This window comes from Xanthomonas sp. WHRI 8932A (assembly GCF_035012785.1).
Lineage (GTDB): Bacteria > Pseudomonadota > Gammaproteobacteria > Xanthomonadales > Xanthomonadaceae > Xanthomonas.
Map to the genome: position 1 here is coordinate 1 of NZ_JAYGQQ010000016.1, position 57,671 is coordinate 57,671.

Below are 57,671 nucleotides of genomic sequence, written 5' to 3' on the forward strand. Positions count from 1 at the left end.
AGCAGAAGCAGAAGCAGAAGCAGAAGCAGAAGCAGAAGCAGAAGCAGAAGCAGAAGCAGAAGCAGAAGCAGAAGCAGGAGCAGGAGCAGGAGCAGGGGCGGGAGCGGTAGCGGTAGCAGTTGCAGTTGCAGCAGCAGTTGCAGCAGAAGCAGACTGCTTTAGCTTCGTGCCTTGGATTTCCCTCTCCCGCTTGCGGGAGAGGGGTAGGGGTGAGGGCAGCTTTCCCCTACATCCCAAATCGATCGCAACCGATAGCTGGCACCGGCAGTTCCATAACACGCTGTGATCTGACAAAAACCCGATGCATCCAATGCGCGCTGGCGAAAAAATCCGATTCGCGAAAATCTTGCGACGCGAGACGACCAACGCCGAGCGCGCGCTTTGGTACCGCCTGCGTGATCGGCGCTTGCTGGGCTTCAAGTTTCGCAGGCAATGTCCGGTCGGGCCGTACATCGCCGATTTCGCCTGTCTGGACTGCGCATTGATCATCGAACTTGATGGCAGCCAGCATCTGAACGCCTGCTCCGATGCAGTACGCGACGCCTTCCTGCAGCGCGAGGGCTTCCAGCTGCTGCGCTTCTGGAATAATGCGGTGCTGGCGCGCACTGACGATGTGTGCAACGCGATTGCGCAAGGTTTGTGCGTTGCCCGTTCTTCTTCCCCTCCTTCCGGCGTTCGGTAGGAACCGCAAAAGGCTGCCGATATGTCCCAGATCCTCCGCATCGCCATGGCCCAGTTCGACTTCCCGGTTGGGGCGGTGGCAAAAAATACCGATCGCATCATCGAGTTCATTGCCACGGCACGCGATGAGTTCGAGGCGGACATCGTGCTGTTTCCCGAACTGGCGATCAGCGGCTATCCGCCGGAAGATCTGCTGTTGCGTCCGGGGTTCTTGGCGCACTGCGAACAAGCACTGACGCGCATTGCGGCGAGTACGCGCGGCATCGTCGCCGTGGTCGGCTGGCCGCAGAGTGCCGGCAGCGTGGTCTACAACGCCGCCAGCGTGTTACGCGACGGCCGCATCGAAGCGACATACCGCAAGCGCGAGCTGCCCAACTACGCGGTGTTCGACGAGCGTCGTTACTTCGATGTGGACCCGGATGGCGACAATTGCGTGGTCACGGTCAAGGGCGTGCAGGTGGGCGTGGTGATCTGCGAAGACCTGTGGTTCGCCGAGCCGCTGGCCAAAACCGTGCACGCCGGCGCCGAGCTTGTGCTGGTCCCCAATGCCTCGCCATACGAGCGCGGCAAGCACGCGCAGCGCGATGCGCTATTGGCCGAGCGCACGCGCGAGAGCGGGGCGGCGATTGCGTATCTCAACGTGGTCGGCGGCCAGGATGCGCTGGTGTTCGACGGCGCCTCAGTGGTGGCCGATGGCGACGGCACCGTGCATCCGGCCGCCGCCGCCTTTGTCGATCAATGGCTGGTGGTGGACTACGCCGCCGGCGAACGCCGCTTCACCCCGGTGGTCTGGGTGGACGATGGCGACGAGAGCATGGACGCACTCGCCTGGCGCGCGGTGGTGCGTGGCCTGCAGGATTATTGCCGCAAGAACGGCTTCAGCAAGGTGTGGCTGGGCCTGTCCGGCGGCATCGATTCGGCGTTGGTGCTGGCGATGGCGGTCGATGCGCTGGGTGGCGATAACGTCACCGCGGTGCGGCTGCCGTCGCGCTACACCGCCGGTCTGTCCAACGATCTGGCCGAGGAGCAATGCCGCGCGATGGGCGTGAAGCTGGAAACCATCGCGATCGAGCCGGCCTTCGAAGGCTTGCTCGCCGCGTTGGGTCCAATGTTCGAAGGCACCCAGCCGGATGTCACCGAAGAGAATCTGCAGTCGCGCAGCCGTGGCGTGATCCTGATGGCGCTATCCAACAAATTCGGCGGGTTGCTGCTGACCACTGGCAACAAGAGCGAATACGCAGTGGGCTACGCCACCATTTACGGCGACATGTGCGGTGGCTACGCGCCGCTGAAGGATCTCTACAAGACCGAAGTGTTCGGCCTGGCGAAATGGCGCAATACCGTCGGCGGTGCGCCGGTCATTCCACCGGCGGTGATCTCGCGCCCGCCATCGGCCGAGCTGCGCGACAACCAGACCGACCAGGATTCGCTGCCGCCCTACGATGTGCTGGACGGCATCCTGTACCGCTATGTCGACCACGAGCAGTCACGCGACGAGATCGTTGCCGCCGGTTATGCGGCCGATACTGTCGAACACGTGCTGCGCCTGGTGCGAATCAACGAATGGAAGCGCCATCAGGCCGCGCCCGGGCCGAAGATCTCGCGACGCGCGTTCGGTCGCGAGCGGCGTTACCCGATCACCAACGGGTATTCCGGTCAGTAACCTGGCGCGTCGGCCATCGCTGCGGTGGCCGGCGGTTGCGCAAAGCGGGTGAGCAAATCAAGAGTCGGCTTGGGTCGCGTCAGGTCGTACATCAGGCCGAAGTGGCCTTCTGCGCCCTGGATGGTGGTCTGGTCCAGCAACTCGTAGACATTGATCTCGGCGACCACGTCGGCATAGTTGGCGCGCACGTTGCGCAGCAGCTGCGCCAGGCTGTCGAAGCAGCCGCGATCGCCTTCCGCGCCTCCGGTGGTGTTGCCGGTGTAGACCTCGGCGCAGTTCAGCTCGTTGAAGAACACCGGCGTGTTGTAGGTTTGCGCAGCCGTGCGTAGCTGGCCCAGGTACAAGTCCGTCCAGTAGCCGGCATCGTGGTGGAAGGCGTAGTAGTGGAAGCTGATGTGGTCGAAGTCGAAACCGGCGGCCTTGGCCTTGGCAAGAAACCATAGCGAGCCATTGCGGTCGCCCGGGCAACGCGCGTTGGCGCTGCGGTCGTCGCTGTTGCAGGCGGTGATGTTGATGGTGAAACGCAGGCCCGCGCCCAGTTCGTTTGAGGCCTGGCGCATGCCCAGATACATGGTGGTCATCGCTGCGATGCGGGCATCGGCTTCGGCGCGCACCAGGTCCTGTTCGTTGCCGATCTCCCAGACCTTGATGTCGGCCGCATAGCGACGTGCCAGTTGGTAACCGATCTCGCGCGACATCGGGTAGACCATCGGGCGTAGCGTGATGCCGTACTGACGCGCCAGTGGCACCAGGGCATCCAGCGTTGCGTAATCGCGCGGATCCACATCGAAGCGGTAGCTGCGCAGATTGCGCGCGGCCAGCAGTTTGAAGCGTGCCTCGGCCTGGTTCATGGGGTAGCCGGGGCGATTGTCGTGGGCGTTGACGCCGTAGACGATCGGGGCTGCGACTGAGACCGTGCTCAGTGTTGCCAGCGACACCGCGAGCAAAAATAGGGCGATGAGACGAGACATGCGGCCTCCTTGGCTGGCGCCGGCGGGGAGTCGGATCTTCCTAAGAGCGGCTAACAAACCGTCGCGAGCCATCGTCAGGTGGGTGTGGACGGCGCGGAGGAACCCGAGTGTATGCGTGATACATGCCGACTCCGAGAACCGGCCGCGCCCGCCTGGCGATGAGCACAGTCGTTTTGTTAGCTGCTCTAAGGCTTGAGTATAGGCAGGCCAGCCCGCCGGTTCGGTGATCTGGCGCCGGTTACGGGACGCGGGCGGGCTTGCGATACGCCGGCACAGGGAGCGAGCACACGCGGACAGACGCTACCGCAGCGGGGAGCGCTCACTGCTGCTGCGGCTTGCCGCACCGACCTCTCAGACATGAAAAAGGGGCCTTTCGGCCCCTTATGTATTCCGCAGCGACTACAAGTCTCAGTCGCGGCTCATCTGCGCATTGCGCTGACCGGTAGCGGCGGACTTCTCGCCGGCAAACGGGTTGAGCTTGCGGATCGCCCAGGGGTACTTCGGCCAATTGCCAGTCAGCCACGGGTGCTGCGGGCTGTTGAGTTCGAGCACGCGGCGTGCGTCTGCGGCCAGGGTCTTGTTGCCCAGGTGTGTGTAAGCCTCCGCCAGCACGGCAACGGCGTCGTACTGATAGGCGCTCTGCGGGTAGGTTTCCAGCAGGTAGTTGGCGCGGCCGGCTGCGGACACCCAGGCGTTGCGGCGCAGGTAGTACAGCGCGTTATCCAGCTCGTGCTGGGCGAACACGTCGCGCAGCTCGATCATCCGCTTGCGCGCATCGGGCGCGTAGCGGCTGTTGGGATAGCGGTCGGTGACCGTATTGAAGTCGTTGTAGGCCTGCTGCGGCGACGACAGATCGCGGCGGCTTGGGTCCAGCGACCACACCCGGCGCAGGAACACCGTGTCGCGGTTGCTGTTGGCCAGCCCGCGCAGGTAGTACAGGTACGAGATGTTGCGGTGCGTGGGATAGGTCCGGATGAAGCGGTCGACGCTGGACACCGTGTCGTCGTGCTTGCCGGCCTTGTACTGGGCGTAGGCGCTTTCGATCATCGCCTGCTCGGTGTACGGACCATACGGGTACTGGGCAATCAGGCGCTTGTAGCTGGCTTCGGCGCCAGCCCAGTTGCCTTTCTCCATCAGGCCGTGGCCTTTGCCATAGAGCTGCTCGACCGGCATGCCCTCATCGGGATTCTTGTCCTTGGCGCCGCGGTGGCAGCCGGTGACGACGAACGCCATGACCAGCATGAGGGCAATCAGGCGCGCAGGCGCGGAAAACGTGGACCGTCGGATCATGGGTCTGGGAAGGACGCGTCAGGAAAACGAAAGCGCGATGATAGCCTAGTGGCCTGTCCGGCGACTGACTCCTGCCTCCCGGACCCCTAAATTCCCGTTTTTGCCTGAGTGCCAGTGTCCATGTCCGACCCATCTGCCGACCCCATCGACCCGTCCATCCGTCAGGCCATCGTGCCCGATAACGCCGCAGGGCGCCGTTTCGACGCGGTGCTGGCCGAGCTGTTCCCCGAATTCTCGCGCTCGCGGCTGTCGGAATGGATCAAGTCCGGCGATGCGCTGCTGGATGGCGAAATGGCGCGTCCGCGCGACACCTTGCGCGGCGGTGAGAGCGTGCAGCTGCAGGTGGTGCTTGAAACCCAGACCCACGCGGCCCCGCAGGACATCCCGCTGAACGTGTTGTACGAAGACGACCAGGTGCTGGTGATCGACAAGCCGGCCGGCCTGGTCGTACACCCAGGCGCGGGCAATCCGGACGGCACCCTGGTCAATGCGCTGCTGTTCCGCGACCCCGCGTTGTCGGCGGTGCCGCGTGCCGGCGTGGTGCATCGTCTGGACAAAGAAACCAGCGGCGTCATGGTGGTCGCGCGGACCGTGCAGGCGCAGACGGCGCTGGTGGAACAGCTGTCCGCGCGCGATGTGCATCGCCAGTATCTGGCGGTGGTGGTCGGTGCGCTGGTGTCCGGCGGCACCGCGAATGCGCCGATCGACCGCCATCCACGCGATCGCCTCAAGATGGCGGTGCGCGACGACGGCCGCGACGCGGTCACCCATTACCGGCTGCGCGAACGCTTCCGCGCGCATACCGCGCTGGAATGCCGCCTGGAAACCGGGCGCACCCATCAGATCCGCGTGCATATGGCGCATCTGAAGTCGCCGATCGTTGGCGACCCGCTGTACGGCGGCGCGCTCAAGCTGCCCAAGGGCGCCACCGACGAGCTGGTGCACGAGCTGCGCACCTTCAAGCGCCAGGCGCTGCATGCCGAAACGCTGGAATTCCTGCATCCGGTCAGCGGCGAGCCGGTGCGCGCCACCGCACCGGTGCCGGCCGACCTGCAGCGGCTGATGACCGCGCTGCGCGAAGACAGCGCACGTGCCGCCGAGCTGGCGCGCCGCTGAAGTGACAGTGGCCGCGCCTTGCATCCTGCCGGCCGACTGGCCTGCGCCGCCACGCATCCATGCGCTGACTACATTGCGCTACGGGCTGGGCGGCTCGCTGCCGCCGTTCGACACGCTCAATCTGGGCAACCGCAACAGCCCCGAGGGCGATACGCCCGAGCAGGTGGAGCGCAACCGGGTACTGCTGGTCGAAGCGCTAGCGTTGCCGAGCGCGCCGCACTGGTTGCGGCAGGTGCACGGTGTGGAGGTGGTGCGCGTCGAGGCGCCGCTGCTTGCATCCGATGCGCGGTCGGATGGCGCGGGCGATCTCGCGCCAGCTGCGTCTGAACCCATTGCCGATGCGGCTGTCACCGCTGTGCCTGGCGTGGTGCTGGCGATCCTCACTGCCGATTGCCTGCCCGTGGTGCTGGCGGCGGCCGATGGCAGCGAAGTGGCGGCCGCACATGCCGGTTGGCGCGGGCTGGCCGACGGCATGCTCGAGCGCAGCGTGGCCGCCATGCGTACGCCTGCGTCGCGCTTGATCGCATGGCTGGGGCCGGCCGCGGGGCCGCAGGCATATGAAATCGGGCAGGACGTCTTCGATGCCTTCGTCGCCGACGATGCGCAGGCGCAGGACGCCTTCAGCGCCACGCGGCCGGGGCATTGGCAGGTGGATCTGTATGCACTGGCGCGCCAGCGCTTGCAGCGTGCCGGCGTGCCGGCCAGCGCGATCCATGGCGGCGGGCTGTGCACCATTTCTGATCCGCAACGCTTCTTCTCGCACCGCCGCGACCGTCGCAGCGGACGCATGGCCACGCTGGCCTGGATCGCGCCCTGAACACGCCATTGTTCGCGCAGGTACTCGGCCAGGATGCGTTCGCGCATCTGCCTGCGCCGGTGCGTGCGCTGCACTCGGTGCAGCAGCGGCAGACCTTTGGCGGAAGGGCGCAGATTCAGCGCGGTCGTCATGCCTTGGTGCCGTTGCTGGCGTTGCTGAGCCGGTTGCCGCGCACTGGCGAGGTGGATGTCGAAGTGGAGTTTCTGGTCGATGCGCACGGCGAGCGTTGGCATCGGCGTTTTGCCGGGTTGCCGATGTATTCGCGGTTGTGGCGGCAGGGCGGCGCACTGCGCGAGCACCTGGGCGCGGTGCGCTTCGAATTCGCGCTGCGTGCCGATGCCGACGCGTTGTACTGGCAGGCCACGCGCGTGTGGGCATTCGGCTGGATCCCGCTGCCTGCGCGCTGGTTCGAGCAGGTGCGTTGCCGCGAGCATGCCGACGCTGGCCGCTATGGATTTTTCGTCGACGTGCACCTGCCGCTGGTCGGGCCGTTCATTCGCTACGAGGGTTGGCTTGCGCCAGGTTGAATCGCCGCAGGTTGATGCGCGCAGTGCGCCGGCAACCATCGTGTTCGATGGCGTGTGTCTGCTGTGCAATGGCTGGGTCACGTTGCTGCTGCGCCACGATCGACGTGGGCGTTATCGCTTTGCCGCGATGCAGGGGCACGCCGGGCGCGCGCTGTTGCAGCAGCACGGGCTGGATCCCGATGATCCGCTGTCGTTTTTGCTGGTGGACGACACCGGTGCATGGACCGACAGCGATGCGATCGTGCGCGTGCTGGCCGGTTTGGGTGGCGTTTGGCGCTTGTTTGCAGTGTTGCGCGTGGTCCCACGTGGCTTGCGCGACATCGGCTATCGCCTGATCGCGCGCAATCGCTATCGCTGGTTCGGGCGTACCGAGCACTGCATGCTGCCAACACCCGAGCAGCGTGCGCGGTTCCTGGATTAGCCCTCGCTGCCGCCAAGCCTGCTTGGCGTAGGAGCGCACCTGGGCGCGATGGGGCGTTACCAGTAATGCTTCGTCGCGCCCAGGTGCGCTCCTACGAAGATTGGCTCTTCTGTGCGATGGCTCTTCGATTCGGCGTGTTGTTTGCGGCTGCGCGTGCCGGACCAACGATGGCAGACACGCACGCTTACTTTGCGTAGGAGCGCACCCGGGTGCGCTCCTACGAAGATTGGCTCATCTGTGCGATGGCTCTTCGATTCGGCATGTTGTTTGCGGCTGCGCGTGCCGGATCGAGGATCGCAGACACGCACTGTTGCTTGGCGTAGGAGCGCGCCTGGGCGCGATGGGGCGTTACCGATAAAGCTCCGTCGCGCCCAGGTGCGCTCCTACGATTTATGCCGCCGCGTTTCCGAAACTTGCGCGCACTACATTCGAGTTGCCGCTGTGCGCAGGCTGCAGGCGGAAGATCGAGACGGCATCGGCCAGTTCCACCGCCTGTTCTTCCAGGCTACGTGCGGCGGCGGTGGCTTCTTCCACCAACGCGGCGTTGCGTTGGGTGACCTCATCCAGTTGTGCGACGGTGCGATTGACCTGTTCGATGCCGCTGGACTGCTCGGCGCTGGCCGAGGTGATCTCGCTCATGATGTCGGTGACGTGTTTGACCGAGCCGACGATCTCGCGCATGGTCGCGCCGGCACGATGCACCAGCCCCGAGCCCAGCTCCACCTTGTCGGTGGAATCAGCGATCAGCGTCTTGATTTCTTTTGCCGCATCGGCAGAGCGCCGCGCCAATGCGCGCACTTCGGAGGCGACGACCGCAAAACCGCGGCCCTGTTCGCCGGCACGTGCTGCTTCCACTGCGGCATTGAGCGCCAGGATATTGGTCTGAAACGCGATGCCGTCGATGACGCCGATGATCTCCCCGATCTTGCGCGAGGCGGTGCTGATCTGGCTCATGGTGGCGACCACATCGTCCATCACCTGGCCGCCGCTTTGCGCCACTTCACCGGTGCCCACCACCAGGCGGTTGGCCTGCAGCGCGCTTTCGGCATTCTGCTTCACGGTCGAGGTGAGTTCTTCCATCGAGCTTGCGGTTTCTTCCAGATTCGCCGCCTGCTGCTCGGTGCGTTCGGACAGATCGGTATTGCCGGCAGCGATTTCCACCGCAGCCTGTCGGATGGTGTCCGATGCAGTCTGGATGCCGCCGATGATTTCGGTCAGACGGGCGACGGTCTGGTTGGTGTCGTCGCGCAGACGCGCAAAGATGCCGTGCGCATCGCCGTCCACGCGCTGGGTGAGGTCGCCTTCGGCCATCGCGCTGATGACGCGTGCCAACGCGGCCAGGTGGGTTTCCACCGAGTCGTAAATGCGGTTGATGCCTTGCGCCAGCGACAGCAGTACGCCATCCATGCCGTCGACCTGCATGCGGCGACTGAAATCGCCGGCCGATGCCGCATCGATGATCTGGATCAGTGCCTGCTCGGCGTTGACCTGCGCGGTGACGTCCATCCACTGCGCGATGGTGCCCAGCTTGGTGCCGTCGGCGGCGATGATCGGGCTGTATACGAAGTCGATCTGGCGCCCGAAGAACGGCGCGCGCACGGCCTTGGACGCGTTCAACGCGCGCATGCGGTCGATGGCGGCCTGGCTGTCCGGGTAGATGTCGCCGATGCTGCCGCCGACGAATCCTTCGGCATGGAAGCTGGGGCGGAAGCTCTGCACATCCGGCTCGATCAGCTTGAGCATCGCGAGCAGCTTGCGGTTGGCGAACAGCACCTGGCCGTCGTCGTCGGCGATGCGGATCATGGTGTCCAGATCGTCGAGTGCCTTGATCACGAACTGCCCGTGGCGCAGGCCTTGTTCCATCACGTCGATGCGGATGGCCAGCTTGTCCTGGGTCGCCTGCAACGTGCGCAGCAGCGGTGCCAGTTCACCGGAGGCGGTACGCGCGTCCAGGCGCTGAAAGCGGCCTTCGCCCAGCGCAGCGACGGCACTCACTGCCTGCTGCAGCTGCGCACTGTTGCGACGACGCGTCCACCACCACAGGCCGACGCTGGCCGCGCCGAGCACCAGCAGGGCCGGGAACAGCTTCGCGAACGCGCTACCGACGCCGCCGGGCACCAGCGTGGCTGCATAGAACGTCAGCAAGGCCAGCAGCGCGAGGTGTGCGGCAGCGGGCATCCATGCAGTCCAGGTGGTACGCGCAACGTTTGCATCCGCCGGTGGGCGGGAAACGGGTGCGGCATCGTGTGAAGGCAACATAGGCTGAGTCCGACTAGTGTTCTGGGAAAGGGGGAACGGTGTGCGGCAGGAGTGGGCTGCAATGGGGTATCGGCGGCTGAGCCCGAATCATGATGGTGTGAAAGGACCGTTTATCGGAATGCGTGCTGCGGACCACGTAAAAAGCTGATGTGGTTGATTTGGAAGCGTTTTCAGTTGCGGTGCGTATGTTTTGAGCAGCTCGCGGCTGCCCGGAATCAGTGTTCCTGGTTGTAAATTCCACGTGAAATTAGGCTGTCGTGAGGCCGCGCAATTCCGCGCTCCGATGGAATGCAGGTGGGCGGTTTGCTTCTCTCTGATCTGGCAGCGGCGACTAGCGCGCTTTGCACTGTTGCCGGTGTCGGGTTTGCGCTGAAATCAGAGCGGGCACAAACCACCGCTATGGCAGTGCACCGGGTGTCGGGAAATCGCAGCAGGAGAACTTGAAAGGCAGCGACCCGAAGAACTTCGGAAAGACCTCACTCCGACACGGCTCGGTGCGACGCCGATGGCCCGTCGGTCAAACCGCAGTTTTGGCACACCTGTCATCGGCGGATGCAACACCGTGCAATTCAGGCGTGCTGCCGGAACCACATGTTCCGACCGCACACCACATGCTCCGCCGCATCCGGACAACGACGATCCGCCCAATCGACAGGCCGCCCATAAAAAAACCGGCCGTCTCGCGACGGCCGGTCTGTTGTGTCACTGCCCAAAAGGGCCGGCGATTACTTCGCCGGCGCCGCTGGTGCAGCGTCCGGCAAGGCCCAGGCGATGACGCTGTCGCCGGACTTGGTTTCCATGCGGTCGTGTCCACCCACGGCGGCCACGATGTACTGCTTGCCATCGATGGTGTAGCTCAGCGGGGCAGCCTGCGGGCCGGCCGGCACGCGCGTCTCCCAGACCTGCTTGCCGGTGCGGGTGTCGAAGCCGCGCATGAAGTCGTCCAGGGTTGCGCCGATGAAGGTCACGCCGCCGGCGGTGGCCAGCGAGCCGCTGTTGTTAGGCGTGCCGATCTCGAACTTGGTCTTGGACGGGATGCCCATCGGGCCCTGGTCGTAGCCGGTGCCGAGCGGACGGCGCCATAGCACCTGCTGCGTGCGCAGATCCACACCGGAGATGTAACCCCACGGCGGGGCGACGCACGGGGTGTTGAGCGGCGACATCCACGGCTCCTTGCGCGCGCCATAGGCCAGGCCCTTCTGCGCCATGTAGCCGGGGGTCTTGCTCTTGCCGTCGAACACCGACACGACGCCGAGTTCGTTCATTTTCTCGCGGGTATAGACCTGCAAGGTGTAGGGCAGGCGATTGCTGTTCATCACCATGATGCCGCGCTGCAGATCGACCGAGACGCCGCCCCAGTTGATGCCGCCGTGGTTGCCGGTGAACGCCAGCGAGCCTTGCAGCGTCGGCGGGGTGAACATGCCTTCGTAGCGCAGCTGCTTGAACTGGATACGGCAGGCGAGCTGATCGAACGGGGTCATGCCCCAGGCATCGGATTCGATGATGGTTTCGACCTCGCGGCTCGGCGCGCCCACGGTGTTGGGCATGCCCGGCGAGATCGGCTGGGTGGCAGCGGTCCAGTCGCCGTGGTCGGTGCCCTGCGGCACGGCCATCTGTTTGACCGGCATCAACGGTGCGCCGGTGGCACGATCCAGCACGAACACCTGGCCGGACTTGGTGGCCTGGATCACCGCAGGACGGGTGCCGCCGCCGGCGACCGGCCAATCGACCAGGTTCGGCTGCGGGCCGATGTCGTAGTCCCACAGATCGTGGTTGACGGTACGGAAATGCCAGCGCTCCTTGCCGGTGGCCGCGTCCACAGCGACCAACGAGGCGGTGTATTCCTCATCCTGCGGGGTACGGCCCTTGCCGAAGAAGTCGCCGGACGCATTGCCGGTGGGCAGATACACCAGGCCCAGCTCGTCGTCGGCCGCCATCAGCGACCACACGTTCGGGGTCGAACGCGTGTAGGTCTGGCCAGCGGGCGGTTCGGCGGTGATCGCCGGGTTGCCCAGATCCCAGGCCCAGCGCAGCTGGCCGGTGAGGGCATCGAAGCCGCGCACCACGCCGGACGGCGCATCGCCTTCCTGACCGTCACGCACCTGGCCGGTCGGCTGGATCACCACACCGCGCATCACCACCGGCGGCGAGGTCGGGCCGACGAAGCCCGGCTTGGTATTGCCGGTGCCGGCATTGAGGTCCACATAGCCGTTGTTGCCGAAGCTGGTGCACAACTTGCCGGTCTGCGCGTCCAGCGCGCCGAGGCGACCATCGACCATCGGCCAGAAGATCCGCGTCGGGCAGTCGGCAGTGCCTTCCGGCGCCTGGTAGTAAGACACGCCACGGCAGGTGGTGGCGGCCACACCGGCCATCGCCTTGGGGTTGGTCTGCGGGTCGAAGCGCCAGCGCTCCTTGCCGTTGGCCGCTTCCACCGCGATCACCTTCTGGGTCGGGGTGCAGATGTACAGCAGGTCGCCGATCTTGAGCGGGGTGTTCTGGAAGGCATAACCCAGCTTGGAGCCGGCCGGCTTCAGATCGCCGGTATGGAATTCCCAGGCCACCTTGAGGTTCTTCACGTTGTCCGGAGTGATCTGCGCGCCGGGGGTGTAGTGATTGGACAGGTTGGAACCGGCATACGCGGTCCAGTTGCTGGCGTCGTGATTGGCCGCGACATTGCCGTCCGGGCTGGGCACGCTGCCGCGACTGAAGGCAGTGGCGTTGTCGGCCGGCTGCTTGGATGCGTCGGCCAGCTCCACATTGCGCGGCATAAACAGCGGCCACAGGATCAGCGCTGCGCCCAGGATCGGTAGCACGCCGGTCACCACGACATAGCCTGCGCCGGACAACGGCTGCATGCGCCGACGCGCCACGCCCCAGAACGGCAGCAGTACCAGGCCCAGCACCGACATCCAGGCCAGACGTGGGACCAGGCCCCAGCCATCCAGACCCACTTCCCACAGCGCCCACGCGATGGTGGCGGCCAGCGTGGCGCCAAACAGCCATAGGCCGGCACGCTTGCCCAGCGCCAGCAACACGCCGGCCAGCAGCAGCGCAATGCCCGCGAGCAGGTAGTACCAGGAACCGCCGACAGCGACCAGACGGCCGCCTTCGTAGGCGAGCACCGCACCGAGCACGGCGATCACCACTGCATAGGCCACCAGCAACCAGGTGCCTAGCCCACGTTTTGAGGATTGATCAGTCATTTTGAGATATCAGGAAGGACTTGGGCGGCATGCACCGGCGACAAGTCGTGGAGGGAGAGAGGTCGCCCGTTGGCAAAGGCTGCCGGCGACCTTGGATATGAACGCGCAGCCCCTCCCAGGGTCCTCAGCGCTACTCATGTGAATATTTTAGACCTCTGAGCGCCGCCTGTCCGTGACGGAATAGGAACCACCGTTCCAACCTGCAGCTCGGATGTACTGAATTTGCGTGGAATTTGAGCAGTGCAGCGAAGGGTGCTGACATTTTCGGGTGATGCGCGGTGATACCTGACCAGTGATGCACGCGAGATTCGCTGTCGCTTTCGAATTGCTTTTTTTGTTCGGCTTGCTCTGCATTGGCCTTGCCGTTGCTTTGCTTAGCTCAGTTTTTTGCTCTTGACTCACCCAGTCGCCTTAAAGCAAGCCGAGCACCGCAGTCATGCGTGGCCGAAGAGGCCACCCGCGCCTGAAGGGCGTGGAAGCCTTTGACTTCGCTGTGCCCTAGAGCGCTGTGGCTTAAAGCTGTGCTTGAAATTCCCGCATGGCTACAAGTGCACCTGCCGGAAATCCCTTGTAACCGTACCCTCATCCGCCCTTTGGGCACCTTCTCCCGGAGGGAGAAGGAAATGCATGCAGCGAGTTTGTGCGCCGTGCCGCGCATGGCGAAGAGCGCAGGGCACCGGTGCGGCCGTATCGCGCCGGATTGCGTCAGGCGACGGCGTTTGAAGCCGGGATTTTGCATTTGGGATTTGGGATTGGCAAAAAAATGCGGGCACTTCAGCACCACGGTGAATCCAGAGCACAGTGCTCAATCCAGAGTACGTCGCTCGCACCAAAGCACAGCGCTCAAGCCAGGGCTGCGACAGTCCATCGAGCACAATGTCGGATTGCTCGCGTGACTGCCGTACCCTCATCCGCCCTTCGGGCACCTTCTCCCGGAGGGAGAAGGGAATGTATCCAGCCTCTCGCAGGAAGAAGGCAATGCACGCAGCGAGTCTGCGTATATTCCCCCGCACCGAGGAAAGCTTAGGCGTCTGCGAGTGCCTGCAGATACCGCTGGCGCCAGTGGTTGATGTTGTTCTTGCGCAGATGATCCATCATCGCCCGCCAGCGCTCGATACGTGTTGCCAACGGCATGCTGGCTGCCGTCGCAATGGCATCGGCCACACCGTCCAGATCGTGCGGGTTGACCAGTAGCGCTTCCTTCATTTCGTCCGCCGCGCCGGCCAGCAACGACAGCACCAGGACACCGGGATTTTCGGGGTCCTGCGCGGCCACGAATTCTTTGGCGACCAGATTCATGCCATCGCGCAATGGCGTTACCAAGCCCACCGATGCGGCCCGATAGAAACCAGTCAATGTTGCATGGCTGAAGTTCTGGTTGACGTAGCGCAGCGGCGTCCAGTCCGGCCCCGCATGTCCACCATTGATATGGCCGGCGATCTGTTCCAGCTGCCCGCGTAATTGACGATATTCGGTGACATCGCCGCGCGATACCGGTGCGATCTGCAGATAGGTCAGGCTGCCGGATTGATCCGGATAGCGTTCCAGATAACGCTCGAACCCCTGGAAGCGTTCCGGCAGACCTTTGGAGTAATCCAACCGGTCCACGCCGATGGCCAGCTGCCGCCCGCGCAAACTTTCGCGCAGATCGCGCACGGCTTGCTTGCTGACGGATGCCTTTGCCTGATTGGCAATCAGATCGGTGTCGATCCCGATGGGGAACGACGAGGCGGTGAAGCGCCGCCCGCCCGGGCCTTCGACCAGATCGCCGTCCAGAATGCGGCCGCCACCGAACAGGCGGACATACGCCTTGAAGCGCTCGGCATCGCGTTGGGTCTGGAAGCCGACCAGATCGTAGGCATAAAAGGTACTGAACAAGCGCGCGTGATCGGGCATCGCCTGCATCAAATCGGCCGACGGCATCGGCACATGCAGGAAGAAGCCCATCTTGCAGCCCACCCCCAGCTCGCGCAGCATCGCGCCCAGCGGGATCATGTGGTAATCGTGAATCCACAAGGTGTCGCTGTCTTTCAGCAGCGGCGCCAGCTTTTCTGCGAACAAGCGATTGACGCGCAGATAGCCTTCGCGCTTGGCGCGGTCGTAATCGACCAGGTCCAGCCGGAAGTGCAGCAACGGCCACAAGGTGCGATTGGCAAAGCCGTTGTAGTACGAGTCGATGTCGCGCTTGTTGAGGTCCATGGTGACGAAGGTGATGTCGCCTTCGGTTTGCTCGTGCATGCCGCCGCTATCGCCGCGGGCGGTCTTGCCGCTCCAGCCGAACCACATGCCGCCGCGCTCCTTGAGCGCTGCCAACAACCCGACTGCAAGGCCGCCGGCACGGTTTTCGCCGGGCACTGCAACACGATTGGATACCACCACCAAACGACTCATGACGCCTCCTGCCAGCTCCGCGACAAGCGCATCGCTGCGATGATCAAACCGACATGCGAATAGGTCTGAGGGAAATTGCCCCAGGCTTCGCCGTCTTCGAACGATAGGTCTTCCGAGAGCAAGCCGAGGTGATTGCGGCGCGACAGAATGCGCTCGAACAATTCACGTGCCTCGTCCTTGCGGCCGATGGAGGCCAGCGCATCGATGTACCAGAACGTGCAGATGGTGAAGCTGGTTTCCGGCTCGCCGAAGTCGTCGGGCGCGATGTAGCGATACAGCGCATCGCCATGTTTGAGCACCCGGCCGACCGCTTCGACCGTGCGCACGAAGCGGCTGTCGTCGGCATCCACGATGCCGATGTCGGCCAGCAACAGCAGCGAGGCATCCAGACGATGGCCACCGAACGTGTCGGTGAAATGACCGCGTTCTTCACTCCAGGCTTCGGCCAACACGCGCTCGCGAATGCTGTCGGCGCGCTGCTGCCAATACACGCTGCGCTCGGGCAAGGCCAGGCGGTCGGCAATCTTCGACAAGCGATCGCACGCGGCCCAACACATCGCGGCGGTGTAGGTATGCACTTCGGCGCGGCCGCGGAATTCCCACAGGCCGGCGTCGGGCACGTTGTGCAGCGCATAGGCACGTTCGCCCAGCGGTTCGAGCCGGCGGAAGGTGTCGGCGTCGCCTTGATCCTTCAGACGCAGATCGAAGAACAATTGCGTCGAGGCCAACACCACGCTGCCATAGACATCGTGCTGTTGCTGGATCCACGCCAGGTTGCCGCGCCGCACCGGGCCCATGCCACGGTAGCCCTCCATCGTGTCGACTTCATGCTCTTCCAGCTGCGATTCGAAGCCGATGCCGTACAGCGGCTGCAGCGTGCCGTCGGCAGTGGCGATGTTGAAGATGTAGCCGATGAACTGCTCCATCGTGCGCGTGGCGCCGAGCCGGTTGAGCGCGCGCACCACGAACGCAGCGTCGCGCAGCCAGCAATACCGGTAATCCCAGTTGCGCGGCGTATTTGGCGCTTCCGGAATGGACGTAGTCATCGCAGCAATGATCGCGCCGCTATCTTCGTACTGGCACAGCTTGAGCGTGATCGCGCTGCGGATCACCGCTTCCTGCCAGTCCAGCGGAATGGAGAGATAGCGCACCCATTCGCGCCAATATTCTTCGGTGCGTTCCTGCGCTTCCTGCACATAGCCGGTGAGCGAGCGGGTCAGCGATTCGTCCACGCCCAGCACCAGACTCACGGGGTGGCTGAGCACGAACGGCAAGCCGTCGCGCACGAAGCGCACCGGCACGTCGGTGGTCAGGCGCAAGGTGAATTCCGGCAACACCCAGCGGATATGGTTGCTGCCCCAGGTGGTATCGGGCGTACGGCCACCCCAGTCGGCGAGCGGGCGTGCGCGTACCACGATGCGCGGGTTGCCAGCGAGCGGGCGAATCTGCCGGATGATGCTGACAGGCCGGTAAAAACGGCCGTTATTGCGCCAGCGCGGTGCGAAGTCGATGACTTCCACTTCGCCACCGTGGCTATCGCGCAAGACGGTGCGCAGCACGGCAGTGTTGGGCAGGTAGTGCTGCTCACTGCTGACGAAGTCTTCCAGCTCCACCGCAAAATCGCCGCCTTCGGTCTTGGGCGACAGCAAGCTGCAAAAGGCCGGGTCGCCGTCGAAGGCGGGCAGGCAGCTCCACACCACGCGTGCCTGCCGATCGACCAATGCGCCAAAGCTGCAATTGCCGATGACGCCCAGATCCAGGTTTGGCTCGGTCATGAGGTGCAAACGATCCTGTAAGTAGCGAAAGGAAGCGCGCCTACGGTGATGCGTGGCGCGCGTTGTGGTGCAGCCACGCATGCACAGCGGCAGTGCCGTCGACGCGAAAACGCGCGCTGGTCTGTGCGCGATCGCCGACCAGAATGCTCCAGCCGCCTAAGCGATTGGCCGCTTCGAAGCCGAATTCGTCGGTGAGGTCGTCGCCGACGAACACCGGCGTGCGGCCTGCAAAGGCGGCGGTCTGCATCAGTTGTTCGACGGCCAGGCCCTTGTTGCTGCCTTCGGGTACGAATTCCACCACGTGGTCGCCCGGCTGCAGGCGATAGCCGGAGAGCTGGGCGATTTCGTCCTGCGCAAAGGCCAACACATCAGGGCCGGCGTCCGGTTGCGCGCGCCAATGCAGCGCAACGCTGACGCCTTTGTCTTCGACCAGCACGCCTGCGTGTTTATGTGTCAGCGCCGCAGCGCGTTGATGCAGGCCATGCAGGAATGCAGAAGTGTCCTGCGGCATGGCGGCACGTGCGGCAACATCGCTGCGCAACTCATGCCCATGCAGGCCGGCGGCCGGCAGCAGCAGTGGTGCGAACAAGGCATCGAGCTGTGCGAGCGGACGTCCGCTGACGAGGGCGATGGCGCCGTTGAGGCGCTCGCTCAGCTGGACGATTGCTTCGCGTACCTCGGGCAATAGCCGCACGGCCTCGGGGCTGTCGGCAAAGTCGATCAGGGTGCCGTCCACGTCCAGAAACAATGCGCAGGCATCGTCCAGCAATGGCGGCGACGGAAGGGGGGAATGCGCGTCTGCCATTGCACTAGTGTGCGCAAACCGGTGTGAGATTCAGGTTATGGAACGGCAGTGGGTGCTGGTAGATACATGCAACTGCCTATCCTTCTCCCCTCGGGAGAAAATGGCGCGTGGCGCCGGCTTAGGCTACGTGCGAAGCCTCGTGCAGTTGGAAGGGCACGGGAGCTTCGCCCGTACCCTCACCCCAACCCCTCTCCCGCAGGAGAGGGGCTAAAGCGGTAGCCGCAGTGTTCTTCCCTTCTCCCCTCGGGAGAAGGTGCCCCGAAGGGGCGGATGAGGGTACGGGCGAAGCCTCGTGCAGTTGGAAGGACACGGAGGCTTCGCTCCGTACCCTCACCCCAACCCCTCTCTCGAAGGGAGAGGGGCTAAAGCGGCAGCCGCGGTGTTCTTCCCTTCTCCCCTCGGGAGAAGGTGGCGCGTAGCGCCGGCTGAGGCGACGTGCGAAGCCTCGTGCGGTTGGAAGGACACGGGAGCTTCGCCCGTACCCTCACCCCAACCCCTCTCCCGCAGGAGAGGGGCTAGAGCGGTAGCCGCAGTGTTCTTCCCTTCTCCCCTCGGGAGAAGGTGGCGCGTAGCGCCGGATGAGGGTACGGGCGAAGCCACGTGCAGTTGGAAGGACACGGGAGCTTCGCCCGTACCCTCACCCCAACCCCTCTCCCGCAGGAGAGGGGCTAAAGCGGTAGCAGCAGTGTTCTTCCCTTCTCCCCTCGGGAGAAGGTGCCCCGAAGGGGCGGATGAGGGTACGTGCGAAGCCTCGTGCACTTGGAAGGACACGGGTGCTTCGTCCGTACCCTCACTCCAACCCCTCTCCCACAGGAGAGGGGCTAGAGCACGCTCCCGAGGGGAAAGGGGGTTTGCAGCCTGCGCTGTTGCTCAGAAGGTATACCGCACCCGCCCATACCAGTACGCGCCATTGCTGCCGATCGGCGAGAGCACGTCGTAGGGCAGGTTGCCGAAGTAGGCGATATCGTCGATGGAGCGGTCCGAATAGTTGTCCAGGATGTTCTGCCCGCCGATGGCCAGCGTCCACTGTGTGCCCAGGTGATATTCGGCTTCCAGATCCAGTTGCCATTCGGCGCCATAGGTCTGGCGTGGCACGAAACCGCCGCCGAAGTCGAACACGCGGGTGGCGCTGCCATAGCGGTTCACGCGCGTCTGCAGGTTCCAGTGTTGGTTGTTCCAGTTGGCGGCCAGTGCGGCACGCGTGCGTGGTGCCGCGTCGGTAAGCGTGTTGCTTTCTTCCACGCCGAACAGCACGTAGTCCGGGTTCAAGGCCAGCAATTGCGCGGGCGTTGCGATGATGTTTTCCAGCTCGGTCTTGGCATAGCTGTAGGTGCCGGTCAGCAACAGATCGCCGCCGAACGCGTACTGGCGCCAGTTGGCGACCAGCTCGGCGCCGCGGGTGCGGGTATCGGCGGCGTTGAGGAAATAGCTGGCGCTCTGCACGCCGGTAACGCCGAAGTTCTGCTGCACGAAGCTGGTCAAGGCGTCGCCGGTGATGTCTTCGGACAAGGCGATGCGGTCGTCGATATCGATCTGGAAAAAATCCAGCGACAGGTCGAAGTGATCGCCCAACTTGCTGGTGAAGCCCAGGCTGTAGTTGACCGACTTTTCCGGCTTGAGATCGGTGGCGCCGAGCGCGCGGGCGATCGGGTTATTGACCGACAGCAACCGGCCCTGGGTCAGCCGGCCGGCGGCGTCGTAACCGGTGGAAGTGGCTTCGTAACCGATCTGGCTCAGCGATGGCGCGCGCACGTTGTTGGAGATGGCGCCACGCAGCGCGAATGCCGGGGCGAACGCATAGCGCGCGGCCAATTTACCGGTCCATTGACTGCCGAAGTCCTGGTAATGCTCGTAGCGACCGGCCAGGTCGGTGGAGAATTTTTCACCGAACTGGCTGGAGACGTTGGCATAGGCGCTGGCGACATTGCGCGACAGATCGGCTTCGTCCTGCGGGGTGAGCCCGCCGCCGGCCTGCGAGCCGGTGGGGCGGTCGGTGAACGGGCCGGCGGCGTAGCTGGCCGGGTCGCCGGCATGGGTGCGGTATTGCTCGCGGCGGAATTCGGCGCCGGTGCCGAAGGTATGGGTGGCGCCGGCAGTGTCGAACACACGGGTCAGATCGAAATTTCCCACGGTCTGCGCAAACGCAAAATCACCGGTCTTGAACGCGGTGGTACTGCCCGTGCCGAGCGAGGCGTTGAGCGAGTTGCGCAGGCGGTAGGTGAAATCGTTGCGGCCGTAGTTGACGCTGGCGTCGTAATCCCAGTTGCCCCACTGCCCACGTGCGCCGGCAACAAGTTGCAGATCGCGATTTTCGCCTTCGGAAATCGGCCGGTAGCCGTTGGGGTAGATCTCGCGCCAGTTGGCGCTGCTGTCGGGGTAACGGAAGTAATTTGCGCCTTCGGTGTCGCGCTGGTTGTACGTGCCGAAGGCGTAGAACTCGCCGCTGGCGCTGAAGGGAATCTTGGTATTGAGCCAGGCGTTCAAGCCCTTGGTGGCGCCGTCGCCGAGCACGTAATTGCGCCGGCCGGCTAGGGCCAGATTGTCCGGGGTCTGCTCTTCGAACGGCGGGATCTGATCGAAGCCGGCGCGGTTGGTGGCTTCGCGATTCTTCAATTCCAGGCCGACCTTGAAGAAGCCGCCGTCATCGCCCAGCAGCGAGCCGACCTTGGCGCTGGCGTAACTGGTCTGGCCGTCGGTGACGCGGCGATCGATCGGCGCCACATCGGTGTTGTAGGCGCCGAAGCTGGCTTCCAGTTCGCCGCGCTCGGGGTTGTCGTCCAGAATCACGTTGATGACACCGGCAATGGCATCTGAGCCGTATTGCGCGCCGGCACCGTCGCGCAGCACTTCGATGCGCTTGATCGCGTTGATCGGGATGGAGTTGAAATCTACCGGCGTGGTGCCTTTGCCGATCTTGCTGTCGGTATTGACCAGTGCCGAAGTGTGGCGGCGCTTGCCGTTGACCAGCACCAGCACCTGATCGGGCGAGAGCCCGCGTAGCTGCGCGGCGCGGATGTGGTCGGCGCCGCCGGAATTGGACTGACGCGGGAAATTGAACGACGGCAGCAGCGCCTGCAGCGCGCTGCCCAGCTCGCCGTTGACCACGCCGGCCTTGCGGATGTCTTCGGCAGTGAGCACGTCCACCGGAACCGTCGATTCCAGCACGGTGCGGTCGCTGGCGCGGGTGCCGGTGACGATTACCGTGTCCAGGGTGGTGGCGCCGGTATCGGCCTGCTGAGCCTGCGCGTTGGCGCTCAGTCCAGCGGCCACAGCCAGGCCGATCATCGAAAGGGTGGGGCGGGTCATGCTCTCTCTCCTGCAACTGCAAACGCGCCGCAGGGCCGGCGTCCGGCCGGACTGGTGCGCAAGGGGCGGACTGTTCCACATTCATCCGGATGGAGAGATATTATCGCGTTGTTCAGGCCTGCGCGAGATGGTGCTGTGCGCGCCCCTGCATGTGCTGATAGCGCGGCCGCATGAGCGCCCGCGCCACTGGCGTAACGCCCGCAGCAGTGCCGCTCGTACACTTGCCGCATGACGCCCGCCACTGCGCGCGCCGACTGCGGCGCGCCACCTGTGTATCGCTGTTTTTTTAGTCCCCCTAAAACCGTTGGAGAACTTGATGAAGTTGCTGCCGTCCGTGTTGATCGCCGCCGTGCTGGCGTTGTCTGGTTGCGCCACCATGCCGGGCAAGACGCCCGCTGCTGCGACTACCACCGCCAGCATGCAGGGCGATGCGCAACGTCCCGGCGACGCGCGTGGCTGGATTCGCAGCGAGCTCTACTTTGGCGTGGGTGAAGAAACCGGCCCGGCCGATCGCCCGCAGACCCGCACCATCGACGAGACGCAGTGGCGCGCGTTTCTGGACAAGGAAGTGACCCCACGCTTCCCGGATGGGCTGACGGTGTTCGATGCCTACGGCCAGTGGCTGTTCCGCGGCGCCAAGGAGCCGAACCGGCTCGGCACCAAAGTGCTGGTGATCCTGCATGAAGACACCCCGCAGCGGCGCAACGACATCGAAGCAATTCGGCTGGCCTGGAAGCAGGCCACCGGGCATCAGTCGGTGTTGTGGTCGCGGCAGGCGGTGGATGTGTCGTTCTGAGCCGCTCGGTGCGCGTGCGCGAGATGCAAGGGCGCGACGGGCTGCGTCCCAATGGCGCGGCCATGCGCGTGGCACTGGGTGCAGCGCTCGCCCTGCTGGGGTTTACCGCGGCGGCAGACGACGGCCAGGTGCAGGTGGCGATCGATGCGACGACGCACGCAACCGCCAGCCTGGTGGGCGCGCGCCTGCACGTGGTGCTGTCGCCGGGCGGCAGCGAGCAGTGGCTGGACGCCAATGTGGATGACGGCGAGGGCGGCGGTCGTGTCCGAAGCGACGACTACAACTTCGATGGGCACCGCGATCTTGCGGTCACCGCGATGCTGGGCCAGGTCAACGAGGCGACGTTGGTGTTCCTCTTTGACCCGGTGCAACGGCGCTTCCAGCCACTGGCCGCGCCCACGCGCCCGGCGGTGCAGTGCGACGGTTTGTGGAATTTGACCCCCGACGCCAAGGACCGCAGTCTGACCAGCGCCTGCCGCAGCGGGCCGATGTGGTACAGCGATCAGTATCGCTATGCCAGCGATGGCCGGCTGTATGTGTATCGCTCGCAGCAACCGATCGAATCGCCAGACATCCAGTCGCTGCTGGGGCGCGATGGCGACGACGCCTATCCGCTGTCGGTGTGGTCCACCTTCGACGCGCGTGGCGGGGTGGTCGCCACCGCCATCGGCGAAACGCTGGAGTCGCCGATGCCCGTGCAACTGCGGGTGCAGGTGGCACGGCTGCCCTTGTATGCCACGCCAACCGCGGCCAGCACGCGGCGGTATCTGGTGCAGGGCGATCGCGCCGATGCGCTGGATGTCAGCGCGGATGGCATGCGCATCAAGCTGCGTTATCGCAGCGCCACGGCGGGCGAGGTGGTGGGCTGGGTGGCGGTGGATGCCGCTTCTGCTGGCAGCGGGCAATAACCGGTGCCGATTGCCATGTGGGCGCGGCCGGCATCTTGAATCGGTTTGTGGCATCTGTTTTGTGTCGCCGCCGGCATGCTGTGCGTGGTCGCCTGAGCGCTGCTAAGAGCGGCCAACAGTACTGTTGCGCAGCCACCTGCCGGGCGCGGCGAGTGCTCGGCACTCGTGCACTGCGGCTCCGAGTGCGCCGTCCATATCCGCCTGACGACTGCTCGCTACGTTTTGTTGGCCGCTGCTAACGGCCGTTGTTGGTGAGGTCGGATCGCATTGCCTGCGCGCGCGTCGAACTGCGCGCACGCGAGACGCGCGCGCGGCCGTGTCGCATGTCGCGGTGCTCCATCGGCATGCGTCAGCGCTTGCCGATGGCCGTGTTCCCCATCCCATGCGCGCCAACACCCCGTTCCACCGGTCCGCTGTCACCGGTGCCGGGCAGCGGCTACCATCGCCTGTCCCCACGTCTTGCAGACCTCCATGTCCGCTCCCTCTTCGCGTCCTGCGGCCTCGCCGCGCTGGTTCGTCGCCGGCGACCTCAACGGTTTCTTCGGCCTGGTCGTCGACAATCTCTCCATTCTTGGCTTCATCTCGGCGGCGTTGATAGGGATATTTCAGTTCCCGGCCGAGGTGGTGTTCGGGCGCATGTTTCCCGGCACTGCGTTCGGTGTGCTGGTGGGCAACCTGCTCTACACCTTGATGGCACGGCGGCTGGCCGCACGCACCGGGCGCGACGACGTCACCGCGATGCCGCTGGGCCTGGATGCGCCCACCAGCATCGGCATGGCGTTGCTGGTGCTGGGCCCGGCGTTTGCCGGCTTCAAGGCGCAAGGGCTGGATCCGCAGGCGGCGGCAATCGCCACCTGGAAACTGGGCATGGCCGCACTGGTGGTGATGGGCCTGCTCAAGCTGGTGCTGTCGTTCGTTGGCGAGGCGGTGACGCGTGCTCTGCCGCGCGCAGCCTTGCTCGGGTCGATCGCCGGCATCGCGCTGGTGCTGATGGGCCTGTTGCCGTTGCTGGAGACGCTGCGTTCGCCGGTGGCCGGCTTCGTCACCCTGGGACTGCTGCTGTACGTGCTGTTGGCCAAGGGCCGCCTGCCGACCAAACTGCCGGGCGTGCTGGTGGCGTTCGTGATCGGCACGGCGCTGTATTACGGGCTGGGACTGGCGGGCCTGGGTGCGCCGGGCTTTGCGGTGCCTGCGTGGACCGCGCCGCAGATCGTGCTGCCGCTACCGAATCTGGGCTTTATCGAAGGACTGCCGGCGACGGTGACTTACCTGCCGTTGTTGCTGCCGTTCGGTCTGTTGATGGTGGTGGGCGGCATCAATGTGAGCGAAAGCGCGCGCGCGGCCGGCGACGACTACCGCACCCGCGACATCCTGCTGGTGGAGGCGCTGGCCACATTGGTGGCCGGCGTGTGCGGCGGCGTGGCGCAGACCACGCCGTATATCGGCCAGCCTGCGTATAAAAACATGGGCGCGCGCAGCGGCTATACCTTGCTCACCGGCCTGTTTGTCGGCATCGGCGGCATGCTCGGGGTGATCAGCGGGCTGGTGCAGTGGCTGCCGCTGGCGGTATTGGCACCGATCATCGTGTACGTGTCCATCGACATCACCACACAGGCGTTTCAGGCCACGCCCAGGCACCACGCCGGCGCGATGGTGCTGGGGTTTCTGCCGTCGGTGGCGTACCTGCTGACCATCAAGGCGCCGGGCTGGATCGCGCCGGAGCAACTGGTGGTGTTGACCACGAAGGTGGATGGCCATGGCCTGCCGGAGCTGGCGGTAATCTTCGCGCTGGGCAATGGGTTCATCATCACTGCGATGCTGTGGATCGCCACGGTGGCGGCGATGATCGATGGCCGGCTGCGCCGCGCTGCGGTGTTTCTGCTGGTCGCTGCGGGCTTGACGCTGTTCGGACTGATCCATTCGGTGGACCCACGTGGCGGCATCTATCTGCCCTGGTCGCTGCAGGGCCTGGCCCGGGCGATCAGCTGGCAATTTGTCGGCGCCTACGTTGCGCTGTCGGTGACGTTGCTGTTGCTGTCGCTGCTGCCGGCACGCAAGGAGGCAGTGCAATGAAGCATCACGCGCGTGTCGGTCGACTGCTGCTTGGCAGCGCGCTGGTGCTCAGCGCCAGCACTGCATGGGCGGCCTCGTTCGACTGCAAACAGGCCAGTACGCCGGTAGAAAAACGTATTTGCGCGGTGCCTGCACTCGGTCTGCTCGACGATCAACTGGACGAGAGCTACCAGGCGCTGATGCAAACGACGCCGCGCGCTGCGGTGGCCGGTGTGCGCGAGCAACAGCGCGCCTGGCTGCGGCAGCGCAACGCCTGCGCGCAGGACGCCAAGTCGGACGGCTGCCTGCAGCGCAGCCTCAGCGCCAGGGCCGATGTGTTGGCCAAGGCGCTCACCGCGCAGCAACAGGCGCTGGACCGCATCATCGCCAGCATCCCCGGCAAGCCTGCGGAGGCCGCGCGGCAGTTGCAGGCCTACGACGCGCCGTTGGCTTCGGCATGGCTGGCATATCTGCATCAGTTCGTCCCCGCCGCCGGTGTGGACGCCGCGTTGGCGAACGCGCGCTTTGAAAGTGCGCGCAAGGCCCTGCGCAAGATCGATGATTTTGCGGCGTCGTTGCTGGATGACGCTGCCGGCACGCCGGCAACGCCACAGCCCGAACGCGTGCTCACGCTGCTGCGCATGTGGATCGAGCAAGACGGCAGCGGAAATCGGCCCTACGTGCACTGCTTCATTTTCGCGGCGGTGGGTGAGCCTGCGTACGAGGCATTCGGGCCGCTGTATGGCTCCACGCGCGACTCGTTTGCCCCGGTGTGCGAGCCGCCTGGTGGGTTGTTTGCGCTGGCCAGCTGGAAGCAGCTGGACGACGGGTTCGATTCCTTGATCGAAGCCTTGAGCAAGGACGCCGGTACCATCCGCTATGCCAGCTACGCCGAGTGGGGTGTGATTGCGCTGCGCGCCTCGGTGTCGCCGCTGTTGTACCTGCAACCGGCTTTGCGCAAGCGCTATGGCGATGATCCGGACCAGGCCATCGCCGCTTGGGACGGCAATGACAGCGAGTGGCCGGCCGCAGACCGCAAGGCGGTGCGCGCACTGTTGCCCAAGGTGCGCGCAGACACCGCGGCGTGGCTGGTGCGCGAAAAAAAGCTGCCTGCAAAACAGGCCGATCAGGCTGCCGCCGCAATCGTGGCGGCCTGGGTGAATGCGCGCTTGGACTTCGCCAATTGAGCGCGGTGTGCCGTACGTGGCGCTTCGTTTTTTGCGGCAGCGCTGCGTCGTGTTTCGTTTGAGCCGTATCTGCGGCGGGCGCGTGGCTGCCTGATGCCCGTGCGCCGATCAGGCGCTTGCTGCCTCGCGTGCGTGACGCTGTCTCGCCTCGGCATGCGCCCGCGCGGTCGATGAATGCGCTGCGGCCCCACATCGATGGAACCACCGCACCATCTCATGGTCACACCCTGATGTTGTCGATGTCAGGAGTTCCATGATGCAAACCAAGTCCTCGCGCTGGCCGTGGCTGTTGGCGGTGCCGCTCATTGCCGGCGCCGCCTGGTGGCTGTTCCGCGGGCCGTCCGATCCATCTGGTGCGATGCCCGCGCCCATCAGCCAGACCGCGAGCGCGGTGGCTGCCGCCGTCGCACCGTCGCCGCCTGCACCCGCCGCGCCGCGCCACCCGGTGCAGACGCCATCGGCCGATGCCGCAGATGCGGCGATTCCGGCATTGGCGCAGAGCGACGCTGCCGCATGGCAAGCGCTGTTGGACCTGGTGCAGCAGGACGACGCGCTGTCGATCGTGCTGCGCGGGCATCTGATCGAACGCGTGGTGGTGATGGTCGACAACCTCACCCAGCCCAGCATCAGCCGTCGCGCCTCGGTGCTGCAGCCGGTGGCGGGCGAACTGCAGGTCGCCAGCGCAGCCGATCGCAGCGTGATCGACCAAGCCAACGCAGCACGCTATGCGCCCTATGTCGCCGCGTTTACCAGCGTGGATGCGCAGGCGCTGGTGCGCAGCTATGTGCGCTTCTATCCATTGTTTCAGCAGGCCTATGCCAACCTGGGCGCGCCGGACCGTTACTTCAACGACCGCGTGATCGATGTGATCGATCATCTGCTGCGCACGCCGGAGCCGAGCCAGCCGATTGCGGTCGTGCGCGATGCGCGTGGCCGCTATCTCTTTGCGGATCCCGCGCTAGAATCTGCGTCGGTCGGGCAGAAGGCACTGCTGCGGCTGGGGCCAACCCAGGCTGCCGCGGTGAAGGCGCAGTTGCAGGCCATTCGCACAGCGTTGTTGCAGGGACGTTGAGGTTGGCGGTTCGGCTGCGTCGAAATCAAAGGCCGCGTTTGTGCGGCCTTGCATGGGCGATCTCTGGGAACGCGTAACGGTGCCCAATGACGCGGGCAAGTCGCGATAGCACCGGACGTGCAGCAACAGCGACTTACGCGCGTCAGCCGTGCATTGACCGAAATTGAAGCTGACCGGCACACGCGCGCTGCGTGATGCCGGGGGCATCGCCTATGCCGCGTCCAGTTCCGGATAGTGGCGGAAGATGCCGTTGGTGTTGAACGCTACGCGGCGCTCGGATGCGAGATACGCGGCAATGCGCGGGCGCTCGGCCACGTGCTGCTGCAGGGCCTTCAGCCCCGGCAACGTCTTCGACAACGTCGCCATGCGCTTGGGGAACATGTACTCCAGGCCGCTGATCAGCTGAAACAGCGATAGATCCACGTACGAATGGGTACCAAGCACATGGGTGCCGCCTGCCTGTTGCAGCACTTGCTCGAAGTAGCCGAGGAACTTGGGCAGCCGGTTGTCGCGCAGATCCTGGGCGCGTTTTTCCGCTTCGGCTTGTTGATCTTCGTAGTACAGCCCGACGCCGATGGGATGATGGGTGTCGTGCACTTCGGCCACCAGGTCGGCGATGGTCATCTGTAACTGCAATGCCTGCAGGCGCTGCGCCTCTGCCTCGGGCACCAACTGCAATTGCGGGCCAATGGCATGCAGGATGGCTGCCACCTGCGAAACCACTACTTCGCCCGCACGCAGAAACGGTGGTGCAAATGGGTATGCACCAGCGTTCTTGCCGTCCAGGAAGTCGGTCATGACCTCGTCGCCGTCGATGCGCGCGACGTCGGTGTAGCTGGCGCCGGCATCTTCCAATGCCAGGCGGACGAACTCGCCGCGGCCTTGCAGGCCGGTCCAGTAATAGAGCTGATAGTGCATGCGCTGCTCCGGTATCGGATTGGCGCTGCAGCGTAGGGAGCGGGCGGCTAGGCGAGTGTGATCGGGGTGTCAGCGGGGTGTGACCCTGCGCTGCATGGCGGCTGCGCCAGCAGCCAGGCCAGCTTGCGCGCACGCGGTTGGCGCTTGATTGCGCACTCCGCACGCGAGGCGCTGGCGCGGTCGGGGTAGGGGTGGCTGGCGAGGATGTGCAGCGGTGGATTGGCCCGCGTGTAGCGCGCACCGGTGCCCCGCACATGCGCCTGGAAGCGCCGCTCCAGATCGTTGGTGATCCCGGCGTAATAGCTGCCATTGCGACATTGCAGCAAGTAGAGATACCAGGGCTTGGGCGCGTCCATCTGCGCATTATCGCCGTAGATGCCGCGCTCGTGCAGCGCGCTCTCGCAAGGTCGCATCGCCGGCCAGTGCAGGCGCGACGGCGCGTGAGTGAATAACCACCTAAACATTGGTTATTTGACGCTCATGGCGCTGGCAAACAGCATGCCGTATCGCCATTGGCGGTCGAGGCGGCTTCGTGGCCAACGCGTGGTTGCACAGCGTGCAACCCACCCGAATCGCCGCGACACCACCTTCCACATCGATCGCTCCAGTCCACACGAAGGACCTCCATGCCTGTGCAACACCGGATCCCTGCAGGGATCGCTCCTGCTTCGAGGTTGTTGGGAACACCGCAGTTGCTGGCGTGGAGTCTTGCAGTGGCATGCGCACCGGCGCTGGCCAACGCGTCTAGCGAAGCCGCACCAGCGCCGGAGAGCGCGGCACAGACGTTGGGCGCGGTGACGGTGACCGCCACCCGCCGCGAAACGACCTTGCAGCAGGTGCCGGTGGCGGTATCGGTGGTGCAGGGCCAGACCCTGGATCGCGAGAACCGCAATAGCGTGGCCGACCTGCCGGCGCTGGTGCCTAGCCTGACCTTTCGCAGCGGCGCATCCAACAAGGACACCTCGTTGTTCCTGCGTGGCGTGGGCACCATTTCCACCTCGCCGGGCGTGGAGCCCAGCGTGGCTACGGTAATCGATGGCGTGGTGCTGGGCCGCCCGGGACAGGCCACGTTGGACCTGCTCGATGTCGAACGCATCGAAGTGCTGCGTGGGCCGCAGGGCACCTTGTTCGGCAAGAACGCCTCGGCCGGCGTGCTCAATATCGTCAGCAAGCCGGCGCCGGAGGTGTTTGGCGGCTATGTGGATTATTCCCACTTCGGCGGCGGCGACGAAGACCGCGTGCGTGCCAGCATCGGCGGTGCGCTGGTGCCGGAGGTGCTCAAGGCCAGCGTGTCGGCGGTGTGGGCCGAGTACGGCGGCAACGTGCGCAATGTGGCCGACGGGCAGACCGTCAATGGCTACCGGCGCGCCGGCGCACGTGTGCGGCTGGACCTCACGCCAAGCCCGGACTTCAGCGCGACCTTGCTCGCCGATTACCTGAAATCGCATAGCGATGCGCCCAGCGGTGTTGTCGTTGCCAGCACACGCGCCGACTTTGCCGCTGCGCTTGCGCCGGTGCGTGGCAGTGCCGACAACCGCCAGATCAACAGCGATTACCCCACCTTTCTGGATGACATCAACAAGGGTGCGTCGCTGCAACTGGACCGGCATATCGGCGAGGTGGTGCTGACCTCGATCAGCGCATGGCGGCAATGGGATAACACGCAGTTCCAGGATGGCGACCGCACTGCTCAGCGCAGTGCGGCGTTTCCGGCATCGCACGATCGTGGCGAGCTGGGTTACACGCAGTATTCGCAGGAATTGCGCGTGCAGACCCCGCGCGACCGTGCAGTGGAAGCGGTGGCCGGGCTGTACTACCTGCACGCCCGCAGCGACGAAACCTACCGCCGCAGCGTGACCACGCCCACCGCCAGCAATGTGGGTGTGGCCGATTACGACACCCGCGCGCAGACCTATGCGCTGTTCGGCGAGGCCACCTGGCATTGGCGCCCGGACCTGCGCGCCTTGTTGGGCGCGCGCGTCACCCGCGACACGCTCGAGTATCAGCATCAGCGCGTGTCCAGCGCGGCAACAGCGGTCACCGGGATTCAGCCCTCCACGGCCAGCGCCGGCAGCACCTCCGAAAATGGCGTTTCCGGGCGCGCCGGCCTGCAGTACGACATTAACGAGCAGACCACCGGTTACCTCACCTATTCGCGTGGCTACAAGGGCCCGGCCTACAACGTGTTCTTCAACATGCAGCCGCGCGACACGCCGGCGCTGAAGCCGGAGACGTCAAACGCCTGGGAGTTGGGGTTGAAGACGCGCGCGCTGGACGACCGGCTCAGTGCGAATGTGGCGTTGTTTCACACCGACTATGCCGATTACCAGGCCAACTTCTTCGATACCGTGGCCGGGCAGGTAGTGACGCGGTTGATCAATGCCGGGCAGGTGCGCACGCAAGGCCTGGAGCTGGATCTGGACTACCGGCCTACCGAGCGGCTCAGCCTGGCCGCATCGCTGGCGTATACGCAGGCGCGTATCCAGCGCTTCGCGTGCCCGGCGGCAGCGGCGGCCAACTGCAATGTCGACGGCAAGCCGCTGCCGTTTTCGCCGGACTGGAAGGGCAATCTGCGTGCCGGCTACCGCGTGCCGCTGCGTGGCAGCCTGGCCGTGGAGTTCAACGGTGATGTGAGCTGGCAGGACAGCGTGCAGTACGACCTCAGCCAGACCGCGCAAACCCTGCAGGGCCCGTATGCGATCTGGAACGCCAGCATTGCGCTGGCCGACGACGCGCATGGCTGGCGGGTGGCGGTGCTGGGCCGCAACCTGGGCGATCGCGCGTATGCGCCGCTGTTGGCCAATGCCACCGGCAATGTCTACCGCCTGGTCCCGCGCGACGATCGGCGCTACGTCGGCGTGCAAGTGCACAAGGATTTTTGAGGATGCAATCGATGGGTTTACACAGTGAGATCAAGCACACGCAGTGCGTCCTTCTGGGGGGGCGGCGATGAGCGCGTCACGGCAGCTGTCGCTGGGTGCCTTCCTGATGGCGACCGGCCACCACGTCGCGGCCTGGCGGCACCCGCAGGCGAGCGCAGACACGCTGGATTTTGCGCAGTACCGCGAGATGGTGCGCATTGCCGAGGCCGCCAAGTTCGATGCGGTGTTCGTGGCCGACAGCCTGGCCGCAGCCGGCGGGCCGACCGCGCCGCGGATGGCGCGTTCCAGCCTGTTCGAGCCGCTGACGCTGCTCAGCGCACTGGCCACGGTAAGCGAGCGCATCGGCTTGATCGCCACCATGACCACCAGCTACAACGAGCCCTATCACGTGGCGCGCAAGTTCGCCTCGCTGGACCATCTGTCCGGCGGACGGGCCGGGTGGAATCTGGTTACCTCCGACGCCGCCGATGAGGCGCTCAACTTCAATCGCGATGCGCATTACGTGCATGCGGAGCGCTATGCGCGGGCGCGCGAATTTCAGCAGGTAGTCGCCGGCCTGTGGGACAGCTGGGACGATGACGCCTTTATCGCCGACAAGGCGGCCGGCCTGCATCACGACCCGGCGCGTGCGCATGTGCTCGATCATCGCGGCACGCACTTTCAGGTGCGCGGGCCGCTCAACATCGCGCGCGCGCCACAAGGGCATCCGGTGCTGGTGCAGGCCGGTTCGTCCGAGCCCGGGCGCGCGCTGGCGGCAGAAACCGCCGAGGTGGTGTTCACCGCGCAATCGTCGCTGGCCAAGGCACAGGCGTTCTATGCGGATATCAAAGGGCGGCTGGAACAGTTTGGCCGCACGCACGATGCATTGAAGGTGCTGCCTGGCGTGTTCATCGTGGTGGGGCAGAGCCAGGCCGAAGCGCAGGAAAAATTCCAGCAATTCCAGGAGCTGGTGGAGCCTGAGGTGGGCATCGCGCTGCTGTCGCGCATGCTGGGCAACTTCGATCTGTCCGGCTATCCGCCGGACGGCCCGTTGCCGGAATTGCCGCTCACCGAAACCGGCCAGCGCAGCCGCCAGCAGTTGTTCACCGAACTGGCCGGGCAGGAGCAGTTGAGCATTGCCCAGCTCGGTCGGCGTATTGCCGGTGGGCGCGGGCATTACAGCCTGATCGGCACGCCAACGCAGATTGCCGACGAGTTGCAGGCGTGGTTCGAGCAAGGCGCAGCCGATGGTTTCAACGTGTTGGTGCCGCACCTGCCCGGTGGCCTGGCCGATGTGGCCACGCACGTGGTACCGGAGCTGCAACGACGTGGACTGTTCCGGCGTGAATATGCAGGGCGCACCTTGCGCGATCATCTGGGGCTGACACGCCCCGTCAATCGCTTCAGCGCCCGCTGATCTACCGGACACACCCATGACCTATCTCGCACATCCTGATCGTTACGACCGCATCGCTTACCGCCGTGTCGGCCGCAGCGGCCTTGTCTTGCCCGCATTGTCGCTGGGGCTGTGGCACAACTTCGGCGACAGCACGCCGATCGACACCCAGCGGCAGCTACTGCGCACCGCCTTCGATCTGGGCATCACCCATTTCGATCTGGCCAATAATTATGGCCCGCCGTATGGCAGCGCGGAGCGCAACTTCGGCCGTTTGCTGCGCGAGGATTTCAAGCCATATCGCGATGAATTGATCCTCTCCACCAAGGCCGGCTGGGACATGTGGCCCGGCCCCTACGGGCAGGGCGGCAGTTCGCGCAAATACCTGCTGTCCAGCCTGGACCAGAGCCTGCAACGGCTGGGCGTGGACTATGTGGACATCTTCTATTCGCACCGTTTCGATGCGGACACGCCGCTGGAAGAAACCGCCGGCGCACTGGCCAGCGCCGTGCAACAAGGCAAGGCGCTGTACGTGGGCGTGTCGTCGTATTCGGCGGCGCGCACGCGCGAGATTGCCGCATTGCTGCGCGAGTGGAAGGTGCCGTTGCTGATCCATCAACCGGCCTACAACCTGTTCAACCGATGGCTTGAGCACGAGCTGCTGGATGCCACCGCAGACATCGGTGCCGGGGTGATTGCATTCACGCCGCTGGCGCAAGGTCTGCTCACCGGCAAGTATCTCGACGGCGTGCCGGCCGATGCGCGCGTCAATCGCCCCGGTGGGCAATCGCTGCGGCCGGAGCATCTGTCCGACGACAACCTGCAACGCGCACGTGGATTGAATGCGATTGCGCAAAAACGCGGACAAAGCCTTGCGCAGCTGGCACTGGCCTGGGTACTGCGCGATGCGCGCGTGAGTTCGGCGTTGTTGGGTGCCAGCCGGCCGGAGCAGTTGGTCGAAAACGTCGCGGCATTGCAGAACCTGAACTTCAGCGCGGAAGAGTTGGCCGAGATCGATCGCTTTGCGGTCGAGGGCGGCATCAACCTGTGGGAAAAACCGTCAACCGATTGGCAATGAGGAGATCGTCGATGCGCATGCGTGTGGCCTGGGCCGTGATGTTGTTGATAAGTGCCGCGTGGTTGCCGTGCGCGTCTGCGGCCGACCCTGCACAGCTGCGTATCGGCTATCAAAAAGCGGTGTCGAGCCTGGTGCTGGCCAAACAGCACCGCCTGCTGGAGCAGCGCTTCCCGCGCACCAACATTACTTGGGTTGAATTTCCAGCGGGGCCGCAATTGCTGGAAGCCTTGAACGTGGGCAGCGTCGATCTGGGCGGGGCCGGCGATATTCCGCCGTTGTTTGCGCAAGCGGCCGGTGCCGATCTGTTGTACGTGGGCTGGGTGCCGCCGACGCCGAAGGCCGAAACCATTCTGGTGCCGACCAAGAGCACGCTGCGGCGCGTGGCCGATCTCAAGGGCAAGCGGGTTGCGTTTCAAAAAGGGTCCAGCGCGCATAATCTGCTGCTGCGGTTGTTGGCCAAATCCGGCCTGAGCCTGCGCGATATCACCCCGCTTTATCTGTCGCCGGCCAATGCGCGCGCCGCGTTTGCGGCCGGGCAAGTGGATGCCTGGGCGATCTGGGACCCGTGGTATTCGGCGTTGACGCTGGATGGCAGTGCGCGCCTGCTCGCCAATGGCGAAGGGTTGGGGTTGACCGGCGGGTTCTTTCTGTCGTCGCGCCGCTATGCCACGACATGGGGCCCGTTCGTGCAGCAGGTGATGGGCACGCTCAATCAGGCCGACGGCCTGCTGGAACGCGACCGTGCCGGCAGTATCAAGGTGCTGGCGCAGGTGAGTGGGCTGTCGCCTGCGGTGGTGGAGCGCACCTTGGCGCACCGCCCGCCGGCCAGCGTGCAACCGCTCAGCGCCGAGGTCATCAAGGCGCAGCAGGCCACCGCCGACCTGTTCTATGCGCAGCGGCTATTGCCCAAGCGCGTGCTGGTGGCACCGGCGGTGTGGCGCGCGCCTGCCACGGTTGCCGCGCAAGCGGCAGGCAAGTGATGCGCGCGGCTGCATCGCTGCACACCGGCAACGCGAAGGCGATGCAATGAGCGCTCGCGCATGGCGCTGGGGCAACCGGCTGCTGCCGTGGGTGTTGCCATTGACGGTGCTGGCGGCATGGCAGGGCGCCGCATCGGTTGGCTGGCTGCCGCAGCGCATCCTGCCGGCGCCGGATGCGGTGCTGCGTGCGGCGGCCACGCTCGTGCAAAGCGGCGAGCTCTGGCAGCACCTGGCAATCAGCAGTTGGCGCGCCGCCGTGGGCCTGGCCATCGGCGGCAGCCTTGGCCTGGCGCTGGGCCTGTTGACCGGTGTGTCGCGCGTGGCCGAACGCCTGCTCGACAGCAGCCTGCAGATGCTGCGCAACGTGCCGCATCTGGCGCTGATTCCGCTGGTGATCCTGTGGTTTGGCATCGATGAAGGCGCCAAGTTGTTTCTGGTGGCGCTGGGGACCTTCTTCCCGATCTATCTCAATACCTATCACGGCATCCGCAGCGTGGACCCGGCGTTGATTGAAATGGCACGCAACTACGGCTTGCGCGGGCCGCAATTGTTTATCGATGTGCTGCTGCCCGGCGCGCTGCCGTCGATTCTGGTGGGGCTGCGCTTTGCATTGGGGCTGATGTGGCTGACCTTGATCGTGGCCGAAACCATCTCGGCCAGCTCCGGCATTGGCTACCTGGCAACCAATGCGCGCGAGTTCCTGCAGACCGACATCGTGGTGGTGGCGATCGTGCTGTATGCGGTGCTCGGCAAGCTGGCCGATCTGGCCGCGCGCGGGCTCGAAGCCTGGTGGCTGGGCTGGCATCCGGCGCAACAACGGCGCGCGCAGGTGGCGCGATGACGGTGGCAGGCAATGGCTTGCCGCTGACCCTGCGCGGCATCGGCAAGCGCTATGGCGGCAGCGATGTGTTGCGCGGCATCGATCTGGAGATTGCAGCCGGCAGTTGTGTGGCCGTGGTCGGCCGTAGTGGTTGCGGCAAGAGCACGCTGCTGCGGGTGATCGCCGGTCTGGAGCGCGCCGATGCCGGTCGCGTGGATAGTGGCGATGCACCGTTGGCGCGTCGGCGCGATGCGGTGCGGCTGATGTTTCAGGATGCGCGGTTGCTGCCCTGGAAACGGGTGATCGACAACGTAGCGCTGGGCCTGGGCCGTGCCGGGCGCGCACAGGCGCAGGCAGCACTGGATGCGGTGGGGCTGGGCACGCGCGGTGGCGACTGGCCGGCGGCGTTGTCCGGTGGGCAGCGGCAACGCGTGGCGCTGGCGCGCGCATTGGTGCATCGGCCGCGGTTGTTGTTGCTGGACGAGCCGCTGGGCGCGCTGGATGCGTTGACGCGAATCGAGATGCAGCAGCTGATCGTGCAGCTGTGGCGGCAGTACGGCTTCACCCTGGTGCTGGTGACCCATGATGTGGCCGAAGCCAGCGCGCTGGCGGATCGCATCGTGGTGATCGAGCAGGGCCGGGTCGGCCTGGATGTGGCCGTGCCGGTAGCGCACCCGCGCGCGCCTGGCTTGCCGGCGCTTGCCGCGATCCAGGCGCAGGTGCTGTCGCGTCTGCTGGGCGCTGCGCAGGCAGGTGCGGCGGTAACTCCCGCGCAGGGCGATGCGGGGCAGGGCATCGCTGGTGGCGGCAGCGCTTTGCATGCGGCAGTGCCGTTGCGACGGATCGTGTAGCAATCGTCCGTTGGTCGGCCCCGTGGCCGATGCCAGACCGCGCTGCCCGCAGCTCGCGACGACACTCCGGGCTGGATAAGGCGGTCTCGGTGGCCTTGGTCTCGGTTCGTTCCGTGCCGATCAAACCTTGAAACCCCGCTCGGCAGCCGCATCTGCACGGTATCGCCGGCGTTGCCGGCCACCCGTTCAGAGGATTTCCCATGCGGATGGACAAGCTCACCTCGCGGTTCCAGCAGGCACTGGCCGACGCACAGTCGCTGGCCGTGGGCCGCGACCACAACATCATCGAGCCGGTGCACGTGCTGGCCGCGCTGCTCGACCAGAGCGGTGGCAGTACGCGCCCGCTGCTGTCGCAGGCCGGGGTCAACGTGCCGTCGCTGCGCGAGCGTCTTGGCGAGGCGCTGGATACCTTGCCCAAGGTCTCCGGGCAGGAAGGCAATCTGTCGATCGGCAACGATCTCAATCGCCTGCTCAACCAGACCGACAAGCTCGCTCAGCAACATGCCGATGCCTTTATCGCCAGCGAGTGGTTTGTGCTGGCCGCCGCCGACGATGCCAGCCCGCTGGGCGTGGCACTGCGCGCGGCCGGCGGCGACAAGAAGAAGATCGAAGCGGCCATCGACAAGCTGCGCGGCGGCGAAACCGTGCAATCGGAAAATGCCGAAGAGCAGCGCCAGGCGCTGGAGAAATACACCATCGATCTCACCGCGCGTGCGGAGAGCGGCAAGCTGGATCCGGTGATCGGCCGCGACGAAGAAATCCGCCGCACCATCCAGGTGTTGCAGCGCCGGACCAAGAACAACCCGGTACTGATCGGCGAACCCGGCGTGGGCAAGACTGCGATTGTCGAAGGCCTGGCCCAGCGCATCATCAACGGCGAAGTGCCCGAAGGTCTGCGCGGCAAGCGGGTGCTGTCGCTGGACATGGGCGCGCTGATTGCCGGTGCCAAGTTCCGAGGCGAATTCGAAGAGCGCTTGAAGGCGGTGCTCAGCGACCTGTCGAAGAACGAAGGCCAGATCATCCTGTTTATCGATGAGTTGCACACCATGGTGGGCGCGGGCAAGGCCGATGGTGCGATGGACGCCGGCAACATGCTCAAGCCGGCGCTGGCGCGCGGCGAGCTGCATTGCATCGGCGCCACCACGCTGGACGAATACCGCAAGTACATCGAAAAAGATGCGGCATTGGAGCGTCGCTTCCAGAAAGTGTTTGTGGGCGAGCCGACGGTGGAAGACACCATCGCCATCCTGCGTGGCTTGAAGGAACGCTACGCCGTGCACCACGGTGTAGAGATCACCGACCCGGCCATCGTGGCGGCGGCCACCTTGTCCAACCGCTACATCACCGACCGCCAGTTGCCGGATAAAGCCATCGACCTGATGGACGAGGCCGCATCGCGCATCCGCATGGAAATCGACTCCAAGCCGGAAGAACTCGACCGCCTGGAGCGCCGGCTGATCCAGCTCAAGATCCAGCGCGAGATGTTGAAGAAGGAAAAGGACGACGCCTCGCGTCAGCGCCTGGCCGATCTGGAAACCGATATCGACAAGCTCGAACGCGAGTTCTACGACCTCAACGAGCTGTGGAAGTCGGAGAAGGCTGCGCTGCAGGGCACCACCAAGGTCAAGGAGCAGATCGAGCACGCCAAGCTGGAGCTGGAAGCGGCGCAGCGTCGCCAGGACTACGCCAAGATGAGCGAGATCCAGTACGGCGTGTTGCCGCAGCTGGAAAAGCAGATGCTGCTGGCCAACGAAGTGGAGCATCACGACTTCAAGCTGGTACAGGACCGCGTGACCGCCGAAGAAATTGCCGAAGTGGTGTCGCGTTGGACCGGCATTCCGGTCAACAAGATGCTCGAAGGCGAGCGCGACAAATTGCTGCGCATGGAAGACGAACTGCACCATCGTGTGGTCGGGCAGAACGAGGCGATCAAGGTGGTGTCCGATGCGGTGCGTCGCTCGCGTGCCGGCTTGTCCGACCCCAATCGTCCGAGTGGCTCGTTCCTGTTCCTGGGGCCGACCGGCGTGGGCAAGACCGAGTTGTGCAAGGCGTTGGCGGACTTCCTGTTCGACAGCACCGAAGCGATGATCCGCATCGACATGAGCGAGTTCATGGAGAAACATTCGGTGTCGCGCCTGATCGGCGCGCCTCCGGGCTACGTGGGCTATGAAGAAGGCGGCTATCTCACCGAAGCGGTGCGCCGCCGCCCGTATTCGCTGATCCTGCTCGACGAGGTAGAAAAAGCGCATGCCGATGTCTTCAACATCCTGTTGCAGGTGCTCGACGATGGCCGTCTGACCGATGGTCAGGGCCGCACCGTGGACTTCCGCAACACGGTGATCGTGATGACCTCCAACCTGGGGTCGCATCAGATCCAGGAGCTCTCCGGCGACGGCAGTGCCGAGGCCTACACGCAGATGAAGGCCGCGGTGATGGGCGTGGTGCAGGCGCATTTCCGCCCGGAGTTCATCAATCGGCTGGACGACATCGTGGTGTTCCATCCGCTGGACAAGGCGCAGATCAAATCGATCGCGCGCATCCAGTTGCAGGGCCTGGAAAAGCGCCTGGCCGAACGCGGACTCAAGCTGGATCTGGACGATGCCGCGCTGGATCTGCTCGGCAACGTCGGCTTCGACCCGGTGTATGGCGCGCGACCGCTCAAGCGCGCGATCCAGTCGCAGGTGGAAAACCCGCTGGCCCAGCAGATCCTCTCCGGGCATTACATTAGCGGCGACACCGTGCGCGTGCGTGTCGAGGGCGGGCGTCTGGCGTTTACGAAGGGCTGATGAGGTTGGGCGATGGGTGGGTGTCGTACCGCCAATCGCATCGGAGCCATAGCGACGAAGCACCGTCTGTGGGCATCTCCACGCACCGGCGCCAACGGTTGACGCAATAGCGGGCACTGCGCAGGCAGTGCCCGTTTACGTTAGTGGGTTATCCCTGAGCCTTAGCTGCGGACATGCCCTGTCTTTCTACAAACCACCAGGCATTAAGACTGCCTGCGCATCCAGGCTGCGGCAGGTCGCGCCGGCAGCTTTCGCAGGCCTGCGGTTGCAACGACGGAATGCCTCGGTCAGAGTGCGCCGTCTTCGACCCAAGGTCTGAAAGCTGGGCAAGGCGCAGGGCGCATCGGCTCACTCCATGACGTTGCAAGCAATGCGTCAGCTCAGGCCACGTTGCAACGAACGATCGACGAATCAGCTATCGCCGGTGCCTCAGCCACCGACCACAACCGCCGATACGCGTGCAAGCGCCCTCACTGACCGAAGCGTTCGCAGTAAATGCGCAGGCGTTGCGCGTGTTGGGTTGGTCGGTGCGCGGTGTCGCATCCGGCGTCGGGACACGCCGTGCATCCGTCCATGGAGGCTCGGTAGCGGCATCCATGCCGTCACGGTCCCGCCCCCGGATACGCCACCACGCTTGCGCTGTTCGCCGTCGCCGATCGGCAAGCAGGGCCGGGCTCATCAGGTTGCATTAGGTGGATGGCGCAGGCAGTGCACGGCTGTGCTTACAACCGGGCGGCATGAGTTCATCACTGCGCGTTTGCAAACGGACGTGCGGTCCCGGCTATGGTCGGCATTCTTTCCGAGAGCGAGCCGCACCATGACCGACCCGCAGTGGAAGCCCGAAACCATCGCTGTGCATGGCGGGTATCGCCCCGACCCGACCACGCGCGCGGTGGCGGTGCCGATCTACCAGACCGTTGCCTACGCCTTCGACAATACCCAGCACGGCGCGGATTTGTTCGATCTGAAGGTGCAGGGCAATATCTATAGCCGCATCATGAACCCGACCAACGATGTGCTGGAACAGCGCGTCGCGGCGCTGGAAGGCGGCATCGGCGCACTGGCGCTGGCGTCGGGGCAGGCGGCGGTGACTTACGCCATCCAGACCATCGCGGAGGTGGGGGACAACATCTTGTCGTCCAGTGCGTTGTATGGCGGCACCTATAATCTGTTCGCGCATACGCTGCCGCAGTTCGGCATCAGTACGCGGTTTGCCGACTATCGCGACCCGCAGGCGTTTGCCGGCCTGATTGACGACCGTACCAAGGCGGTGTTCGTCGAGTCGATCGGCAATCCGCGCGGCAACATCACCGATATCGAAGCGGTGGCGGCCGTGGCGCATGCGCATGGCGTACCGCTGATCGTGGACAACACCGTGGCCACCCCGTCGTTGCTGCGGCCGATCGACTTCGGCGCGGACATCGTGGTGCATTCGTTGACCAAGTATCTCGGCGGGCATGGCAACAGTATCGGTGGCGCCATCGTGGACAGCGGGCGCTTTCCGTGGGCGGAGCACAAGGCGCGGTTTCCGCGGCTCAACGAGCCGGACGTGAGCTACCACGGCGTGGTGTATACCGACGCGTTGGGCGAGGCCGCCTACATCGGCCGCGCGCGCGTGGTGCCGCTGCGCAATACCGGGGCGGCGTTGTCGCCGTTCAATGCGTTTTTGATCCTGCAAGGCATCGAAACCCTGCCGCTGCGCATGGAGCGTATCAATGCCAACACATTGGCGATTGCGACATATCTGCAGCAACACGCGCGGGTGGCCTGGGTCAATTACGCTGCGTTGCCGGATCACCCCGAGCATGCGCTGGCGCAGAAGTATCTGGGCGGGCACGGCTCGGGCGTGCTGACCTTCGGCCTGCCCGGTGGACGTGCGGCGGGTGCGCGGTTTCTGGATGCGCTGCAGTTGTTCACGCGGCTGGTCAACATCGGCGATGCCAAATCGCTGGCGACGCATCCTGCATCCACCACGCACCGGCAACTTGATCCGGCCGAACTGGAACATGCCGGCGTCAGCGAAGACACCGTGCGCCTGTCGATCGGCATCGAACATATCGACGATCTGCTGGCGGATCTGGAGCAGGCGCTACAGGGAGCGTGAGGTTTTAGCGCAGCCAACACGCCGACTGTGCTCACCGCCAGGCGAGCGCGGCCGGTACTCGGTGCGGCATGGACCACGCGTCCACTCCGGTTCTTCCGCGCCGTCCACACCCACCTGACGACTGCTCGCTACGTTTTGTTGGCCACTCTTGGAACAGCGCTCCCGTCGGATACCAAGGCACGGCGTGCGCGCCACCGTCGCGCGTATCTTGGGGCGCTCGTACTGCTAGCGCGGAGCGGGGTTGGGCTGGGTATGGCAAAGCACGGTGCCCGCCGGTACTGGCTTCGGTAAGGGCGGCAGCGCGGCCGGGGATTGGCTCTTCGGCTCGGTCAGACATCCTGTCTGACTCGCCGCCGCGGCACATCCTTGTGCCGCTCTCCGCCAATCCCCAGCCGCGCTGCCGCCTCGGGACGTCGCTTCCATGACCCGGAAATTTTGGACACGCGAATGAAGTTTGGCTTGAAGCCCTTCTCCCGCCGGGAACGGCTCGCCCCTCTCCCGTCGGGGCGAGGAGGAATAGTTTGCGCGCGATGGGCGCGGGTGGCCTTGGAGCGCACGCGCCGCAAGCGCAAGCGCAAGCGCAAGCGTGGGCTGGGGCGCGGAGCGGGTGTGTGGGCGCGCGATCTCAATTACGGGGGCGAAGCCCACGCATATGTGCGAGATCAAGCTCGGTGGCGGACATACAAGTAATCCCAGCATGCTGCTTCCACACATGGCATGAGGCTGCGCTGCGTCCCCTCATCCGGCGCTGCGCACCTCCTTCTCCCGATGCGAGAAGGAATCAGTAGTCACCATCCCGGCGCGTGACGACGCGCTGCGCTTGGTCGGTCGCACCAGACCGCTGAGGCGCCAGCCAATCCTGCTACCATGCGCGCCCCTGAGGTGACTGCCGGCTGGCCGGTGGTTTAAACGGGAATCCGGTGCGCGCATCGCCTTGGGCGAGTCGCAATTCCGGAGCTGCCCCCGCAACGGTGGGCGAGACAAGGGTCTGCATGTCACGCCACTGTGCTTTGCATGGGAAGGCGCAGACCCGGGAAGCATCCGCTTCCGCTCGCAAGCCCGGAGACCGGCCTGAGGGATTGACCCGGCACGCGGTGGGCGTGGCCTTGCGCGTCCGATGCTGCTGCGTCGGGCGGCTGGCCCGTTGCTGCGTGTCGCCCCATTGCCCCCGCGCGGGTCGGCGCGGTTTCAGGAGCAGCAGTAGATGTCCCTTTCTTCCGTTTTGCCATCTCGCGCCGTGTTGGCGGCGGGGTTGTCGCTGTGCGTGATCAATCTCGCCCAGGCCGAAGCCGCCATCGATCTCGACGAAGTGGTGGTCACCGCTTCGCGGACCGCGCAGACCCAGGACCAGACGCTGGCGCCGGTCACGGTGATCGACCGCGCGCAGATCGAGCGCCGCCAGATCAATTCGCTGCAGGACCTGCTGCGTGGCGAAGCCGGGGTGTCGCTGGCCAATAACGGCGGCCCGGGCAAGGCGACCTCGTTGTTCCTGCGCGGCACCGAATCGGATCATCTGGTGGTGCTGATCGACGGCGTGCGCATCGGCTCGGCCACCGCCGGCGGTGCGGCGTTACAGGATCTGCCGATCGAGCAGATCGAGCGCATCGAGATCGTGCGCGGGCCGTTTTCCAGCCTGTATGGCTCCGAAGCATTGGGCGGCGTGATCCAGATCTTTACCCGTCGCCCGCAAGGCCGCTTCGTGCCGACGCTGAGCGTGGCAGCCGGCAGCGACAATGCGCGCCGTTATGGCGCCGGTGTCGCCGGACGCAGCCAGGGCGATCTGAGCGAAGCCGGCGGCTGGTATTCGGTCAACGCCGCGCATGACGAAACCGATGGCATCAATGCGTATCTGGACACCCGCTCCAGTGCCTACGATCCGGACCGCGACGGTTACCGCAACGATTCGCTGAGCGCGCAGGGCGGCTGGCGCTTCAATCGGCAGTGGGATGCGGACGTGCACGCTCTGCGCGCGCAGAGCCGCAACGAATACGACGGCTCGGCTTTCGGCGGCAATCTGTCCAAGGGCGTGCAGCAGGCCGTGGGCGGGCGCGTGCGCTATGCGCCCAGCGATGCGCTGACCTTCACCGCCAGCCTGGGCAGCAGCGCCGATTTCAGCGACGCGTATTACGAGGGTGCGTACCTGTCGACCTACGACACACGCCGCAAGCAGGGCTCGCTGCAGGCCGACGTCAACACCGGGCCGGGCCTGCTCACGGTCGGTTTCGACTGGCAGCGCGACGCCATCGCCAGCAGCGACACCTACGACGCCGATAGCCGCATCGACCGCGCCGCATTTGCGCAGTGGCAGCAGAGCTTCGGCAGCCAGTCGCTGCAGGCCAGCCTGCGTCGCAACGACAACAGCCAGTTCGGTGGCAAGACCACCGGCAGCCTGTTGTGGGGCTGGGACTTCGCCGAGCATCTGCGCGTGACCGCCAGCTACGGCACTGCGTTCAAGGCGCCCACCTTCAACGAGTTGTACTACCCGGATTACGGCAACCCGCTGCTGGGGCCGGAGACCTCCAAGAGCGCCGAGCTGGGGCTGCGCGGCAACTACGCCTGGGGCACCTGGACGCTCAATGCCTTCCAGACCCGCATCGACGATCTGATTGCCTACGACGCCTCGCTGGTGGATGCCACCCATCCGTTCGGGCAGCCGAACAACATCGACCAGGCGCGCATTCGCGGCGTGGAAGCGGGCTACGACACCCAGCTGGCCGGCTGGACCGTGCGCAGCGCGCTGACCTGGCTACAGCCGCAGGCCGATGGCGAGGTCAATCACGGCAACTGGTTGCCGCGGCGCGCGCGGCAGAGCGGGCGCATCGATGCCGACCGCAGCTTCGGTGCCTTCAGCGTCGGCGCCAGCCTGTTCGGTTCCGGCAAGCGTTACGACGATCTGGCCAACACCGAGCGGCTGGCCGGCTACGGCCTGCTGGATCTGCGCGTGAGCTATGCGATCGACGCGGACTGGAAGGTGCAGTTCACCGCAAACAATGTCTTCGACCGCCAGTACGAGACCGCACGCTGGTATGCGCAGCCGGGGCGCAACTATCTGCTCACCTTCCGCTACCAGGCGGCGCAGTAGCGCGCGGGCAGCCGGTGCATGTGCGATGGCGGGATGCATGCAGCCGATAGCGACCGGCCGCAGCATCGCGCAACTCCTCGCACTGGTGGCAGTGCATCGCTCCAACGCACCACTGAGCAAACGGCTGCAGCCGGACCGCCAGTGACCCGGCAGCATCAGTAGCAATGTGCCACTCGTACACTGCAGCATCTCCCGTTTGCCTGTCTCCACTGCTAGCGCATCTGCGTCTGTACTCGAAGGAACACCGATGACCCCGCTCTCCCGTCCCGCCGAACGTGCTGTCTTCATCAGCTTGATGCTGGTGATGACTGCCACCCGCTTCCATCACGTCAGCGACTGGCTGCATCTGCCGGATGCGTCGATGGCGGTGTTCTTTCTAGGCGGTCTGGTACTGCGACGGCATGCGTTTTTTGTCGCCCTGCTGGTGTTGTCGGTGGTGATCGATTGGGCCGCGGTCACGGTGGCCGGTGTCAGCGACTTCTGCATCACCGCCGCCTACGCGGCACTGCCGCTGGCGTACGCGGTGCTGTGGTACGCCGGCCGGGCCTATCACGCGCGCCTTCGCCCGGATGCGAGGTCGATGTGTATTGCGTGGGGGCTGGGCATCTTGGCCGCTGTGGTGTCGTTCCTGATCTCCAACGGCGCGTTCTACTGGTGGGGCGGGCGCTATGCCGAGCCGCATTGGGCGCAGTATCTGCAGCGCGCAGCGCAGTGGGGTGCGTTGTTCGTGCGCACCACCGCGCTGTATCTGGCGGTTGCGCTTGCCGGTGCGTGGTGTGTATTGCGCTGGCGTGCCGCGCGCACTGCAGCGCCGTTATCGGCCCCGCTGGAGCGGTCATGACGGTTGCACGGCAAACGCGCACGCCGGCACGCGCGCCACTGCAAGGCGCCGCCGCATGGATGTGCGGTAGCGCGCTGGTGTTGTTGATGGTGTGCACGCGCGGCGAGCATTTCGCCAGCGTGGATGCATTGCCCAGCGCATCCTGGGCAGTGTTTTTTCTGGCTGGTGCCTTGCTGCGCCCGCGGTGGATGCTGCCGCTGCTGTTCGGGGTGGCGTCTGCGCTGGATCTGATCGGCCTGGTCTCCGGCAGCATCAGCGATTGGTGTCTGTCGCCGGCCTATTGGGCGCTGGCGTTGGCGTATGCGGCATTGTGGTTGGGTGGGCGCGTGTATGCCTTGCAGCTGCACCGCGACGTGTGGCGCGATGCGGCCCGCCTGCTGTGCGCAGTGCTGCTCAGCGGCAGCCTGGCGTATCTGCTCTCCAAGGGCGGCTTCTACTTCTTGTCCGGCCGTTATCCGCAGGCCACGCTGGGCGGGTTTCTCGCGCGCGTGCCTGACTATTACCCGCACGCACTCGGCACACTGGCAGGCTATGTCGGCGTCGCTTTCGCGTTGCTGGCTGTACTGCGTGGCATCGCCACACGTCACCCGATTGGAGCAAGCGCATGAGCACACCCGAACACGACGACGCGCATTACCGCGAACGCGCGCAGCGCAAGAAGGAGTTGGTGGACCGACGCATCGCACGCGCGGTCATCGACCGTGGCGTGCTGCTGGTCAATACCGGTAATGGCAAGGGCAAGAGTTCGTCCGGCTTCGGCATGCTGGCACGCTCGCTCGGGCATGGCCTGTACTGCGGCGTGGTGCAATTCATCAAGGGCACGTTTTCCACCGGCGAAGAAGCGTTTTTCCGCCGCTTTCCGGATCTGCTCGACTACCACGTGATGGGCGAAGGCTTTACCTGGGAAACCCAGGACCGTGCACTCGATATCGCCGCTGCGCAGGCCGCCTGGCAACTGGCGCGCGGCATGCTGGCCGACCCGCGCTACGACTTCGTGCTGCTGGACGAACTCAATATCGCCTTGGTCAAGGACTACATCGCGCTGGACGAGGTGCTCGCAGCCGTGGCTGCGCGTCCGCCCGGACAGCATGTGGTGATCACCGGGCGCGGTGCGCCGGCCGGGTTGATCGAGGTCGCCGACACCGTCACCGAGATGCGCGTGATCAAGCATGCCTTCAACGCCGGCATCAAGGCGCAGCTCGGCATCGAGTTGTAGGCATGACCACGCGCGTGCAATTGCCTGCAGCTGCATCGGCGTGTGTCCTGTCATGACGCAGGGACGCCCACCATGGCGCTGGTGATTGCCACGGCCGCCGTGCTGCTGGATCTGCTGCTGGGCGAACCGCGGCGCGCGCATCCGCTGGTGCTGTTCGGCCACTGGGCACAGCGCGTGGAAGCACGCCTGTACCGCGATCGTCGCGGTGCAGGCGTGCTGGCCTGGTGCACGGCGGTGGTGCCATGGACGCTCCTGGCAGGCGCGTTGCAAGCGCTGCTGTGGTGGTGGTCGGCGTGGGCGGCAACTGTCTTTGCCGCCGTCATGCTGTATCTGGCGCTGGGATTGCGCAGCCTGGGCGAACATGCGCAGCCGGTGATCGATGCATTGCAGGCCGACGACCTGGCAGCGGCGCGTCTGGCCGTGGGCCGCATCGTCAGCCGTGACACCGCCGCGCTCGATGCCACGCAGGTTGCCGCCGCAGCGACCGAGTCGGTGTTGGAAAACGGCAGCGATGCGGTGTTCGCTGCGCTGTTTTGGGGTGTGCTGCTCGGCGCGCCGGGCGCAGTGCTGTATCGGCTGTCCAATACGCTGGATGCGATGTGGGGCTATCGCACGCCGCGCTACGCCAACTTCGGCTGCGCTGCGGCGCGTATCGACGATGTGCTCAATTGGGTGCCCGCGCGGCTCACCGCCGTGACGTACGCGCTGCTCGGCCGCAGCCGTACCGGCATGCGCTGCGCCTGGCAGCAGGGGCGCGGCTGGAAGAGCCCCAACGCCGGTCCGGTGATGGCGGCAGGTGCCGGCGCGCTGCAGGTGCAACTGGGTGGGCCAGCGCCGTACCACGGCCACTGGCAAACACGGCCGCAGCTGGGCGAGGGCATGCCGGCCAGCGCCGGCAGCGTGCGCCGTGCGCTGCTGCTGGTGCGTGCCGGGGTGCTGCTGTGGTTGTTGCTCTGTGCACTGGCGTTGGCGCTGGTGACGCCATGACCGGCCACAACTCCCTTGCGCGCAGGCGCTGCGTCGACCATCGGCAATCTCTGTGCAGTCACGCACCATCTCGTGGAGTCGCTCATGCTTGAACACGGAGGCCGGTTGCGCCGCGCCGCGCAGACTTACGGGATTGCGCTGTCGCACTGGCTGGATCTGTCCACCGGGGTGAGCCCGTTCGCCTGGCCCGTGCCTGCCATCCCGGAGCAGGCGTGGCAGCGCCTGCCGGAAGACGACGATGGTCTGGCCGAGAGCGCCGCGGCCTATTACGGGGCGCCGCATGTATTGCCGGTCGCCGGTTCGCAGGCGGCGATTCAGGCCTTGCCGCTGTTGCGCAGCCGCAGCCGGGTGGGCGTGCTGGCACCGGGGTATGCCGAACATACACACGCGTGGCGACGCGCCGGCCACACCGTCGTACCGCTGCCGGCGGGGCCGTTGCTGCAGACGGCGGAGACCTTCGATGCGGTGGTGCTGATCCATCCCAATAACCCAGGCGCAGAGACCTTCGATCGCGAAGTGCTGTTGCAGCTGCATGCGCGTCTGGCAGCACGCGGCGGTTGGTTGGTGATCGACGAAGCCTTCATGGATGCCACGCCGCACGACAGCGTGTGCGCGCAGACCCCGCAGCCTGGCTTGATCGTGCTGCGCTCGGTCGGCAAGTTCTTCGGCATGGCCGGCGCGCGGGCCGGGTTTGTGTGCGCGCAGCCGCAGCTGCTGGATGCACTGCGCGAGCAGTTGGGGCCGTGGACCGTGAGCGGCCCCACCCGCTGGGCGCTGCAGCAGGCGTTGGCAGATACCCAGTGGCATGCGCAGGCCCGCGAACGCCTGCACGCGGCATCGCAGCGGCTTGCGCAGCTGTTGCGCAGCCATGCGATCGCACCCACCGCAGGCACGGCGTTTTTCCAATGGTGTCGGCGCGACGATGCGGCCGTGTTGCATGCGGCGCTGGCGCAACGCGGCATCCTGACCCGCCTGTTCGATACCCCGGCCAGCCTGCGCTTCGGCCTGCCGCCCAATGCAGCCGCCGAAGCACGCCTGGATGCTGCGTTGGGTGAGGTATTGGCGTGAGCGCACGCGTGTTGATGGTGCAGGGCTGCACCTCCGATGCCGGCAAGAGCACGCTGGTGGCCGCGCTATGCCGCTGGTTGTATCGCCAGGGCGTGGCGGTGGCACCGTTCAAGCCGCAGAACATGGCGCTCAACTCGGCAGTCACCGTCGATGGTGGCGAGATCGGCCGCGCGCAAGCGGTGCAGGCGCAAGCCTGCGGGCTAGAGCCGCACACTGACTTCAACCCGGTGTTGCTCAAACCCAATAGCGACACCGGGGCGCAGGTGATCGTGCATGGGCACCCGGTCGCCACGCTGGATGCGGTGGGCTACCACGCTTACAAGGCCACCGCGCTTGCCGCGGTGTTGGCCTCTCACGCACGGCTGGTCGAGCGTTTCGAGGTGGTGCTGGTGGAAGGCGCCGGCAGCCCGGCGGAGATCAATCTGCGTGCCAACGATATCGCCAACATGGGCTATGCCGAGGCAGTGGATTGCGCAGTGATCCTGATTGCCGACATCGACCGTGGCGGCGTGTTCGCGCATCTGGTCGGCACCTTGGCCTTGCTGTCGCAGAGCGAACGCGCACGCGTTGCCGGGTTTGTCATCAACCGCTTTCGTGGCGATCTGGCGCTGTTGCAACCGGGCCTGGACTGGCTGGAACGCGAAACCGGCAAGCCGGTGCTCGGCGTGTTGCCGTATCTGCACGGCCTGCAGCTGGAGGCCGAAGATGCGCTGCCACGGCAGGCGCTGCACAAGCCGCACGCGCAGCTACGCGTGGTGGTGCCGGTGCTGCCGCGGATCAGCAACCACACCGATTTCGATGCCTTGCTGGCGCATCCGCAGGTGGAGGTGCAGCTGGTCGGTCCGGGCCAGACGCCACCGCCCTGCGATCTGATCGTGCTGCCGGGCAGCAAGGCGACGCGCCAGGATCTGCAGTGGCTACGCGCGCATGGCTGGGACACCGCCATCGCACGCCACCTGCGGTATGGCGGCAAGCTGCTCGGGATCTGCGGCGGTCTGCAGATGCTGGGCGAGCAGATCCACGACCCCGATGGCATCGAAGGTCCGGCCGGCAGCAGTGCCGGGTTGGGCTGGCTGGCACTGGACACGCAGCTGCACCCGCACAAGCAATTGCACCGCGTACACGGGCGGCTGGCGCTGGGAGATGCGGCTGCCAGTGGCTACGAAATTCACTGCGGTCTCAGCACCGGCGCTGCGTTGGCGCGGCCGTTAGTGCAGCTGGACGATGGCCGCAGCGATGGCGCCATTTCCGACGACGGCCAGGTGCTGGGCACCTATCTGCACGGCATCTTCGATCACCCGCAGGCACTGGCCGCGTTACTCGCATGGGCCGGCCTGGCGCAGGCAACGCCGCTGGATCTGGCGGCGTTGCGCGAGGCCACGCTCGACCGTCTTGCCGATGCGGTGCACACGCATTTAGACACCGCCGCGCTGAAGCGGCTCACCAGCAAGGAACCGGCATGCGGCAGTTGATTCTGGGTGGCGCGCGCTCGGGCAAGAGCGCACTGGCCGAACGCCTTGCCGCCAGCGCGGCCGAGCAGGTGTGCTATGTGGCCACCGCGCAGGCATTCGATGACGAAATGCAGCAACGCATCGCCCATCACCGCAGCCAGCGCCCGCCACATTGGCAGTGCGTGGAAGAACCCATCGCATTGGCCGCGACGCTGCAGGCGCTGGCCGCGCCCGATCGCTGCGTACTGGTCGATTGCCTGACGCTGTGGCTGAGCAACCTACTGGGCCAACCGGATGCTGGCGCATTTGCGCGCGAACGCGACGCACTGCTCGCAACGCTGCCGCAGTTGCCTGGGCAGATCGTATTGGTCAGCAACGAAGTGGGGCAGGGCATCGTGCCACTGGGCGAACTCACGCGTCGTTTCGTCGACGAAGCCGGCCGGCTGCATCAGGCATTGGCGCTACAGTGCGAACGTGTGGTGTTTGTCGTGGCGGGTTTGCCGATGGTGTTGAAGGGAGAACAGCTGTGAGTAGCGACTGGATCTTTGCCGCATGCGCGGTGCCGGATGCGCGCGTGCGCGCGGCTGCGCTGGAACGGCAGGAACAACTGACCAAACCGCCCGGCGCGTTGGGCCGGCTGGAGCAACTGGCCGTGCAATTGGCGGCCTGGCAACGCAACGCGCAGCCGACCGTGCAGCGCGTGTGGATTGCGGTGTACGCGGCCGACCATGGCGTTGCCGCCGAAGGCGTGTCGGCGTTTCCGCAGGCGGTCACCGGCGAGATGGTGCGCAATTTCGCACGCGGCGGTGCGGCCATTGCGGTGTTGGCGCGCGAACTCGGTGCGCGTCTGGAAGTGGTGAACCTGGGCGTGGTTAACGACCCCGGCGAATTGCCGCGCGTGCGTCGCGCCTGGATCGCACCCTCTAGCGCCAATATCTGCGAGCAACCGGCGATGACGCCCAGCCAGTTGCGCGACGCGCTGGCTGCCGGTGCGGAGAGCATCGCGCAGGCCAAAAGTTGCGACACGCAGTTGTTTGTTGGCGGCGAAATGGGCATCGGCAACACTACCGCCGCTGCCGCATTAGGCTGCGCGCTGTTGTCGCAGTTTCCGCAGGCGATGGCCGGCGCCGGCACCGGCCTGGATGCCGAAGGCATCGCGCACAAGGCAACGGTGATCAGCCGCGCATTGGCCTTGCACGCCGACGCCGCCACGCCGCTGGAACGGTTGCGCCGGCTCGGCGGGTTCGAGATCGCCGCCCTGGTCGGCGCGTATATCGCTGCCGCGCAGGCCGGCATTCCGGTGCTGGTAGATGGCTTCATCACCACCGCTGCGGCGCTGGTGGCCACCCGTCTGAATCCCGGCGTGCGCGAATGGCTGTTGTTCGGACACCGCTCACAGGAGCGCGGCCACGCCGCCTTGCTACGCGCCCTGGATGCCGAGCCGTTGCTGCAACTGGACCTGCGCCTGGGCGAAGCCAGCGGCGCAGCGGTGGCGATTCCACTGCTGCGCAGCGCCTGCGCCTTGCACAACGGCATGGCCACTTTTGCCGAAGCCGGAGTGTCCGACGCATGAGCACGCAGATCACCTTGCTGCGGCATGGCGACACCGGCCAGCGCAGCTATCGCGGCCAGCTCGACGACCCACTCACCGCGTTGGGATGGCAGCAATTGCGCGCAGCCACCGCCGAGGGCGAATGGGAGGTGGTGGTGTCGTCCACCTTGCAGCGCTGCGCAGCCTTCGCTACCGAACTGGCCGACGCGCGCGGCTTGCCGCTGCAGCTGGACGCACGGCTGCGTGAGTATCACTTTGGCCGCTGGCAAGGCGTGCCGGTGGCCGAGATCGATCGCGACGAAGGCGAAGCGCTTGGCCGCTTCTGGGCCGACCCGCTGCGCCACCCGCCTCCGCAGGCCGAGCCGTTCGAGGCGTTCTGCGCGCGGCTCGCCGCGGCGCTGGATGCGGTGGTCGCCACCTACCCGGCGCGCCGCGTGCTGGTGGTCACCCATGGCGGTGCTATCCGTGCAGTGCACTGCATGGTGGCCGGCAACGGGTTCGGTCGCATGACCGAGCTGGCGGTGCCGCACGCCTCGCTGCATCCGCTGGCCTGGCCACCGGCCAACGGCGTTGCCGCAGCGCTGCCATCGGTGCCGGCAGCAGCACCGCAGTCTGCACACGACGCCGGATGATCGATGGGCTGCTCGCGGCGATCGGCTTCCTGACCCGCATTCCGGTGCCCGGTGCGGTGTTCGCCCGGCCGGGCGTGCAGACACGTTCGTTGCCGTGGTATCCGGCGGTCGGCCTGCTGCTCGGTGCGCTGCTGTGTGGCCTGGCGTGGTGCCTGCGCGATGTCGCGCCATTATTGGGCGCGGCATTGCTGTTGAGCGCATGGACCTGGCTGACCGGCGCCCTGCACCTGGACGGGCTGGCCGACATGACCGACGCCTGGGTCGGCGGTATGGGCGACCGCGCACGCACCCTGGCGATCATGAAAGACCCCACCAGCGGACCCATGGCAGTGACCGCGCTGGTACTGGTCTTGCTGCTCAAATGCGCCGCACTGGCCACATTGCTGCCGCACGCACCGTGTCCGCTATGGCTGGCGCCATTGCTGGCACGTGCCGCGGTGGTGGCGGCCTTTTTGACCACGCCATATGTGCGCGCTGGCGGCCTGGGCAGCGCGTTGGTCGCCGCACCACGTACAAGCTTGTGGCTGGCGTTGATACTGGCGACTGTGGTCTGCATCGCTGCCGGTATGGCGATCGCGGCTCTGTGCCTCGGCACTGCTGCACTGATCTTCGTTCTATGGCGCCGCGCCTGCATGCAGCGCCTGGACGGCATGACGGGCGATACCTGCGGCGCGCTGGTGGAACTGACCGAAACCGCAGTGCTGGTGATGCTGGCGCTGTGGCTGGGTTGAGCCGCACGCTGTCCAATGGGGTGCAACATTCCGCAAGATCGGGACCGCGCCGGCACGCGATGCAGTCGATGCTGATGCCGTCACCAGGGAGCCAACACCATGCATGCAGCAGACTCAGCAGTTAGCAGTTGGCAACGCGGCGTGGAGCGCGTCATCGCGCATCTGCAGGCCAGCATTCGCAGCGGCGCCGCATTGCCGGATCTGGCCGAATTGGCAGGCATCGCGCACCAGTCGCCGTATCACTTCCATCGGGTCTATCGCGCCCTGACCGGTGAGGCCGTGGGCCACACGGTGGCACGCTTGCGGTTGAGTCAAGCCCTGCATTTATTGGGCAGCGACGATGCGTCGGTGACTGAGGTCGCGCTCGCGGTGGGTTACCAGACACCGCAGGCGCTGGCGCGTGCCTGCCGCAGCGCACTGCAGGCCAGTCCCACCGTCTTGCGCTCGGCGCCCGCATTGCGGGCCAGCAAGCTGCAGCAGTTATCGACGCCGGCAACGTTGGCAAACAGCCCGTCAGCACCGCTGCAGGTTAGCGTGCAGACGCTGGAGCCATTCGAATTGGTGGTGCTACGCAAGCGCGGCGCATTCGACGACCTGGATCGCGGCTTCGGCCGGATTGTGGCCTGGGCGGCGCGCGCCGGCATCGTCGACAGCCTGCAGTGTCTGGTGGGATTGCCGCTGAGCGATCATCGCGACGTTCCGGCGCACGCGCATCTGTTCGAATGCGGTGTGGGGTTCGACGCAGTGGCCATGCCAGCAGCGCCCTTGCAGTTGCGCCGTCTGGACGGCGGACCGCACGCCGTCCTGCGCCACGTGGGTTCGTATGCCGCGCTGGAAGATGCGCTGGACCAACTATTGGCTGCCTGGCTGCCCGGCAGCGGCTACCTGCTGCGCGATGCACCGCTGCATTACCTGTATCTGGACGATCCGGAAGAAACACCCGAAGCGATTCTGCGCGCCGATATTCGGGTGCCGGTGGCGGCGATCCAAAAGCGTGGTTGAGGTGACGGACGCAGTGCCGCACGCGTAGCTGAGTTGCAGAGCGATTGTGCAAGCTGTTGCCTTCGCGCGAAACATCTGCATGCGCAGGGCCGACATGCTCGCTGAGTTGCTTTCAGAGCCGCCAACAAAACGTAGCGAGCAGTCGTCAGATTGGTATGGACGGTGCGGAGGAACCGGAGTGTAAGCGTGGTCCATGCTGCACCGAGCATCGGCCGCGCCCGCCTGGCGGTGAGCACAGTCCTTTTGTTAGCTGCTCTCAGTCGATCGCCGGCAAAAACACCTTCTGCGGCGGCGGATGCATCAAAAATTGCTGGTGCGAAATATTCCACGCATAAGCGCCTGCCAGCGGAAACGCGAGGCAGTCGCCCGGGGCCAGTGCGGCGACGGGTTGGTTGCGCGCCAGGACGTCCTTGGGCGTGCAAAGCTGGCCGACCAAGGTCACCGGGGTGTCGCTGATGACCGGCGCGTGCGTCCCGCGCAGCACGCGGAATGGGTGGTCGTGCGCTTGCGCGGCCGGCGTGCGGAAGTGATGGGTGCCGCCGCGTGCGATCGCAAACCAAGCGCCGTGGCTGCGCTTGAGGTCCAAGACCTCCATCAGGTACCAACCGCAGCTGGCGCTGACGTAGCGGCCCGGTTCCAGGCGCAGACGCAGCGCGCTGCCGTGTTCGTGCAGCAACGCGGGCAGCCCGGCACAGAAACCGGCCCAGTCGAACGAGGACTCCGGCGCCAGATAATCCACGCCGAAGCCGCCGCCCGCGTTGACCCGCAACGGCCCGAGCGCATAGGTCTGCCGCCATTGCTGCACGGTGCGCAAGTACGCAGCAACAAGATGCAGTTGCGCGCCGGCATCGCGTTGATGCGACATCAGATGGAAATGAAAGCCCTCCAGTCGCAGCGACGGACTGGCGCGCAGCAGCTGCATGGCGGCGTCCAGATCCTGCGGGTCCAGGCCGAATGGCGAGGGCTGCCCGCCCATCATCAACCGCGTGCTCTGTGCGCCGGGCACGGCGATGTTCATGCGCAGAAACACCGGGACGCAGCGGCTGGCGTGTGCCGCAATCGCAGCCAGCCGTTGCAGCTCGCCGAGGCTTTCCACGTGCACGGTGCAGTCGGGCAGGGCAGCGGCCTGGGCCAGCTCGCTGTCGAGTTTCCCCGGCCCGCCAAACAGCAGCGCTGCCTGCGGTTGCTGCGCATGCAGCCAGGCCAGTTCGCCACCGGACGCGGCTTCGAAGCCATCCACATGCGGCGCCAGCGTCTGCAGGATCTGCGGCTCTGCATTGGCTTTTGCCGCATAGAACAGCTCGCACTGCGCCGGCAGCTGCGCGCGCATCCAGGCCGCATGCGCGTGCAGTGCGGCCAGATCGTACAGGTACGCGCAAAGCGGGCCATCGCTGCTCGCCCGTAGCTGCGGTAGCGCGTGGATCACTGCAGCGGTATCGATGTGCAGGCTCATGCGGCGACCTGCCGTGCGGTGGCGATGTGTACAATCGGGTTGGGTAATGGGGTGTAGTCGGACTGACGGTCGGCCCGTTGCAGCAGGCGCGTGCCGAGATTGTTCTTGCCCGGCAGCGGGGCGCCGTCGATCAGGCCTTGCAGCGCCGGCTGCGCGCCATGGTGTTGTTGCCAGCGTGCGGCGAGCTCGCCCACGCACTGCCAGAGCCGCACTTCCAGCACGCCATCGCCTTCGGTCAGATGGAAGATGGCTTCCGCCAGATTGTTCACCAGCGCGCAATAGGCAACGCGGTTCCAGCCTTGTTCCGGCGTGTAATACAGCGATTGCCGCGCACGTTCGCCCACACCCTGCAAGCGGCTTTCCGGCCAATGGTGAGCCAACAGCTTGGTGCCTTCCAGATCGCGAATCCACACGCGCGTCGGCCAGCCCTCGGCAAAGCCGATCACGGTGTTCTGCAGATGCGGTTCCAGCGCGATGCCATGCTGGAACAGCGCGCTCCACACGCCATCCAGCAACAGGCCTGCATAGGCGCGGAACCACAGCAGCGTGGCGGCGTGGCGGTCCATCTGTGCGCTGCTCAGCGCCTGCAAACGCTGGGCACACACGCTGTTGCCCTGCGCATCGCAGGTAAACAGGGCGGCGGCCACCTGCGGCTGCCAACGTGCGCGTTGCGCAGCAGGAATGGTCTTGCGATACAGGATGCCGAAGCTTTCGGACAACGCACGTGCGGCTTGCGGGTCGGCATCGTGCAGGGCGCGGTCGATCTGCGCGACATCCAGCGACGTGGCGGCAGGCTCCAGCATCACGTCGAAGCCCGGTACCTGCGCCGCCAGTGCCTGCCAGCTGGGCGCCAGCAGGTCGGTCAGCGCGACCGCACTTTCCAGCTCGTACCACGCATTCTTGCGGACGCAATTGGTCAGCCGCACATGCACCGAGCACTTGAGAAAGTAATCCAGCTGCGGGTGATACAGCGTCCGCACCGACGAGGTGGGCCTTAGTGCATCGCCGCGCAGGCCGACCGGCGTGATCCATCCGCGCGCTTGCAAGGTGCGCAGTAACGGGTCGTCGAGCAGGCGTTGCGCCTCCCACGGATGGCAGGGGTAGAGATCGTCGCTGCCGGACAGCTGCCTCAGGCTGGCGCGCACGTCCTTGCCTTGCACGCGCAGCAGGCGTGAGTCGATACGGAACCAGAACAACTGAAATTCCGCACGCGCTTCCGGTGCACAGGCGAGCACGTGGTCAAGCGCCACGCCTTCGCGGCTTTTCGGTGTGGGATGCAGCGCGTGTCCCCACAGCATTGATTGCTCGGCATCGATCATCGCATCGCCGGTGGGTGCGGTGCGGTGTGCCTGGCGCAACATCGCCGCAGTGATCGCCACGCTGTTGGCGCTTTGCGCAAGCAGCTCCGGATTGACCGCCTGCGTGCTGCCCAGCGATTGCAGCAGGCAGCGCGCCAACGCATGCGCGTCGAGCGCGTGCCACGGTTGGCCGGCACTTTTGAGAAACGGTGTGGACGCGAAGCGGCAGCGGCCCAAACGGTCTGCGTAGGCAATGCGCACGCACACCGCGCCGCTATCGCCCAGGTCGATGCGCAGCCAACGTTGCTCGGCCATGCGCGGCCCAGGGCGATCCAGCCCGCGGTAATCGAAATCGGCTGCGCGTTGCGGGATGGCAAACTCGCGCAGGTAGCAGTTCAACCAGCAACTGCAGGCCTGTGCATCGGCCATGCTGTCGTACCAGGGGTCATGCATCGTGTGCAGCGACATCGGCAGTTCTCCTTGAAGGAAAGCGCACCGCAACGGTGAGCGCAGCGCCAGCCGCAGCCACTGCAGCGGCCAGGAAAGGAAGTGCGGGGCCGGCGGCCTGGGCCAGCGCACCCGCTGCAGCGCCAGCGGCCACGCCGGCCCACTTGCCGCAGGCATCGAAACGGCCGAACAGGCGACCGGCGCCCTGGCCGCTGGCGACCAGCGCCAGGCTGCGATTGAGCCCGCGCAGGCCGAACAACATGCCAACGCCGAACAGCAGCCGCGCCACCGCCAGCGCGACGGCGTCGTGCAACAGCGCCTGCCACAGGCAGGCCAGCGCAAACAGCAGCAGCCCCGGGATCAGCCATGCCTCGCCATCGCCGCGCCGCCACCACGGCAACACCACCAGATAGACCAGATGCGGCAGGCTGTAGAGCAGGCCGGCAAGCGCGTCGTGACCGGCACCGCGTGCAAGCGCATAGGGAATGAAGTACGGAAACGTCACCACCATCGCGAAGCAGAACAGAAACTGCGCGAGCAACAAGGCCGGCCACAACGATGCTGTGGCGGCCAACGGGCGTGTTGCAGGTTCGGTGGCTGACGACGACGTCGCTGCAGCGCGTGGACGCGCGTTGGGCTGATCCGCCGGCAACCGCCAGGTCAATGCAAATGCAAGCAAGGGCAGCAACGCGAGCGCGCGGTAGAGCGACTGCGCCGGACCCAAGGCGAGGGCCAGCCCCAGCAACGCCGGTGCGCTGACCATCGCCAGCCGCGCCGAATACTGCGTCCAGTCCAGTGCGCGCGCCAAGGGGCCGGCCTGCGGTTGGCTGGCCAGATATGCATTGGCTGCCGCCAGCGAGCCCCCGCAGGTGCCTTG

44 protein-coding genes, 4 other RNA genes and 1 riboswitch (1 of these 49 running past the window's edge) are annotated in these 57,671 nt (G+C 65.6%); of the genes, 33 read left to right on the forward strand and 15 right to left on the reverse strand.

The features are described from left to right. Positions 1-310 precede the first annotated feature (310 nt). Both VC212_RS21975 and VC212_RS21980 read left to right on the forward strand, forming a co-directional pair. Positions 311-682: a DUF559 domain-containing protein gene (locus VC212_RS21975; protein WP_323515647.1), complete on the forward strand. Its 372-nt coding sequence runs from the start codon at positions 311-313 to the stop codon at positions 680-682. Positions 683-703: 21 nt separating this feature from the next. Further along, the gene (locus VC212_RS21980; protein WP_323515645.1) at positions 704-2,344 is read left to right on the forward strand and encodes an NAD+ synthase; all 1,641 of its coding nucleotides are present in this window, start codon (positions 704-706) and stop codon (positions 2,342-2,344) included. Here VC212_RS21980 and VC212_RS21985 read toward each other — a convergent pair. The 3 genes from VC212_RS21985 to VC212_RS21995 form a co-directional block, all read right to left on the reverse strand. Further along, the gene (locus VC212_RS21985) at positions 2,338-3,315 is read right to left on the reverse strand and encodes a hypothetical protein (RefSeq protein ID WP_323515643.1); all 978 of its coding nucleotides are present in this window, start codon (positions 3,313-3,315) and stop codon (positions 2,338-2,340) included. The genes VC212_RS21980 and VC212_RS21985 overlap by 7 nt on opposite strands. 48 nt (positions 3,316-3,363) lie before the next feature. Continuing rightward, a non-coding RNA gene (locus VC212_RS21990) (sX9 sRNA) lies at positions 3,364-3,439 on the reverse strand. A gap of 284 nt (positions 3,440-3,723) precedes the next feature. Then, the gene (locus VC212_RS21995) at positions 3,724-4,605 is read right to left on the reverse strand and encodes an outer membrane protein assembly factor BamD (protein WP_055848912.1); all 882 of its coding nucleotides are present in this window, start codon (positions 4,603-4,605) and stop codon (positions 3,724-3,726) included. A gap of 120 nt (positions 4,606-4,725) precedes the next feature. On the opposite strand from VC212_RS21995, the gene rluD reads away from it, so the two are divergent. Genes rluD through VC212_RS22015 form a run of 4 tightly spaced genes read left to right on the forward strand, consistent with a single transcriptional unit; the run spans position 4,726 to position 7,486 of the window. Continuing rightward, a complete protein-coding gene (gene rluD / locus VC212_RS22000; protein ID WP_055848915.1) occupies positions 4,726-5,721 on the forward strand; it encodes a 23S rRNA pseudouridine(1911/1915/1917) synthase RluD in 996 nt (331 codons plus the stop codon). A gap of 1 nt (position 5,722) precedes the next feature. Beyond that, positions 5,723-6,538, forward strand: a complete 816-nt coding sequence (pgeF, locus tag VC212_RS22005) for a peptidoglycan editing factor PgeF (protein WP_323515659.1) — start codon at positions 5,723-5,725, stop codon at positions 6,536-6,538. Further along, positions 6,535-7,065 (forward strand): DUF4166 domain-containing protein, encoded by a 531-nt coding sequence (locus VC212_RS22010; RefSeq protein WP_323515657.1) that lies wholly within the window; start codon positions 6,535-6,537, stop codon positions 7,063-7,065. Before pgeF ends, VC212_RS22010 begins: the two co-directional genes overlap by 4 nt. Beyond that, positions 7,052-7,486, forward strand: coding sequence for a thiol-disulfide oxidoreductase DCC family protein (locus VC212_RS22015; RefSeq protein WP_238155985.1), 435 nt, complete (start codon positions 7,052-7,054; stop codon positions 7,484-7,486). The genes VC212_RS22010 and VC212_RS22015 overlap by 14 nt, the downstream gene beginning before the upstream one ends. A gap of 390 nt (positions 7,487-7,876) precedes the next feature. On the opposite strand, the gene VC212_RS22020 is transcribed toward VC212_RS22015, so the two are convergent. The 6 genes from VC212_RS22020 to VC212_RS22045 all read right to left on the reverse strand — a co-directional run bounded on the left by VC212_RS22020 (position 7,877) and on the right by VC212_RS22045 (position 21,225). After that, complete coding sequence (locus VC212_RS22020) at positions 7,877-9,745, reverse strand: methyl-accepting chemotaxis protein (RefSeq protein ID WP_323515641.1); 1,869 nt, start codon at positions 9,743-9,745, stop codon at positions 7,877-7,879. 725 nt (positions 9,746-10,470) lie between these two features. Beyond that, positions 10,471-12,909: a membrane-bound PQQ-dependent dehydrogenase, glucose/quinate/shikimate family gene (locus tag VC212_RS22025; protein WP_323515654.1), complete on the reverse strand. Its 2,439-nt coding sequence runs from the start codon at positions 12,907-12,909 to the stop codon at positions 10,471-10,473. Positions 12,910-13,971: 1,062 nt separating this feature from the next. After that, positions 13,972-15,339 (reverse strand): alpha,alpha-trehalose-phosphate synthase (UDP-forming), encoded by a 1,368-nt coding sequence (gene otsA, locus VC212_RS22030; RefSeq protein ID WP_055848926.1) that lies wholly within the window; start codon positions 15,337-15,339, stop codon positions 13,972-13,974. Then, a complete protein-coding gene (locus tag VC212_RS22035) occupies positions 15,336-17,114 on the reverse strand; it encodes a glycoside hydrolase family 15 protein (RefSeq protein ID WP_115528722.1) in 1,779 nt (592 codons plus the stop codon). Before VC212_RS22035 ends, otsA begins: the two co-directional genes overlap by 4 nt. A 40-nt stretch (positions 17,115-17,154) precedes the next feature. Continuing rightward, positions 17,155-17,919: a trehalose-phosphatase gene (otsB, locus tag VC212_RS22040; RefSeq protein WP_323515640.1), complete on the reverse strand. Its 765-nt coding sequence runs from the start codon at positions 17,917-17,919 to the stop codon at positions 17,155-17,157. Between the two features lie 870 nt (positions 17,920-18,789). After that, positions 18,790-21,225 (reverse strand): TonB-dependent receptor, encoded by a 2,436-nt coding sequence (locus VC212_RS22045; RefSeq protein ID WP_323515637.1) that lies wholly within the window; start codon positions 21,223-21,225, stop codon positions 18,790-18,792. 316 nt (positions 21,226-21,541) lie between these two features. Here VC212_RS22045 and VC212_RS22050 point away from each other — a divergent pair, with 316 nt between their 5' ends. The 6 genes from VC212_RS22050 to VC212_RS22075 all read left to right on the forward strand — a co-directional run bounded on the left by VC212_RS22050 (position 21,542) and on the right by VC212_RS22075 (position 27,240). Beyond that, entirely contained in the window at positions 21,542-22,021 is a 480-nt protein-coding gene (locus tag VC212_RS22050; protein WP_055850323.1) for a DUF3574 domain-containing protein, read from the forward strand. A gap of 62 nt (positions 22,022-22,083) precedes the next feature. Next, positions 22,084-22,929, forward strand: coding sequence for a hypothetical protein (locus VC212_RS22055; protein WP_323515652.1), 846 nt, complete (start codon positions 22,084-22,086; stop codon positions 22,927-22,929). 152 nt (positions 22,930-23,081) lie between these two features. Further along, positions 23,082-23,160: non-coding RNA, sX9 sRNA (locus tag VC212_RS22060), on the forward strand. A 240-nt stretch (positions 23,161-23,400) separates the two neighbouring features. Then, complete coding sequence (locus tag VC212_RS22065; RefSeq protein WP_115584512.1) at positions 23,401-25,002, forward strand: hypothetical protein; 1,602 nt, start codon at positions 23,401-23,403, stop codon at positions 25,000-25,002. Continuing rightward, a complete protein-coding gene (locus tag VC212_RS22070; RefSeq protein WP_323515635.1) occupies positions 24,999-26,168 on the forward strand; it encodes a lysozyme inhibitor LprI family protein in 1,170 nt (389 codons plus the stop codon). The genes VC212_RS22065 and VC212_RS22070 overlap by 4 nt, the downstream gene beginning before the upstream one ends. Before the next feature lie 256 nt (positions 26,169-26,424). Further along, positions 26,425-27,240 carry a DUF3014 domain-containing protein gene (locus VC212_RS22075; protein ID WP_323515634.1) on the forward strand — a complete coding sequence of 272 codons (816 nt, stop codon included), beginning with the start codon at positions 26,425-26,427 and terminating at the stop codon, positions 27,238-27,240. A gap of 210 nt (positions 27,241-27,450) precedes the next feature. On the opposite strand, the gene VC212_RS22080 is transcribed toward VC212_RS22075, so the two are convergent. Beyond that, positions 27,451-28,158 (reverse strand): glutathione S-transferase family protein, encoded by a 708-nt coding sequence (locus tag VC212_RS22080; RefSeq protein ID WP_323515632.1) that lies wholly within the window; start codon positions 28,156-28,158, stop codon positions 27,451-27,453. A 47-nt stretch (positions 28,159-28,205) separates the two neighbouring features. Beyond that, the gene (locus VC212_RS22085) at positions 28,206-28,514 is read right to left on the reverse strand and encodes a GIY-YIG nuclease family protein (protein WP_323515650.1); all 309 of its coding nucleotides are present in this window, start codon (positions 28,512-28,514) and stop codon (positions 28,206-28,208) included. A 270-nt stretch (positions 28,515-28,784) separates the two neighbouring features. Between VC212_RS22085 and VC212_RS22090 the strand changes: the two genes are divergently transcribed. The 21 genes from VC212_RS22090 (at position 28,785) to VC212_RS22190 (ending at position 53,596) form a co-directional block, all read left to right on the forward strand. Then, entirely contained in the window at positions 28,785-31,040 is a 2,256-nt protein-coding gene (locus VC212_RS22090; RefSeq protein WP_323515629.1) for a TonB-dependent receptor, read from the forward strand. Between the two features lie 67 nt (positions 31,041-31,107). Then, positions 31,108-32,436 carry an LLM class flavin-dependent oxidoreductase gene (locus VC212_RS22095; RefSeq protein ID WP_323515627.1) on the forward strand — a complete coding sequence of 443 codons (1,329 nt, stop codon included), beginning with the start codon at positions 31,108-31,110 and terminating at the stop codon, positions 32,434-32,436. Between the two features lie 16 nt (positions 32,437-32,452). Continuing rightward, a complete protein-coding gene (gene mgrA, locus VC212_RS22100; protein WP_115554414.1) occupies positions 32,453-33,493 on the forward strand; it encodes an L-glyceraldehyde 3-phosphate reductase in 1,041 nt (346 codons plus the stop codon). A 17-nt stretch (positions 33,494-33,510) separates the two neighbouring features. Next, positions 33,511-34,473 carry an aliphatic sulfonate ABC transporter substrate-binding protein gene (locus VC212_RS22105; protein WP_275126888.1) on the forward strand — a complete coding sequence of 321 codons (963 nt, stop codon included), beginning with the start codon at positions 33,511-33,513 and terminating at the stop codon, positions 34,471-34,473. 46 nt (positions 34,474-34,519) lie between these two features. Then, on the forward strand, positions 34,520-35,314 hold the full coding sequence (gene ssuC / locus VC212_RS22110) for an aliphatic sulfonate ABC transporter permease SsuC (protein WP_115555093.1): 795 nt from the start codon (positions 34,520-34,522) through the stop codon (positions 35,312-35,314). After that, positions 35,311-36,144 (forward strand): ATP-binding cassette domain-containing protein, encoded by an 834-nt coding sequence (locus VC212_RS22115; RefSeq protein ID WP_238691822.1) that lies wholly within the window; start codon positions 35,311-35,313, stop codon positions 36,142-36,144. Before ssuC ends, VC212_RS22115 begins: the two co-directional genes overlap by 4 nt. A gap of 200 nt (positions 36,145-36,344) precedes the next feature. Continuing rightward, entirely contained in the window at positions 36,345-38,930 is a 2,586-nt protein-coding gene (gene clpB / locus VC212_RS22120; protein ID WP_316687814.1) for an ATP-dependent chaperone ClpB, read from the forward strand. 817 nt (positions 38,931-39,747) lie between these two features. Continuing rightward, complete coding sequence (locus VC212_RS22125; protein ID WP_323515626.1) at positions 39,748-41,034, forward strand: aminotransferase class V-fold PLP-dependent enzyme; 1,287 nt, start codon at positions 39,748-39,750, stop codon at positions 41,032-41,034. A gap of 68 nt (positions 41,035-41,102) precedes the next feature. Beyond that, positions 41,103-41,178, forward strand: a non-coding RNA gene (locus VC212_RS22130) — sX9 sRNA. Positions 41,179-41,897: 719 nt separating this feature from the next. Next, positions 41,898-42,124: riboswitch (cobalamin riboswitch) on the forward strand. A 114-nt stretch (positions 42,125-42,238) separates the two neighbouring features. Then, a complete protein-coding gene (gene btuB, locus VC212_RS22135; protein ID WP_323515625.1) occupies positions 42,239-44,116 on the forward strand; it encodes a TonB-dependent vitamin B12 receptor in 1,878 nt (625 codons plus the stop codon). 247 nt (positions 44,117-44,363) lie between these two features. Next, positions 44,364-44,957: a hypothetical protein gene (locus VC212_RS22140; protein WP_323515623.1), complete on the forward strand. Its 594-nt coding sequence runs from the start codon at positions 44,364-44,366 to the stop codon at positions 44,955-44,957. Beyond that, entirely contained in the window at positions 44,954-45,565 is a 612-nt protein-coding gene (locus tag VC212_RS22145) for a hypothetical protein (protein ID WP_323515620.1), read from the forward strand. Before VC212_RS22140 ends, VC212_RS22145 begins: the two co-directional genes overlap by 4 nt. Then, a complete protein-coding gene (gene cobO / locus VC212_RS22150) occupies positions 45,562-46,173 on the forward strand; it encodes a cob(I)yrinic acid a,c-diamide adenosyltransferase (protein ID WP_323515617.1) in 612 nt (203 codons plus the stop codon). The genes VC212_RS22145 and cobO overlap by 4 nt, the downstream gene beginning before the upstream one ends. A gap of 72 nt (positions 46,174-46,245) precedes the next feature. Beyond that, a complete protein-coding gene (cbiB, locus tag VC212_RS22155; protein WP_323515616.1) occupies positions 46,246-47,160 on the forward strand; it encodes an adenosylcobinamide-phosphate synthase CbiB in 915 nt (304 codons plus the stop codon). Positions 47,161-47,244: 84 nt separating this feature from the next. Continuing rightward, positions 47,245-48,228 (forward strand): threonine-phosphate decarboxylase CobD, encoded by a 984-nt coding sequence (gene cobD / locus VC212_RS22160; protein WP_323515615.1) that lies wholly within the window; start codon positions 47,245-47,247, stop codon positions 48,226-48,228. Continuing rightward, entirely contained in the window at positions 48,225-49,700 is a 1,476-nt protein-coding gene (locus tag VC212_RS22165) for a cobyric acid synthase (protein WP_323515612.1), read from the forward strand. Before cobD ends, VC212_RS22165 begins: the two co-directional genes overlap by 4 nt. Next, positions 49,688-50,209 (forward strand): bifunctional adenosylcobinamide kinase/adenosylcobinamide-phosphate guanylyltransferase, encoded by a 522-nt coding sequence (cobU, locus tag VC212_RS22170; RefSeq protein ID WP_323515609.1) that lies wholly within the window; start codon positions 49,688-49,690, stop codon positions 50,207-50,209. Before VC212_RS22165 ends, cobU begins: the two co-directional genes overlap by 13 nt. Next, the gene (cobT, locus tag VC212_RS22175; protein WP_115562687.1) at positions 50,206-51,252 is read left to right on the forward strand and encodes a nicotinate-nucleotide--dimethylbenzimidazole phosphoribosyltransferase; all 1,047 of its coding nucleotides are present in this window, start codon (positions 50,206-50,208) and stop codon (positions 51,250-51,252) included. The genes cobU and cobT overlap by 4 nt, the downstream gene beginning before the upstream one ends. Then, positions 51,249-51,863, forward strand: a complete 615-nt coding sequence (locus tag VC212_RS22180; RefSeq protein ID WP_323515606.1) for a histidine phosphatase family protein — start codon at positions 51,249-51,251, stop codon at positions 51,861-51,863. The genes cobT and VC212_RS22180 overlap by 4 nt, the downstream gene beginning before the upstream one ends. Next, a complete protein-coding gene (locus VC212_RS22185) occupies positions 51,860-52,594 on the forward strand; it encodes an adenosylcobinamide-GDP ribazoletransferase (protein ID WP_323515602.1) in 735 nt (244 codons plus the stop codon). The genes VC212_RS22180 and VC212_RS22185 overlap by 4 nt, the downstream gene beginning before the upstream one ends. Positions 52,595-52,693: 99 nt before the next feature. Further along, positions 52,694-53,596 carry an AraC family transcriptional regulator gene (locus VC212_RS22190; RefSeq protein ID WP_323515599.1) on the forward strand — a complete coding sequence of 301 codons (903 nt, stop codon included), beginning with the start codon at positions 52,694-52,696 and terminating at the stop codon, positions 53,594-53,596. 119 nt (positions 53,597-53,715) lie between these two features. Here the strand turns inward: VC212_RS22190 and VC212_RS22195 are convergent. The 4 genes from VC212_RS22195 to VC212_RS22210 form a co-directional block, all read right to left on the reverse strand. Continuing rightward, positions 53,716-53,791: non-coding RNA, sX9 sRNA (locus VC212_RS22195), on the reverse strand. A gap of 61 nt (positions 53,792-53,852) precedes the next feature. Further along, positions 53,853-55,049 (reverse strand): type III PLP-dependent enzyme, encoded by a 1,197-nt coding sequence (locus VC212_RS22200; RefSeq protein ID WP_323515597.1) that lies wholly within the window; start codon positions 55,047-55,049, stop codon positions 53,853-53,855. After that, positions 55,046-56,815 (reverse strand): IucA/IucC family protein, encoded by a 1,770-nt coding sequence (locus tag VC212_RS22205; RefSeq protein WP_323515594.1) that lies wholly within the window; start codon positions 56,813-56,815, stop codon positions 55,046-55,048. The genes VC212_RS22200 and VC212_RS22205 overlap by 4 nt, the downstream gene beginning before the upstream one ends. Further along, positions 56,793-57,671, reverse strand: partial view of an MFS transporter gene (locus VC212_RS22210; RefSeq protein WP_323515591.1) — the 3' portion only. It continues 306 nt past the right edge of the window; the window shows 879 of its 1,185 coding nt (coding positions 307-1,185); its start codon lies beyond the right edge, outside the window; the stop codon is at positions 56,793-56,795. The genes VC212_RS22205 and VC212_RS22210 overlap by 23 nt, the downstream gene beginning before the upstream one ends.

Excerpts from the sequence above, each read along its gene's own strand:
- VC212_RS21975 (WP_323515647.1), top strand. The coding sequence starts at position 311 with ATGCGCGCTGGCGAAAAAATCCGATTCGCGAAAATCTTGCGACGCGAG.
- VC212_RS21980 (WP_323515645.1), top strand. The coding sequence starts at position 704 with ATGTCCCAGATCCTCCGCATCGCCATGGCCCAGTTCGACTTCCCGGTT.
- VC212_RS21985 (WP_323515643.1), bottom strand. The coding sequence starts at position 3,315 with ATGTCTCGTCTCATCGCCCTATTTTTGCTCGCGGTGTCGCTGGCAACA.
- VC212_RS21995 (WP_055848912.1), bottom strand. The coding sequence starts at position 4,605 with ATGATCCGACGGTCCACGTTTTCCGCGCCTGCGCGCCTGATTGCCCTC.
- rluD (WP_055848915.1), top strand. The coding sequence starts at position 4,726 with ATGTCCGACCCATCTGCCGACCCCATCGACCCGTCCATCCGTCAGGCC.
- VC212_RS22020 (WP_323515641.1), bottom strand. The coding sequence starts at position 9,745 with ATGTTGCCTTCACACGATGCCGCACCCGTTTCCCGCCCACCGGCGGAT.
- otsA (WP_055848926.1), bottom strand. The coding sequence starts at position 15,339 with ATGAGTCGTTTGGTGGTGGTATCCAATCGTGTTGCAGTGCCCGGCGAA.
- VC212_RS22035 (WP_115528722.1), bottom strand. The coding sequence starts at position 17,114 with ATGACCGAGCCAAACCTGGATCTGGGCGTCATCGGCAATTGCAGCTTT.
- otsB (WP_323515640.1), bottom strand. The coding sequence starts at position 17,919 with ATGGCAGACGCGCATTCCCCCCTTCCGTCGCCGCCATTGCTGGACGAT.
- VC212_RS22045 (WP_323515637.1), bottom strand. The coding sequence starts at position 21,225 with ATGACCCGCCCCACCCTTTCGATGATCGGCCTGGCTGTGGCCGCTGGA.
- VC212_RS22050 (WP_055850323.1), top strand. The coding sequence starts at position 21,542 with ATGAAGTTGCTGCCGTCCGTGTTGATCGCCGCCGTGCTGGCGTTGTCT.
- VC212_RS22055 (WP_323515652.1), top strand. The coding sequence starts at position 22,084 with ATGCGCGTGGCACTGGGTGCAGCGCTCGCCCTGCTGGGGTTTACCGCG.
- VC212_RS22065 (WP_115584512.1), top strand. The coding sequence starts at position 23,401 with ATGTCCGCTCCCTCTTCGCGTCCTGCGGCCTCGCCGCGCTGGTTCGTC.
- VC212_RS22070 (WP_323515635.1), top strand. The coding sequence starts at position 24,999 with ATGAAGCATCACGCGCGTGTCGGTCGACTGCTGCTTGGCAGCGCGCTG.
- VC212_RS22075 (WP_323515634.1), top strand. The coding sequence starts at position 26,425 with ATGCAAACCAAGTCCTCGCGCTGGCCGTGGCTGTTGGCGGTGCCGCTC.
- VC212_RS22080 (WP_323515632.1), bottom strand. The coding sequence starts at position 28,158 with ATGCACTATCAGCTCTATTACTGGACCGGCCTGCAAGGCCGCGGCGAG.
- VC212_RS22085 (WP_323515650.1), bottom strand. The coding sequence starts at position 28,514 with ATGGACGCGCCCAAGCCCTGGTATCTCTACTTGCTGCAATGTCGCAAT.
- VC212_RS22090 (WP_323515629.1), top strand. The coding sequence starts at position 28,785 with ATGCCTGTGCAACACCGGATCCCTGCAGGGATCGCTCCTGCTTCGAGG.
- VC212_RS22095 (WP_323515627.1), top strand. The coding sequence starts at position 31,108 with ATGAGCGCGTCACGGCAGCTGTCGCTGGGTGCCTTCCTGATGGCGACC.
- mgrA (WP_115554414.1), top strand. The coding sequence starts at position 32,453 with ATGACCTATCTCGCACATCCTGATCGTTACGACCGCATCGCTTACCGC.
- VC212_RS22105 (WP_275126888.1), top strand. The coding sequence starts at position 33,511 with ATGCGTGTGGCCTGGGCCGTGATGTTGTTGATAAGTGCCGCGTGGTTG.
- ssuC (WP_115555093.1), top strand. The coding sequence starts at position 34,520 with ATGAGCGCTCGCGCATGGCGCTGGGGCAACCGGCTGCTGCCGTGGGTG.
- VC212_RS22115 (WP_238691822.1), top strand. The coding sequence starts at position 35,311 with ATGACGGTGGCAGGCAATGGCTTGCCGCTGACCCTGCGCGGCATCGGC.
- clpB (WP_316687814.1), top strand. The coding sequence starts at position 36,345 with ATGCGGATGGACAAGCTCACCTCGCGGTTCCAGCAGGCACTGGCCGAC.
- VC212_RS22125 (WP_323515626.1), top strand. The coding sequence starts at position 39,748 with ATGACCGACCCGCAGTGGAAGCCCGAAACCATCGCTGTGCATGGCGGG.
- btuB (WP_323515625.1), top strand. The coding sequence starts at position 42,239 with ATGTCCCTTTCTTCCGTTTTGCCATCTCGCGCCGTGTTGGCGGCGGGG.
- VC212_RS22140 (WP_323515623.1), top strand. The coding sequence starts at position 44,364 with ATGACCCCGCTCTCCCGTCCCGCCGAACGTGCTGTCTTCATCAGCTTG.
- VC212_RS22145 (WP_323515620.1), top strand. The coding sequence starts at position 44,954 with ATGACGGTTGCACGGCAAACGCGCACGCCGGCACGCGCGCCACTGCAA.
- cobO (WP_323515617.1), top strand. The coding sequence starts at position 45,562 with ATGAGCACACCCGAACACGACGACGCGCATTACCGCGAACGCGCGCAG.
- cbiB (WP_323515616.1), top strand. The coding sequence starts at position 46,246 with ATGGCGCTGGTGATTGCCACGGCCGCCGTGCTGCTGGATCTGCTGCTG.
- cobD (WP_323515615.1), top strand. The coding sequence starts at position 47,245 with ATGCTTGAACACGGAGGCCGGTTGCGCCGCGCCGCGCAGACTTACGGG.
- cobU (WP_323515609.1), top strand. The coding sequence starts at position 49,688 with ATGCGGCAGTTGATTCTGGGTGGCGCGCGCTCGGGCAAGAGCGCACTG.
- VC212_RS22180 (WP_323515606.1), top strand. The coding sequence starts at position 51,249 with ATGAGCACGCAGATCACCTTGCTGCGGCATGGCGACACCGGCCAGCGC.
- VC212_RS22185 (WP_323515602.1), top strand. The coding sequence starts at position 51,860 with ATGATCGATGGGCTGCTCGCGGCGATCGGCTTCCTGACCCGCATTCCG.
- VC212_RS22190 (WP_323515599.1), top strand. The coding sequence starts at position 52,694 with ATGCATGCAGCAGACTCAGCAGTTAGCAGTTGGCAACGCGGCGTGGAG.
- VC212_RS22200 (WP_323515597.1), bottom strand. The coding sequence starts at position 55,049 with ATGAGCCTGCACATCGATACCGCTGCAGTGATCCACGCGCTACCGCAG.
- VC212_RS22205 (WP_323515594.1), bottom strand. The coding sequence starts at position 56,815 with ATGTCGCTGCACACGATGCATGACCCCTGGTACGACAGCATGGCCGAT.